At 63.8% G+C, this 57671-nt stretch carries 53 protein-coding genes (2 of these 53 cut by a window edge); 22 read left to right on the top strand and 31 right to left on the bottom strand.

Features of this window, described 5'->3' with window-relative positions; all coding sequences use genetic code 11:
* On the top strand, positions 1–554 hold the 3' portion of the coding sequence (gene ctrA / locus QNA11_RS18120) for a response regulator transcription factor CtrA (RefSeq protein ID WP_165052893.1). The gene continues 148 nt to the left of window position 1, outside the view; only the last 554 of its 702 coding nucleotides appear in the window; its start codon lies off the left edge, out of view; the stop codon is at positions 552–554.
* 156 nt (positions 555–710) lie between these two features.
* Here the strand turns inward: ctrA and QNA11_RS18115 are convergent, their stop codons facing one another.
* The 5 genes from QNA11_RS18115 to chpT all read right to left on the bottom strand — a co-directional run bounded on the left by QNA11_RS18115 (position 711) and on the right by chpT (position 6028).
* Entirely contained in the window at positions 711–1541 is an 831-nt protein-coding gene (locus tag QNA11_RS18115) for a CheR family methyltransferase (protein WP_283484087.1), read from the bottom strand.
* A gap of 246 nt (positions 1542–1787) precedes the next feature.
* Positions 1788–2153: a response regulator gene (locus QNA11_RS18110; protein ID WP_283484086.1), complete on the bottom strand. Its 366-nt coding sequence runs from the start codon at positions 2151–2153 to the stop codon at positions 1788–1790.
* A 1-nt stretch (position 2154) separates the two neighbouring features.
* The gene (locus tag QNA11_RS18105) at positions 2155–2709 is read right to left on the bottom strand and encodes a chemotaxis protein CheW (protein WP_283484085.1); all 555 of its coding nucleotides are present in this window, start codon (positions 2707–2709) and stop codon (positions 2155–2157) included.
* Positions 2706–5243, bottom strand: a complete 2538-nt coding sequence (locus QNA11_RS18100; RefSeq protein ID WP_283484084.1) for a hybrid sensor histidine kinase/response regulator — start codon at positions 5241–5243, stop codon at positions 2706–2708. Before QNA11_RS18100 ends, QNA11_RS18105 begins: the two co-directional genes overlap by 4 nt.
* Positions 5244–5341: 98 nt before the next feature.
* A complete protein-coding gene (gene chpT / locus QNA11_RS18095; protein WP_202074194.1) occupies positions 5342–6028 on the bottom strand; it encodes a histidine phosphotransferase ChpT in 687 nt (228 codons plus the stop codon).
* A 412-nt stretch (positions 6029–6440) separates the two neighbouring features.
* Here chpT and cysQ point away from each other — a divergent pair, with 412 nt between their 5' ends.
* From cysQ to QNA11_RS18080, 3 genes are all read left to right on the top strand, one after another.
* Positions 6441–7283 (top strand): 3'(2'),5'-bisphosphate nucleotidase CysQ, encoded by an 843-nt coding sequence (gene cysQ / locus QNA11_RS18090; RefSeq protein WP_283484083.1) that lies wholly within the window; start codon positions 6441–6443, stop codon positions 7281–7283.
* A gap of 129 nt (positions 7284–7412) precedes the next feature.
* Positions 7413–7997 (top strand): DUF1134 domain-containing protein, encoded by a 585-nt coding sequence (locus tag QNA11_RS18085; RefSeq protein WP_283484082.1) that lies wholly within the window; start codon positions 7413–7415, stop codon positions 7995–7997.
* Positions 7998–8004: 7 nt separating this feature from the next.
* Positions 8005–8928 carry an ion channel gene (locus tag QNA11_RS18080; RefSeq protein WP_283484081.1) on the top strand — a complete coding sequence of 308 codons (924 nt, stop codon included), beginning with the start codon at positions 8005–8007 and terminating at the stop codon, positions 8926–8928.
* A gap of 109 nt (positions 8929–9037) precedes the next feature.
* On the opposite strand, the gene QNA11_RS18075 is transcribed toward QNA11_RS18080, so the two are convergent.
* Entirely contained in the window at positions 9038–9265 is a 228-nt protein-coding gene (locus tag QNA11_RS18075; protein ID WP_283484238.1) for a TIR domain-containing protein, read from the bottom strand.
* 50 nt (positions 9266–9315) lie between these two features.
* Entirely contained in the window at positions 9316–10671 is a 1356-nt protein-coding gene (locus QNA11_RS18070; RefSeq protein WP_283481505.1) for a transposase, read from the bottom strand.
* Between the two features lie 483 nt (positions 10672–11154).
* On the opposite strand from QNA11_RS18070, the gene QNA11_RS18065 reads away from it, so the two are divergent.
* The 3 genes from QNA11_RS18065 to QNA11_RS18055 all read left to right on the top strand — a co-directional run bounded on the left by QNA11_RS18065 (position 11155) and on the right by QNA11_RS18055 (position 13015).
* Positions 11155–12165: a coiled-coil domain-containing protein gene (locus QNA11_RS18065; protein WP_283484080.1), complete on the top strand. Its 1011-nt coding sequence runs from the start codon at positions 11155–11157 to the stop codon at positions 12163–12165.
* Between the two features lie 154 nt (positions 12166–12319).
* Positions 12320–12601, top strand: a complete 282-nt coding sequence (locus QNA11_RS18060; RefSeq protein WP_283484079.1) for a YciI family protein — start codon at positions 12320–12322, stop codon at positions 12599–12601.
* Entirely contained in the window at positions 12602–13015 is a 414-nt protein-coding gene (locus QNA11_RS18055; RefSeq protein WP_283484078.1) for an EVE domain-containing protein, read from the top strand. It abuts the gene before it with no gap.
* Positions 13016–13293: 278 nt separating this feature from the next.
* Here the strand turns inward: QNA11_RS18055 and QNA11_RS18050 are convergent, their stop codons facing one another.
* Both QNA11_RS18050 and sucC read right to left on the bottom strand, forming a co-directional pair.
* Complete coding sequence (locus tag QNA11_RS18050; RefSeq protein WP_502867545.1) at positions 13294–15120, bottom strand: tetratricopeptide repeat protein; 1827 nt, start codon at positions 15118–15120, stop codon at positions 13294–13296.
* A 360-nt stretch (positions 15121–15480) separates the two neighbouring features.
* Positions 15481–16671, bottom strand: coding sequence for an ADP-forming succinate--CoA ligase subunit beta (gene sucC, locus QNA11_RS18045; protein ID WP_281928840.1), 1191 nt, complete (start codon positions 16669–16671; stop codon positions 15481–15483).
* 158 nt (positions 16672–16829) lie between these two features.
* Here sucC and QNA11_RS18040 point away from each other — a divergent pair, with 158 nt between their 5' ends.
* From QNA11_RS18040 to QNA11_RS18025, 4 genes are all read left to right on the top strand, one after another.
* Positions 16830–17927 carry a DUF262 domain-containing protein gene (locus tag QNA11_RS18040; RefSeq protein ID WP_283484077.1) on the top strand — a complete coding sequence of 366 codons (1098 nt, stop codon included), beginning with the start codon at positions 16830–16832 and terminating at the stop codon, positions 17925–17927.
* 9 nt (positions 17928–17936) lie between these two features.
* Positions 17937–18584, top strand: coding sequence for an MAE_28990/MAE_18760 family HEPN-like nuclease (locus tag QNA11_RS18035; protein WP_283484076.1), 648 nt, complete (start codon positions 17937–17939; stop codon positions 18582–18584).
* Between the two features lie 906 nt (positions 18585–19490).
* On the top strand, positions 19491–20729 hold the full coding sequence (locus QNA11_RS18030) for an IS4 family transposase (RefSeq protein ID WP_283484075.1): 1239 nt from the start codon (positions 19491–19493) through the stop codon (positions 20727–20729).
* A gap of 95 nt (positions 20730–20824) precedes the next feature.
* On the top strand, positions 20825–21052 hold the full coding sequence (locus tag QNA11_RS18025) for a hypothetical protein (RefSeq protein WP_202072201.1): 228 nt from the start codon (positions 20825–20827) through the stop codon (positions 21050–21052).
* 140 nt (positions 21053–21192) lie between these two features.
* On the opposite strand, the gene phaC is transcribed toward QNA11_RS18025, so the two are convergent.
* From phaC to QNA11_RS18005, 4 genes are all read right to left on the bottom strand, one after another.
* Positions 21193–23223, bottom strand: coding sequence for a class I poly(R)-hydroxyalkanoic acid synthase (gene phaC / locus QNA11_RS18020; RefSeq protein WP_283484074.1), 2031 nt, complete (start codon positions 23221–23223; stop codon positions 21193–21195).
* A gap of 231 nt (positions 23224–23454) precedes the next feature.
* Entirely contained in the window at positions 23455–24570 is a 1116-nt protein-coding gene (gene ald / locus QNA11_RS18015; protein ID WP_283484073.1) for an alanine dehydrogenase, read from the bottom strand.
* A 122-nt stretch (positions 24571–24692) separates the two neighbouring features.
* Positions 24693–25322, bottom strand: a complete 630-nt coding sequence (locus QNA11_RS18010; RefSeq protein ID WP_283484072.1) for an iron-containing redox enzyme family protein — start codon at positions 25320–25322, stop codon at positions 24693–24695.
* A complete protein-coding gene (locus QNA11_RS18005) occupies positions 25315–26007 on the bottom strand; it encodes a hypothetical protein (protein WP_283484071.1) in 693 nt (230 codons plus the stop codon). Before QNA11_RS18005 ends, QNA11_RS18010 begins: the two co-directional genes overlap by 8 nt.
* A 401-nt stretch (positions 26008–26408) precedes the next feature.
* On the opposite strand from QNA11_RS18005, the gene QNA11_RS18000 reads away from it, so the two are divergent.
* The 3 genes from QNA11_RS18000 to QNA11_RS17990 all read left to right on the top strand — a co-directional run bounded on the left by QNA11_RS18000 (position 26409) and on the right by QNA11_RS17990 (position 28731).
* Positions 26409–26810 (top strand): DUF3775 domain-containing protein, encoded by a 402-nt coding sequence (locus QNA11_RS18000; RefSeq protein ID WP_202072196.1) that lies wholly within the window; start codon positions 26409–26411, stop codon positions 26808–26810.
* An 86-nt stretch (positions 26811–26896) separates the two neighbouring features.
* Positions 26897–27232: a small metal-binding protein SmbP gene (gene smbP, locus QNA11_RS17995; RefSeq protein WP_202072195.1), complete on the top strand. Its 336-nt coding sequence runs from the start codon at positions 26897–26899 to the stop codon at positions 27230–27232.
* A 95-nt stretch (positions 27233–27327) separates the two neighbouring features.
* Complete coding sequence (locus tag QNA11_RS17990; RefSeq protein ID WP_283484070.1) at positions 27328–28731, top strand: amino acid permease; 1404 nt, start codon at positions 27328–27330, stop codon at positions 28729–28731.
* 98 nt (positions 28732–28829) lie between these two features.
* Here QNA11_RS17990 and QNA11_RS17985 read toward each other — a convergent pair whose 3' ends face one another.
* The 5 genes from QNA11_RS17985 to dnaK form a co-directional block, all read right to left on the bottom strand.
* Entirely contained in the window at positions 28830–29096 is a 267-nt protein-coding gene (locus QNA11_RS17985) for a hypothetical protein (RefSeq protein WP_283484069.1), read from the bottom strand.
* 253 nt (positions 29097–29349) lie between these two features.
* The gene (gene dnaJ / locus QNA11_RS17980) at positions 29350–30468 is read right to left on the bottom strand and encodes a molecular chaperone DnaJ (RefSeq protein WP_283484068.1); all 1119 of its coding nucleotides are present in this window, start codon (positions 30466–30468) and stop codon (positions 29350–29352) included.
* 1 nt (position 30469) lies between these two features.
* On the bottom strand, positions 30470–30826 hold the full coding sequence (locus QNA11_RS17975) for a HepT-like ribonuclease domain-containing protein (RefSeq protein WP_283484067.1): 357 nt from the start codon (positions 30824–30826) through the stop codon (positions 30470–30472).
* 32 nt (positions 30827–30858) lie between these two features.
* On the bottom strand, positions 30859–31149 hold the full coding sequence (locus tag QNA11_RS17970; protein ID WP_283484066.1) for a nucleotidyltransferase family protein: 291 nt from the start codon (positions 31147–31149) through the stop codon (positions 30859–30861).
* Between the two features lie 103 nt (positions 31150–31252).
* On the bottom strand, positions 31253–33151 hold the full coding sequence (gene dnaK / locus QNA11_RS17965; RefSeq protein ID WP_281930916.1) for a molecular chaperone DnaK: 1899 nt from the start codon (positions 33149–33151) through the stop codon (positions 31253–31255).
* Positions 33152–33471: 320 nt separating this feature from the next.
* Here dnaK and QNA11_RS17960 point away from each other — a divergent pair, with 320 nt between their 5' ends.
* From QNA11_RS17960 to QNA11_RS17930, 7 genes are all read left to right on the top strand, one after another.
* The gene (locus QNA11_RS17960; protein WP_202072188.1) at positions 33472–34566 is read left to right on the top strand and encodes an efflux RND transporter periplasmic adaptor subunit; all 1095 of its coding nucleotides are present in this window, start codon (positions 33472–33474) and stop codon (positions 34564–34566) included.
* Between the two features lie 12 nt (positions 34567–34578).
* Positions 34579–37701, top strand: coding sequence for an efflux RND transporter permease subunit (locus QNA11_RS17955; protein WP_283484065.1), 3123 nt, complete (start codon positions 34579–34581; stop codon positions 37699–37701).
* Positions 37698–38312, top strand: coding sequence for a TetR/AcrR family transcriptional regulator (locus tag QNA11_RS17950; protein ID WP_283484064.1), 615 nt, complete (start codon positions 37698–37700; stop codon positions 38310–38312). Before QNA11_RS17955 ends, QNA11_RS17950 begins: the two co-directional genes overlap by 4 nt.
* A gap of 103 nt (positions 38313–38415) precedes the next feature.
* Positions 38416–39240, top strand: coding sequence for a carbon-nitrogen hydrolase family protein (locus QNA11_RS17945; RefSeq protein WP_283484063.1), 825 nt, complete (start codon positions 38416–38418; stop codon positions 39238–39240).
* Positions 39241–39459: 219 nt separating this feature from the next.
* Positions 39460–39795 carry an integration host factor subunit alpha gene (locus QNA11_RS17940; protein WP_202072184.1) on the top strand — a complete coding sequence of 112 codons (336 nt, stop codon included), beginning with the start codon at positions 39460–39462 and terminating at the stop codon, positions 39793–39795.
* Positions 39796–39885: 90 nt separating this feature from the next.
* Positions 39886–41979 carry an ABC transporter ATP-binding protein/permease gene (locus QNA11_RS17935; RefSeq protein ID WP_283484062.1) on the top strand — a complete coding sequence of 698 codons (2094 nt, stop codon included), beginning with the start codon at positions 39886–39888 and terminating at the stop codon, positions 41977–41979.
* A gap of 209 nt (positions 41980–42188) precedes the next feature.
* Positions 42189–42911, top strand: a complete 723-nt coding sequence (locus QNA11_RS17930; protein WP_283484061.1) for an RlmE family RNA methyltransferase — start codon at positions 42189–42191, stop codon at positions 42909–42911.
* A gap of 235 nt (positions 42912–43146) precedes the next feature.
* Here the strand turns inward: QNA11_RS17930 and QNA11_RS17925 are convergent, their stop codons facing one another.
* The 8 genes from QNA11_RS17925 to QNA11_RS17890 all read right to left on the bottom strand — a co-directional run bounded on the left by QNA11_RS17925 (position 43147) and on the right by QNA11_RS17890 (position 51316).
* The gene (locus QNA11_RS17925) at positions 43147–44541 is read right to left on the bottom strand and encodes a DHA2 family efflux MFS transporter permease subunit (RefSeq protein ID WP_283484060.1); all 1395 of its coding nucleotides are present in this window, start codon (positions 44539–44541) and stop codon (positions 43147–43149) included.
* Positions 44542–44797: 256 nt separating this feature from the next.
* Positions 44798–45529 carry a RadC family protein gene (gene radC, locus QNA11_RS17920; protein WP_283484059.1) on the bottom strand — a complete coding sequence of 244 codons (732 nt, stop codon included), beginning with the start codon at positions 45527–45529 and terminating at the stop codon, positions 44798–44800.
* Positions 45526–46365 carry a type I methionyl aminopeptidase gene (gene map, locus QNA11_RS17915; protein WP_283484058.1) on the bottom strand — a complete coding sequence of 280 codons (840 nt, stop codon included), beginning with the start codon at positions 46363–46365 and terminating at the stop codon, positions 45526–45528. The genes radC and map overlap by 4 nt, the downstream gene beginning before the upstream one ends.
* 336 nt (positions 46366–46701) lie before the next feature.
* Positions 46702–47943 (bottom strand): hydroxysqualene dehydroxylase HpnE, encoded by a 1242-nt coding sequence (gene hpnE, locus QNA11_RS17910; RefSeq protein WP_283484057.1) that lies wholly within the window; start codon positions 47941–47943, stop codon positions 46702–46704.
* Positions 47940–48806 carry a presqualene diphosphate synthase HpnD gene (gene hpnD, locus QNA11_RS17905; protein ID WP_281930896.1) on the bottom strand — a complete coding sequence of 289 codons (867 nt, stop codon included), beginning with the start codon at positions 48804–48806 and terminating at the stop codon, positions 47940–47942. The genes hpnE and hpnD overlap by 4 nt, the downstream gene beginning before the upstream one ends.
* Entirely contained in the window at positions 48803–49681 is an 879-nt protein-coding gene (hpnC, locus tag QNA11_RS17900) for a squalene synthase HpnC (protein WP_283484056.1), read from the bottom strand. The genes hpnD and hpnC overlap by 4 nt, the downstream gene beginning before the upstream one ends.
* Before the next feature lie 12 nt (positions 49682–49693).
* Positions 49694–50851 (bottom strand): glycosyltransferase, encoded by a 1158-nt coding sequence (locus QNA11_RS17895; RefSeq protein WP_283484055.1) that lies wholly within the window; start codon positions 50849–50851, stop codon positions 49694–49696.
* Positions 50852–51103: 252 nt separating this feature from the next.
* Complete coding sequence (locus QNA11_RS17890; protein WP_283484054.1) at positions 51104–51316, bottom strand: ChaB family protein; 213 nt, start codon at positions 51314–51316, stop codon at positions 51104–51106.
* Positions 51317–51413: 97 nt separating this feature from the next.
* On the opposite strand from QNA11_RS17890, the gene QNA11_RS17885 reads away from it, so the two are divergent.
* Positions 51414–51905, top strand: a complete 492-nt coding sequence (locus QNA11_RS17885) for a hypothetical protein (RefSeq protein WP_281930891.1) — start codon at positions 51414–51416, stop codon at positions 51903–51905.
* Between the two features lie 221 nt (positions 51906–52126).
* Here the strand turns inward: QNA11_RS17885 and pyrF are convergent, their stop codons facing one another.
* The 5 genes from pyrF to QNA11_RS17860 form a co-directional block, all read right to left on the bottom strand.
* On the bottom strand, positions 52127–52819 hold the full coding sequence (gene pyrF, locus QNA11_RS17880; RefSeq protein ID WP_283484053.1) for an orotidine-5'-phosphate decarboxylase: 693 nt from the start codon (positions 52817–52819) through the stop codon (positions 52127–52129).
* Positions 52820–52986: 167 nt separating this feature from the next.
* A complete protein-coding gene (locus tag QNA11_RS17875; protein ID WP_283484052.1) occupies positions 52987–53601 on the bottom strand; it encodes a class I SAM-dependent methyltransferase in 615 nt (204 codons plus the stop codon).
* Between the two features lie 209 nt (positions 53602–53810).
* Positions 53811–55376, bottom strand: a complete 1566-nt coding sequence (locus QNA11_RS17870) for a hypothetical protein (protein WP_283484051.1) — start codon at positions 55374–55376, stop codon at positions 53811–53813.
* A gap of 99 nt (positions 55377–55475) precedes the next feature.
* Positions 55476–56174, bottom strand: coding sequence for a MipA/OmpV family protein (locus QNA11_RS17865; protein WP_283484049.1), 699 nt, complete (start codon positions 56172–56174; stop codon positions 55476–55478).
* 437 nt (positions 56175–56611) lie between these two features.
* Positions 56612–57671 carry the 3' portion of a TadE/TadG family type IV pilus assembly protein gene (locus QNA11_RS17860; protein ID WP_283484048.1) on the bottom strand. It continues 191 nt past the right edge of the window, so only the last 1060 of its 1251 coding nucleotides appear in the window; the start codon falls outside the window, past its right edge; its stop codon occupies positions 56612–56614.

The following is a 57671-nucleotide window of genomic DNA, read 5'->3' as shown; positions in this document are numbered from 1 at the left end:
TCGATTTGAACCTCCCCGACATGTCGGGTTACGAGGTTCTGCGCCATCTGCGCGTCGCGAAGGTGAAGACCCCGATCCTCATTCTCTCGGGCCTCGCCGGCATCGAAGACAAGGTGAAGGGCCTCGGCTTCGGCGCCGACGACTATCTGACCAAGCCCTTCCACAAGGACGAGCTCGTCGCCCGCATCCACGCCATTGTCCGCCGCTCCAAGGGCCATGCCCAGTCGGTCATCACGACGGGCGATCTCATCGTCAATCTCGACCAGAAGACGGTCGAAGTGGGCGGCGCCCGCGTGCATCTGACCGGCAAGGAATATCAGATGCTGGAGCTGCTTTCGCTGCGCAAAGGCACGACGCTCACGAAAGAGATGTTCCTCAATCATCTCTATGGCGGGATGGACGAGCCGGAACTCAAGATCATCGACGTCTTCATCTGCAAGCTGCGTAAGAAGCTCGCCAACGCCAGCGACGGCCGCAATTACATCGAGACCGTCTGGGGCCGCGGCTATGTGCTGCGCGAGCCAAGCGAAGCCGACGAGCGCATCACTGCCTGACGATTATCGAAGCGGCTATTGAAAAAGGCCATGTCCAGGCGGACGTGGCCTTTTCGTTTACCGCCCGTCATTGCGAGCGAAGCGAAGCAATCCAGAGCCCCGCCTCGGCTCTGGATTGCTTCGTCGCTACGCTCGCGGTTGCTATCGCGCCCGTCTTCAAGCCAGGCGCAACTGCGGCTGCGCCCGGCGCGTCTGCCAAACGCCATTCACCGTCGTCTGCGAGAAACAGGCGCCGGCCTCCGCCGCCGTCTCCGTGGCGCCGAGGATGAGATAACCGCCGTCGCTCAACGCGCCGGCAAGACGCCCGAGCACGGCGCGCTTCGTTTCCGGCTCGAAATACATCAGCACATTGCGGCAGAAGACGACGTCGAAGGCGCCGAGCGCCGCATAATCCGACAGCAGATTGAACGCGCGGAAGTCGATGCGCGCGCGCAGATGTTCGTTCACGCGCCAGCTTGCGCCGTCGCGATGGAAATGGCGCAACAGAAGGCCTGTTGAAAGCCCGCGCTGCACTTCGAATTGGCTATAGCGTCCGTTGCGCGCCGTCTCGACGGCGCGCGTCGAGAGGTCCGTTGCGAGGATGTCGAGGCTCCAGCCGCGCAGCGCGATGGCCTCATTTTCCAAGACCATCGCAAGCGAATAGGCTTCCTGACCGGTCGAGCAGGCCGCGCACCAAAATCGCAGCCGGCGCTCCTGCGCCCGCGAGGCCATCAGGCTCGGAAGAATCATCGTCCTGAACGTCTCGAAAGGAGTCCGATCCCGAAAAAAGAACGTCTCATTTGTCGTCAGCGCATCGATGATGTCCTGCGCCAGCGAGCCATTGTCGCGGCGCTCGAAAGCCTCCGTGAGATCCGCGAAGCCGGAGATGTTATGCGCTCGCATAACGGGCGCAAGGCGGCTTTCGATGAGATATTGCTTGTCCGCGCCGAAAGCGATGCCGGTGACAAGGGCGATTTGGCGGCGAAACCGCGCAAAGGCGAGAGTCATGCGCGCGCCCTCGCAGAAGAAGGCTGGGCGCCAAGGCCGTCATTGCGAGGAGCGAAGCGACGAAGCAATCCAGAGCCACACGACGGCTCTGGATTGCTTCGCTGCGCTCGCAATGACGGCGCTACTTTTGCTCTGAACGCCCGAGCGTTCGATACAATTTCTGAAGACATAAAAAAACGACGCATATACCAACGCCTTTGCACGAGAAACGCGACACGAGCGCCTTGCGGCGCTAGAAAACCGGCCTCAAACGAGGCCGATTTCCTCGAATTTCGACCGCACGATGTTCTGGTCGAAGGGCTTCATGATATATTCGTCGGCGCCCGCATGCATGGCGCGCGCAATATGGCCCACTTCGTTTTCCGTCGTGCAGAAGACAACCTTCGGCGTCGCGCCGCCGGGCATTTTGCGCAGCGCGCACAGGAATTCGAAGCCGTCCATCTCCGGCATGTTCCAGTCGAGCAGAATGGCGTCCGGCATGGACTTCTCGCATTCGGCGAGCGCGGCCTTGCCGTCCGCCGCCTCGCTGGTGCGGAAATGCAATCCTTCGAGAATCCGGCGCGCGACCTTGCGGATCACGGGGGAATCGTCCACCACGAGAACCTGTTTCATCTCAGCTTGCTCCTGTATCCGAATAATTTGAATTGCCTTGTCGCCCGCCGCGCTGACGCGGCGCCTCGCTCAATTTTGCGACGCGCCGCAGCAATGCCTCGACGTCGAGGACAGACAAAAAGCCGTCGTCCAAGCGATAGCAGCCTGCCACCATCTCCGCGAGACGCGGATCGATATGCGCCGGGCAGGCGATAAGATCGGTTTCACTCGTCGCCACGACGTCTTCCGTCGCTTCGACGAGCAGCGCATATTCCTCGCCGTCATGCTCGATCCCGACCGCAAGGCCGTTGGAGCCGTCGATTGCTTCATCGAGCCACAGACAGCGGTCGAGATAGAGCGCCGTCACGATGCGGCCGCGCAAATTGGTCAGCCCGGCGACCTCGCGCGGCGCAAGCGGCACCGGCGTGAGATTGTCGAGATAGAAAACCGTCTTCACATGCTCGACCGGCAGGCCCACGATCTGGCCGCGCACCCTGATCACGAAATGGCGGCTTTGCGTGACGGCGGGCGCCGCGCGGCTGCGGCTGTAGCTGAAGTCGGCGACGTCGAAACTCATGCGGCGGCCTCCGCCATGATGCGACGCTCGATCTGCTCGCCCGACGCCGCAACGCCATCGAGCAACGCGCCGAGCGTTTCGACCAATGCCCGCCTGTCGAATTTGCCGACGAGCGCGCGCACGCCGCAGAGCGTCGCCGCCTCGAGAGCTTTCGCGGTCTTTTGCGGCGCGAGCGCGACAATCGGCAAATCCGCGCGCCCCGGCGTCTGCAGCAAGGCGCGCGCCAGCGCATAGCCATCCATGTCCGGCATGTCGATGTCGGTCACGGCCGCGTCGATGCGCAGCCCGCGTGCGGCGAGTTCGAGCGCCTCGCGGCCTGAGGCCGCCGTCGTGACTTCATAGCCGGCCGCGAGCAGAACGGGCGCCAGCATGTCGCGGAAGAATTGCTTGTCGTCCACGAGCAACACGCGCGGCCGTTGATTGACGCCGCGCGTCAGCACGCCCGGATCGGCCATTTCGATGAAATAGGCGACGTCGAGCACGTCGACGATGCAGCCGTTCATGCTGACCGTGCCGATGATCCTGGGATCGGCGCCTTTCTTCTGGAAGGACAATTCTTCCTCGACCACGTCGATGACTTCGTCGACGACGATCGCGGTCGCCTGTCCGGCGCCGGCGAGCACGAGAATAGGATAATCACGCGACGCGTCGAGGCGCATATCCGTCGTCGCCGGAAAGACCGGCAACAGCCGCTTTTCGTAAAGCATCGCATAGCCGTCGCCGGAGGGAACGAAGCGGTCGGCCGCCACTTCCTCGATGCGCATGACAAGCGACAGCGGCAATGCTTTCAACGAGCCGCCGCCCGCGCGCAGCAGGATGATCCGCGTCTTCTCACGCTCGGGCGCAAGAAGCGCGGCGGGCGCCGGGCGCGCCGGCGCGGCGAGATTATCGAGGCCCATGCTTTCGATAATCGCCGCCGGATCGAGGATCAGCGCGACGCCGCCGTCGCCGAGGATGGTCTGGCCGGAGAACACGCCGATGCGCGCGAGCGGTCCGGAAAGCGGCTCGATGACGATCTCCTGAACATCCGCGATGGTTTCGACGAGAAGGCCAAAGCGCACGCCGCCCACGCGCAGGATGACGGCGAATCCGTCGCGCCGCGGCGCATCATCCGGCGCATCGAGATCGAGGACATCCGCGAGATCGACCAGCGGCAGCGCGTCGCCGCGCAGGCGCAAGACCGGCGCATCGTGGATGAGTTGGATTTCGTGGTCGAAGCCTTCGCCGACCCCAACCACCTCGATCACCGCCATTTGCAGGACGGCGAAGCGGGAGCGGCCGCAAGAGAGAATGAGCGCCGGCGCGATGGCGAGCGTCAGCGGGATGCGCAAGATAACGGTCGAGCCCTTGCCCGCCGCCGAATTGATGGAAACCGCGCCGCCGATCGACTGGATATTGGCGCGCACGACATCCATGCCGACGCCGCGGCCCGAGATTTTCGTAATGCTCTGCGCCGTCGAAAAGCCGGGCAGCATGACGAATTCGAAAATGTCGGCGTCGCTCATGCGGGCGAGCGACTCTTTCGTCGCGAGCCCCAGCGCGATCGCCTTCGTCTTGATCGCCTCGCGATCGAGACCGCGGCCGTCATCCTTGATCTCGATGGTGATCTGGCCAGCGTCGTAATTGGCGCTGACGCGGATGCGGCCGGCCTCCGGCTTGCCGAGCGCCAGACGCTCCGCGCCGGTCTCGATCCCATGATCCGCCGCATTGCGAATAATATGCGTCAGCGGCGCGCGGATGAGTTCGATGACCTGGCGATCAAGCTCCGTGTCGCCGCCGAGCGTGACAAGTTCGATCTTCTTGCCGAGTTCGAGGGAGAGGTCGCGCACGAGGCGCGGCAGCGTCGCGAAAAGCCGCTCGACCGGCTGCATGCGCACCTGCATCACCGCGTCCTGCAGATCGCCGGTGACGCTCGACAGATTCTGCACGGCGGCCTTGATGACTTCGTCGTCGCCGGCGCTCGAGAGTTCGAGAAGCTGGTTGCGGGTCAACACCAGCTCCGAGACGATCCCCACCAAACGGTCGAGCACGCCCACCGACACCCGCACCGTATCGCTCAGCCGGGCGCCGAGGCTTGAGAGAGTCTCCGACGAGCTTGCCGCTTGCGGCGCCATGGCGGGCGGATTGGCGTCCTGCGGCGCAAGCGCCGCATTCGGTCGAAGGCTCGCCGCGCCCTGCTCCAACTGCGTCAGCAACGCTTTGTCGTCCCCTTCGGGCTCGACTTCGTTGCGGGCAATTTCGAGAAGCAACATCGACAGGCGGTCGACCGCCGCGAGAATCAACGACACATGAGCGGAGGTCGCCGTCGCGCCGTCGCGCAGCCGCCCGATCAGCGTCTCTGTGGCGTGGGTCAGCCGCGCGACGCGCGGCAGGCTCAGAAAGCCGCTCGACCCCTTGATGGTGTGGATATGCCGGAACAGGCTGGCGACGAGGGCCGGGTCTGTCTGATCCTTCTCGAAACGCAGCAGCTCCACCGACGTCGCGTCGATGTGCTCTGTCGCCTCCTGAAGAAAATCCTTGAGCAGATCGTCCATGCCGCGCCCCTCGCCGGCCGTTGCGGCGAATCGGCGCAGTATCGGCAAGAGGGGTTAAAAGAAGCGAAATCCCATCTCGAAGCTTGCGGCGCGCCGCGTTACGCGACCGCGCTCTGCGGCTCCTGCGAGGCGGCGCCCGCCGCCGCAGGCTTGGCTTCGATCGTCACCAGCTCGGGCTCGCAGGCCACGCTCACATCGAGCCCGCAAGCCTTGGCGACGAGGCCGGCGTAATAGGGCTGGATTGCGCGGGCGTCGAGCGCGCCTTCTTCCGTCTCGCCCGCGAGCAAGGCCGGGATCGTGGCGGCCAGACGCGCATTCGTCCCCTTGGCCTCGATCTTGAAGGAAACATTCTCTTCGTCGCCCGTCGACGAAACCGAGATCACGCCGCCGCGCGGGATGGTCGTGTCCGCCAGCAAGCAGAGATTGAGCAGCAGCTTGACCTTGTTCTTCGACATCAGCGCGCGCGGGACGCTCCAGTTGAGCTTGGTGCGCTCGTCGGCGAGAAGCTGGCGGGTGACAAGCTCGGCGTCGCCGGTGTCGATCGACGCGCCCTTGGAGCCGGCGGCGCCGAAGGCCAGGCGGCAGAACTGCAGCCGCGCGGAGGCCTCGCCGGCGCTGGATTTGATGAGCGCCAGCGCATGGCTGCGCATTTCGGCGTCCATATCCTTGTCTTCCATCACCTCGAGCCCATTGACGATCGCGCCGACGGGAGAGATCACGTCATGACAGACCCGCGAGGACAGCAAGGCCGCGAGATCGAGGGCGTCGAGCGAGAACTGGGTCATTGGGCTATCCCGTTTGGCGCGCGGGCGCGCGATGGTTGCGTGATACGAGCCCGAAATCCTTTGCCGCGAATCAGCAAAGAAAAAGCAAACGAATCACGCCATACAGTTTCCGGGAAAGGTAACTGCGGCGACGCAGATTGCAAATCGCAAGCGTCGGGGTCGTAAACAAAAACTAAAGGATAGTCTTATGACGGGGCTCCGAATCCAGAACAACCCCTACGCAACCCGTCATGCCCGCGCTTGCCGCGGGCATCCACGCCAGGACATTACGACATGCGGGGAGAAGAAGCGGCGTTGCTCCCGCTCATGTTCTTAAGCTTTCCGCATCGGCGCGGCGGGATGGCCGCGACAAGCGCGGCCATGACGCTGGAACACATCCGCTCGTTAACCCGAATTCGGAGCCCTGACTCTTATGACCGATCATTGGACGCCGCCGACTGTCTCGCCGACTGACCGCAAGGCGCTTGCGCGGCTGTTCGGCGCTCTCGTCGTCAGCGCCGGCGCGCTGGCGATGGAGGTGCTGGCGCGTCCCAATCTCGACTCCCGCCTCAAGGACGACAAATCTCCCGTCACCGAGGCGGACGAGCGCGTCGAAGATTATCTGCTGGCTGCGCTCGCGCGCGATCTCCCCGGCGTGCCGATCATCGCCGAGGAAGCGGCGGCGCGCGGCGAGACCGTGACGCATGGCGAGGCCTTCCTGCTCATCGATCCGATCGACGGCACGCGCGAATTCCTCGCGCGCAGCCCGGAATTCACCGTCAATCTCGCGCTTATCGTCGACGGCGCCCCCGTGGCCGGCGCCATTTCCGCGCCGGCGGGATCGAAAGTATGGTTCGGCGGCGTCGAAAGCTATTTGGCCGACGCCGCGCCCGGCGGCGCCTTGCCGGCGCCACAAGAGTGGCGGCGCCTGCGCACGCGCAAGCCGCCAGTAGAGGGAATGACCGCGCTCGTCTCCAAATCGCATCTCGATGCGGAAACGCAAGCCTTTATCGCGCGCCTGCCCATCGCCGAGCGCCTGTCTGTCGGCTCATCCTTGAAGTTCTGCGCAGTGGCGGAGGGAAGAGCGGACGTCTATCCCCGCTTCGGACCGACCATGGAATGGGACACCGCCGCGGGCGACGCTATTTTACGCGCCGCCGGCGGCGTCGTGCTCGACCCCTCGGGCGCCCCGCTGCGCTACAACAAGTCGCGCGAGAAATATCTCAACGGCGCCTTCATCGCCTGGGGCGATCCCGCATCGGCAACGCTTTCTTAACGACGACGCGCGACTTTTACGCAAGTTGGCGACGCCGCCGCTGGGCTGACGTATTGGCGCCGCGCGACTGCCGCACTCGACGCCGAGGCGTCGAGCATCGGTTATTTGCGTTTTGGAGCCCTTGTGATCATGAGCGTCTCGTCTTCGTCCCGCCGCGACCTTCTCCGTCTCGCCGCCGCCGCTGCGGCCAGCGCCGCGCTTCCCTCTTTTGCGCGCGCCGCCCAGCGCCCGGAAACCTACACGAGCGGCGAGATCGTCGAGAACGGCCATCACTTTTTCGGCTCCATCTCGCGCGGCCTCGCCGAAGGGCTGGAGCGCGCCAATAAGCAATGGGGCAAGCCCAACGCCTATATCCTCGGCCAGGAAGCCGGCGGCGCCTTCATCGGCGGGGTGCGTTACGGCGAAGGCACGATGTTCACGCGCAATGCGGGGCAGAAACGCGTCTATTGGCAGGGCCCGTCGATCGGCTTCGACGCCGGCGCCGACGGCGACCGCACGATGATGCTGGTCTATAACCTGCCCGACGTCGAGGCGATCTATCGCCGTTATGCGGGCGTCAATGGCTCGGCCTATCTCGTCGGCGGGCTGGGATTCACCGCGCTAAATAATGAGGACGTCATTGTGATGCCGGTGCGCTCGGGCGTCGGCGCGCGTCTCGGCGTCGCGCTCGGCTATCTGAAGTTCACGCCGGACTCGACCTGGAATCCCTTCTGAGGGCCCCTTGCCCTTCGACGAGTCCGACAGACTTCACGCGAAAACCCGCGCCCGCGCGCGTCGGGCGAGCCTCGCCGCCGACCGCATCGTCGCGCTTGGCGTCAGGCATAGTTTCTGGTTCGACTTGCATCATCGCGCCGTCACGGCGCGCTGGTCGACCTTTTTCGCCGCCGCGGCGGCTGTCTTCGTTCTCTTCAACCTGGCCTTCGCCGGGCTTTACCTGCTGGGCGACGACCCCATCGCCAACGCGCGGCCCGGCAGTTTCATCGACTACTTCTTCTTCAGCGTGGAAACCTTCGCCACAGTCGGCTATGGCGACATGCATCCGCGCAGCTATTATGGCCACGCCCTCGCGGCGGCCGGCGCCTTCATCGGCGTCTGCTCGCTGGCGGTGACGACGGGACTGGTCTTCACCCGCTTCGCCCGGCCCCGCGCGCGCATCCTTTTCGCCCGCACGCCCGTGCTCGCACATTTCAATGGCGCGCCCACCCTGATGATCCGCTTCGCCAATCAGCGCCACAACATGATCCTCGACGCGAACGCCGAGCTTTGGCTCTTGCAGCTCGAGCGCTCGGCGGAGGGCGCGCTCTATCGACGCTTCCATCGCCTTGCGCTGACCCGTAATGAGAGCCCGATCTTCTCGCTGAGCTGGACGATCATGCATATCGTCGACGCGACCAGCCCACTGCATGGACTGTCGGCGGACGACCTCGCTGAGAGCGACGCCAGCCTCATCCTGATCTTCGAGGGCCAGGACGAAACCTCCAGCCAGACGTTGCGCGCGCGCAGGATTTATCCGCTCTGCGAGGTGGGGGTCGGGAAGGAATATGTCGACATCCTCAGCGCCGACGAAAGCGGCGCGGCGGTCATCGACTATGCGCTGTTCCACGAGACGCGCGCGAGCCGCCCAGCGAAGACGCGACCGGGGTAGTGGGTTGGCGTCTCTGACGCCTTTGGGAAGTCTCTGACATTGTGGCGCTTGCTGGGGCGGAAGAAGATAAGGTTGCCAAGAAGCGCGGTCCTTACAAAAAGAGAGATTTCTAAACCTTGGTAAGGTCTATTGTTATTCCTTGGCTGTGCATTTCTTTTGCTAGCGTTAGGCGCGTCTCGTTTATATTTTCTTTAAATGGGATATATATTAGCCCTTGAATATCTGATGGCTTTTCCATATCAATGTCGCTTTTGAGCAGAATAGCAACTTTCTGCCTTCCTAAAACAGCCAACATCATTCCCAGTTCTAAAACGACATTCTGGCGCGCTCGAAGCAGTTTCTTATCTGGCTGTCCCTTAACAGCGCGGTGACGAAGTCGCAGCTTGATTAATCGGGTTCCGGAGCGGCGATGACGGCGAGCAAGGCCGGCGCGCCGCCGATGTCGGCGATGATGACGATGCCCGTGGCGCTATCTGTCCGAATAACGAACAAAAAGGCGTTTCTGGCCGCCTCGGCGCGTTCTCTTGGCGTCCCGCAGCCGACGAGGGCGCGCATCAGGACGCCAAGATTGAAGCCTGCGACGTGGATCAGATAGCGCTTGGCGATGTTCTCGCGACCGCGAAGCCAAGCCCGGCGCATGCCGCCGCCATCCAGCACATGGGCGAAGCTGCGTTCGACCAGCTCACCGCGCTTGCGCATGGCGGCGCGTCCAACGCCCGATTTCAGCCGTGCGCGGTTGGCGTAAACGGCGTCGCGCGCTTCTTCGTCTCCATGCCAGCGCAAATAGCCCTTCGCCGGCAAAGGCTCGCTGATCCGGCTCTTCCACTCGCCGTCGTCAAGGCCTTTCAAAACCTCGCGCGAATGATAGCCTTTGTCCGCGATGATTTCGCAAGGATCGTCCGGCGTCGGCGCGAGGCCGACAGCCGAGAGATTGGCCTTCGCCGTCTCCAGCGTGTCGCCAAGCGTCGTCGTATCGCCCTTGTCCGCCTCGTGGATCGGCGCGGCGACGATCACGCCTGTGTCGAGGTCGACCGCATGTTCCGGCTTGTAGGCGAGATGCGTCGTTCCGTCCTTCATCCGCGCGATCTTCGCCTCGGCGTCCGTGGCGCTCGTCCAATCGTCGTTCGAGAGCTTCTTGCCTTTGCGCTTACGGTCGAAACGCGCCAAATCCTCGGCGTTCGGCGTCGCGATCCCGCTTTCCTTCGCCATGCCCTCGAGCATTGCGCGATAGGTCTCGCCATTGTCGCGCCGCACGATGCTGCGCAGCGCCGCGTTCGCCTCCATGGTCGAGCCGTCGACGCCGATGCGCTCGCCCTTCACGAGGCCGCGCTCGGCGACGAGCTTCAAGATGAAACCGAATACCTTCTCGTGAACCTCATGCGGCAGACGCGAGCGCGTCTTCGACAGCCATGAATGATCCGGGACTTTCTCGCGCGTCGATAGCCGCAAGAAATCCCGCAACGAAAAGGAATCCGCGCAGCGCCATACGATGCCGCGTTCGCTGTCGAGCCCTTCGAAGTAGCCCACCATGTGCATGCGGAAATAGCGCCCTGGTGGCAACGAGGGCGCGCCCATCTTCGCCGCGTAGTAGGGCTTGCAGGCGTTCTCGACGAAAACGTCGAAGCCCGCGTCCAGTAGAACCTTCTGAAGCTCGTCGTAAAATGCGTGCCCCGGAGAGCGCGGCAGATCCGCCCAGCCGACAACCAGATCTTCCTGCGTCCCCGTCTCACGCCGCATCGCCATCGAACCAACCTCGGCCGAATCTCACTTGGAAACGGAATCAGTCAGACGCGACTTCGTCAACGGGCTGATAAGCTAGAGCGCGAAGACCTTGAGCTGGATGGAATCCGGCTCAAGAACCTTTTGGCGAAGTCGCAGATCAAGAATGTTAAAGCGGACCGTCGTATGAGAAAAACATACGCCGCTCGCATACTCAAATATTTAGAACTATATTCCTTAGGCGTTGGCTTTCTCGTTTTCCTACATGGGACGCATCTGAAAGGCTTCTCTTTAGAAGAGAACATTCTCGCCGCTCTTGTCGGGAGCACGGCCGTCGCAGCTATTGGGCTTGTCGGGTTCATCGCTAAGGGGCTGTTTCGATCGCCACCGGATCAAAATACAAACTGACCCACTACCAAGCCGCCGATGCTTTGATTTCACGCGCCAGACATGGCACTCTCGGGCCCGTCCCGCCCAAAAGTCCCGAGGGGGCGCGAGGTTGACGTCTTGATCGAACAGGCGATGTATTTCGCGCTCGGCTTTCTCGTCGCCGGGCTCATTACCCTGCTCTTCCTGCCGGCCTTCTGGCGGCGCGCCATGCGCCTTTCCATGCGCCGGCTGCAAATGCTCGCCCCCATGTCCATGGAGGAGGTCATCGCCGAGCGCGATCTGCTGCGCGCCGATTTCGCCCTGCGTGAGCGCCGGCTGGAGCTGGAGATGGAAGCGGTGAAGGCCTCGAAGGCCGACGACCTCGCCGCCGTCGGCCGCCACGCCGCGCGCGTCCTCGAGGCGGAAACGGCGCGCAAGAAAGCCGAGGCGGATAACCGCGACATGGAATTGCGGCTGCGCGACTCGCAGAAAATACTGGCCGAGCGCACCGACCTTTTGCGCTCCACCGAGCTTGCGCTGCATGAGATGACCGAACGCGCCGATCGTTGGGTCGAGCGCCTGCGGCTGCTCGAATCCGACAAGGAAGAGCTCGGCCGCGAGAAGGAAGCGCAATATAGCCGCGTCGTCGCGCATGAAGCCAAGATCGGCGCGCTGCACGAGCAGAACACGCAGCTCCAGCGCGAATTCGACGCGATGAAAGAGGAATTCGCCCGCGTGTCGGAAGAGGCCGGCCACGTCCCGGGCCTCGTCAAAGACCTGTCGGCGGCAAAGGAAGAACTCGAAAGGACGCGCGCCGAACGGCAGACTCTGCTCCAGGAGCGCGACAAGGCGCGCGTCGATAGCGCCGCCGAGAAGGAGCGCCGCGAGAACGACGTCGAGCGCCTTGAAAACGCCCTGCGCGCCGCGCGGGCGGAAGCGCGCGAGGGCGCCGACAAGCTGGAGATCGCGCGCGCCGACAACGCCATGCTGCAGGGCGCCAATGAGGCGCTACGCGCCGAGCGCGCGCAGCAACGCCTCGCCGGCGCCCAGCCCTCCCAGGCCGACCTCGCCGCGCTGCGCGAGGCGCTTACGAGCTTTGGCAATCGTGTCGTGGACCTCGTCGAGCCCGTCCACGAGCGCGCCGGCTGACCGTCATTGCGAGGAGCGCAGCGACGAAGCAAACCAGAGCAGCTATCCTGGCCCTGGATTGCTTCGCTTCGCTCGCAATGACGGCCGCGGCTTGACCACTGTCGCGCCCTTTGGTTTGAAGGGGCCCGTTCAACAGTCCAACAGAGGCCCGCCCTTGCTCTTCGTCGCCCTTTGCTTCGACAAGCCCGGTCACGTCGACCTGCGCATGTCCACCCGCGCCGCCCATCTCGCCTTTCTCGACGCGCATGCGGCGCAAGTGAAGCTCGGCGGCCCCTTTGTCGAGAACGACAAGCCGGTGGGCTCCATGCTCATCCTCGACTGCCCGGATGAAGCCTCGGCCCGCGCCTTGCTTGCCAAGGATCCATACGCGGAGGCCGGCCTTTTCGAGCGCGTCGAACTGAAGGCCTGGAAGCGCGTCGTGGGCGCGGAGCTATAGATGGCGCATTGGCTTTTGAAGAGCGAACCCTCGAAATGGTCCTGGGACCAGCAGGTCGAGGCGGGCGCGAAAGGCACGTTCTGGAACGGCGTGCGCAACCATCTCGCCAAGAAACATCTGATGGCGATGAAGAAGGGCGAACGCGGCTTCTTCTACCACTCGAACGAAGAGCGGGCGATCGTCGGGATCATCGAGATCATCAAGGAATATTACCCCGACCACACCGACGAAAGCGGCAAATTCGGCATGGTCGACGTGAAGGCGGTGAAGCCTTTGAAGAAGCCCGTCACGCTGGCGCAAATCAAGGCCGAGCCGCGGCTCGCAGACATGGTGCTCGTCAATAACTCACGCCTGTCCGTGCAGCCGGTGACTGATGCGGAATGGGCCATCGTGCTGGAGTTGGCGGGGGACTGACGCCATTTCCCTTTGATCGGCTTCCATCGGGCCCTTGTCATTCCCGACGGGCCGAAGGCCCGAGCGGGAATCCAGGGCCACAAGAGCGCTGGTTTTGCCCAGAGCCCGTCATTGCGAGCGAAGCGAAGCAATCCAGAGCGGTAATGGGGCGCTGGATTGCTTCGTCGCTTTGCTCCTCGCAATGACGGCGGTGATTTCCTGCGTGTCCGAACGGCGCGAGCGTCGGGGATGGCCCCGAACCAATCGAGCGGATCTCTTACGAGGCAGGCGCGCGGCGCCTACCCCCCGGTCTTGCGCGCGTCGCCCGCCACCGCCGGCTGATCCTTCAGCCCATTCTTGATCTTGTCCAGGATCTTCGGCAGGTCGTCCGGGTCGGGGTTCAAATCGCGCGCATGGTTCCACTGGAACTGCGCCTCGAGCTTGCGGCCCACGCGCCAATAGGCGTCGCCCAGATGGTCGTTGATCACCGGATCGGAGGGCTTCAGGTCGATCGCCTTCTCCAGCTCGCGCACCGCGTCGTCCCAGCGGCCGAGGCGGTAATAGGCCCACCCCAGGCTGTCGACGATATAGCCGTCGCGCTGGCGCAGATCGACGGCGCGGCGCAGCATCCGGAACGCCTCGTCGAGATTGATGCCCTGATCCACCCAGCTATAGCCGAGATAGTTTAGCACCAGCGGCTGATCGGGGTTCAGCTCCAAAGCCTTCTTGAGGTCGGACTCGGCGCCCTTCCAGTCCTTGCGGCGCTCATTGGCGATGCCGCGATAATAGTAGAGCAGCCACTGGCCCTTGTCGGGCTTGGGCTGCAAAGCGATCACGCGCGAATAGGTCGCCGCCGCGTCATTGAAGAGCTTGCGCGAGCGCTGGAGATTGCCGAGCGCCGTCAAAGCTTCCTGATTTTTCGGATTGGCGCCGACCACCTGTCCGAGATGCTCGCTCGCCTCCTTCGACTTGCCGAGCGTCTCCAGCAGCAGCGCCGCCTGCACGTCGGCGTTGACCCGCAGCGGGCTGTCCTTGGGCACGCTGTCATAGAGGTCGATCGCCGTCTCCTCCTGCTTCATGCGCTCATAGACGTCGCCGAGCGTGATGATGGCGAGGGCGTTCTCCGGCGCGAGATGGAGCGCCAGGCGCAGATAGATGAGCGAAGCCAGCTCGTCGCCCGAGCGGCCGCCGACCGCGCCGAGCCCATAGAGCGCTTCGCCCGCGCCCTCCTCCGGCGTGCGCACGAAAGGCGGCAGCGGCTTGCCCTCATCGAGCGCCGTCAGGCCGGCGGTGATGATCGGATGGCCCGGCGCCACCTCGTCGAAACCTTGATAGAGCTTCTTGGCTTCGTCGCGCTGGCCGCGGCTCGCGAGGAAGCGGGCGTAGGCGTCGACGAGGCGCAGCGTGTTGCGCTCGGCGGCGTAAGCGGATTTGAAGCGCTTCTCCGCCTCCGCCTTGTTGCCGCCGATGTCGGCGATCAGCGCCGCGTGATAGTCGCGGAAAACGATGAAAGCTTCGTCGTTCAGAGAATCGAGCGTCGCGAGCGCCTTGCGCGTGTCCTTGGCGCCCGCATAGGTCCAGGCGGTCAGCAGCGTCGAGGTGATGTCGTGGCGCCGGTCGCCGCCGCTCTTGGCCAGCTCGGCCCGCGCCGCAACGTAGCGGCGGTTCTTGATGAGATCGACGCCCTTGGTCAGATGCGCGAGGCCATTGGCCTTGTCATGCGCCACGACGCGCGGCGCGAGCGCCACCGCATCGGCCATATTGCCATTGGCGAGCGCTGCGACGAAAGAACGGTCGACCAGGTCCTGATTATTAGGATCGTCGCGCAGCGCCTCGCGGAAGAAGGTCGAGGCGGCAAGCGTGTCGCGCTCGGCGCCGGCGACGATGGCCGCGAGATAATTGCCGGAGATGCTCGACCCGACCTCGAAAGGCCGCGCGACCGAAAGATTTCCCTCGCGGGCCAGCGCGAAGCTCGCCGTCGGGAAAGCGCACCAGGCGGAAAGAACGACGAGCGCCACGCCGCCGCGCAGCAACAGGCTCCTGGCGCCGCGGGACGCGGCAGCGAGCGGATCAGCGAAACGAGGCACGGGCGCTTTCCTAGGAAAAGGGCGGCGCGTTTCAGACATGGCGCATCCGCCCGGACGAGTGGCCGGAGTAGTCAGGTTCGGCCCCAAAGATGGCGGTTTTGCGCCCGCGAAGCAAGGCGGAAGGATGCGCTCGGCGAGCAATCGGATGAATAGCGATCTGGCGCCGTGATCCCCATACCCCCCTTTACGGGGAGGTCGGCGGCCGCAGGCCGACGGGTGGGGTCCGCGCCTCAACGGCAGTGGTGGGGCCTGACCCCACCCGACCCCGCTTGCGCGGGGCCACCCTCCCCGTAAAGGGGAGGGATGGGTTCACGCCCGCGCCCGCCAATGGGTTACAAAAACAAAAAACCCCTCGTCCGAGGACGAGGGGCAAATAAACCGATGAGACGGACGTCAGCTTTAGCTAATCGCCTTCACGATCTTCTGCGCGGCGTCGTCGAGATCATCGGCCGGGATCACATTCAGCCCCGACTCGCTGATGATCTTCTTGCCGAGATCGACATTGGTCCCTTCGAGGCGCACGACCAGCGGCACCTTGAGCCCCACTTCCTTCACCGCCGCGATCACGCCTTCCGCGATGGTGTCGCAGCGCATGATGCCGCCGAAGATATTGACCAGAATGCCCTTCACATTCGGGTCGGCGGTGATGATCTTGAAGGCCGCCGTCACCTTCTCGGTCGTGGCGCCGCCGCCGACGTCGAGGAAGTTCGCCGGGAAGGCGCCATAGAGCTTGATGATGTCCATGGTCGCCATTGCGAGGCCGGCGCCATTGACCATGCAGCCGATATTGCCGTCGAGCGAGATATAGGCGAGGTCGTGCTTCGACGCCTCGATTTCCTTCTCGTCTTCTTCGGAGAGGTCGCGCAGCTCGGCCAGCTCCGGATGCCGATAGAGCGCATTGTTCTCGAAGCTCACCTTGGCGTCGAGGCAGCGCAGCTTGCCGTCCTTGGTGGTGATCAGCGGATTGATCTCGAGAAGCTCCATGTCCTTGGCGACAAAGGCCGCATAGAGCTTGCCGACGAGATCGCCCGCTTGCTTCGCAAGATCGCCCTTGAGGCCGAGCGCGTCGGCGACGCGGCGCCCGTGATGCGGCATCAGGCCGGTGGCCGGATCGACCGAGAAGGTGACGATCTTCTCGGGCGTGTCGTGCGCGACCTTCTCGATGTCCATGCCGCCTTCCGTCGAGACGACGAAGGCGATGCGCGAGGTCGCGCGGTCGATCAGCATGGAGAGGTAGAATTCCTTGTCGATAGCGGCGCCATCCTCGATATAGAGGCGGTTGACCTGCTTGCCGGGCTCGCCGGTCTGGATCGTGACAAGCGTATTGCCGAGCATCTGCCGGGCAAAGCCTTCCGCTTCCTCGATCGACTTGGCGATGCGCACGCCGCCCTGCGGGCCGGCCGCCTCTTCCTTGAACTTGCCCTTGCCGCGGCCGCCGGCGTGGATCTGCGCCTTCACCACATAGACCGGGCCGGGAAGCTTCTTGGCGGCCTCGGCGGCCTCATCGGCCTTCAGGACCGGAAAGCCAGCGGCGACGGGCGCGCCGAACTCGCGCAAAATGGCTTTGGCCTGGTATTCGTGGATATTCATGCCGGAGTCTCTCCTCGCAAAAACGGCGCGCTTTCTGGCCTGGCGCTTAATGGCCATGGCGGGGCGGCGGCGTCAAGCGGGCTGGAGGTCACGGGGATGGCGCCGATAGCCGTGTGAGAGTAGGATTTTGATCCGATCGAAAGATTCGAAGGCACGATATGTCAACGGAAACGAAACAAGACAGGCTGGTGAAAGAGATTGATACTAAGATTGGGGAAGTTCGTACTGAAGCAGTGGATTTATCTTTCGGTGAGATTATCAACCTGCAGGACAATAAAGAAATCAAGATTGACCCCGAGTATCAGAGGCTATTTCGCTGGTCTGATGAACAAAAGTCTCGGCTTGTTGAGTCTATATTGCTGCGGCTGCCCATCCCGCAAATATTTTTTATCGAGAACGAAGACGGAACCTTAGAGCTAATCGATGGGCTCCAGCGCATCAGCAGCATGATCCAATTTATCCAATCAGAACTCATTGGTAAGAAACCCTTAAAACTGTCTGGCTGCAACATCATAGGGAATCTGAACGATTGCCTATTCGACGACCTTCCCCTTGCACTCAAGCTTCAGCTCAAACGGTCAAGCGTGCGCGCCATTATTGTAAAACGCCAGAGCAAGTATTTTCTACGGTATGAGATGTTCAAGCGCCTGAATGCAGGTGGGTCAGAACTGAGCGAGCAAGAATTAAGAAATTGTTCTGCTAGACTTTTCGGCGGATGGGGTATCGAGTTTTATAACAAGATTATTGAGATGTCCTATCACCCCTCATTCGTGAAAACAACAGAAACGCTCGCTGACAGCGACCTCGAAAAACGGGGCAGAGAGGAATTATCCCTCAGGTTTTTCGCAGCTAAAGATGGCTCGGATTATTACGCGGGACATGTTGCTAATTGGTTGGATGATTTTATGGAGGCCGTATTACTAACAAGGGTTCCTTTTCCAATCAAAGAGAAACAAGCAATTTTTTGCCGAACCTTCGATTGTATTGAGCGAGTTCTAGGCGAGAGCGCCTTTTGCAAGTTTAAAGACAATCGACCCATTGGCGGCTTAGCTCCAGCACACTACGAAGCGATTTCTGTAGCTTTCTCTCGGAACATTGAAAAATGCGAGTCAACAGACAAAGCCAAACTGTATGACACCGTGACACAGGCTCGCCAGTCTGCGCAATTCAGAGAGAACGTTGGTCCAGGAGCAAATAAAAAATCTAAACTTGCTGGCAGAGTTGCGGTGATTGAAGAAGCTATAAAGCTAGCCTAAAAAGATATCATGCCGAACTCACTTCTTAATTCTTTCATAGACACCGACCTTAGGTGGCGTGAGGGCGAACTCGCAATGTGCAAGCTGCAGCTTCTACGTGACATCAGCGACAAACACAAATTTGGCTTCTCTTACAGGTGTTTTGTGGCAATTACATATGCGCACTATGAAGGCTATGTAAAAAACGTCGCAGCTCAATCGCTACTTCATATAAGAAACTCTACAACAGCGCAAAGCTGCATCCATTGCGTTAGAGAGACGCTTGTTGCCCCCTTGCTAAGAAAGAAAATAAACCAGATGACAAATGATTCCCTGATTTTATCTATAAGCAATGGACAAATATACGACGGAATCTCATTGCCAGACGAGGAAATTTACCTCAAGATAGGAAACATGAATTTTTCGAATCTTAGCTGGGTACTTTCGTCTATCGGAATAAACTCGGATCTTGTTACCGAGTACAAGCCATCAGTCGGCAGATTGGTTGACCTTCGCCACCGATGTGCGCATGGAGAAGTTATTCAGTTTGACTCCGCCGACCTACGAGCAATATCCAATGACATGTTCAAATTGCAGGAAAGAATCATTCATCTGCTGCATGCCATCGCGATTGAGGTAGTAGACTTATTTGAACAACAAAAGTTTATCGCTACCTGAAATTGGCGAGGACTTATCCCACGCTTCAAACTTGAGTTATGTTCCCGCCCCGCCAACTTGCAGGGGCGTAGTCAGGGTCGGCGGCGCCGGCGGGGTCGACTAAGCGCGGGGCGACGCCCCTCGTTCCGTGCGGGAATCCGGCGTCGCCCGCCGTGTCTCTCCCTCATGGGGAGGCGACCTCTGCCCCTCTCCCCGCTTGCGGGGAGAGGCTGGGTGAGGGGCCGGGGCCGGAACCCGCGCGTGCGTTACAAAAGCGAGCGCCCTTGCGGCGTTTTTCGTTTCCACTTATCCCCCAAGCCCCTCACCCAACCTCTCCCCGCGCAAGCGCGGGGAGAGGGGTGGAGCGCGGCCCTCATCAAAAATTTCGCCTCCAATCTATCCCCACCCCCCAAAACCTCCCTTATCCTTCGCTCGCCTCGCCAACTTGCAGGGGCGCCGTCAGGGTCGACGGCGCCGGCGGGGTCGGTTAAGCGCGGGACGCGACCCTCGTTCCGTGCGGGAATCCGGCGCCGCCCGCCGGGCCTTCTCCTTCGTGGGGAGATTGCGCGGGAGAAATCCCACGCAAAGGCTGGGCATAGTTTTCGCGCCCGCGACACGCGGCCCGAGTACCGAAAGGGAAAGCGCCGGCGGGCCGGAGGCGGCGCATGTCGAGACCCTTGCGACGCGCTCGGGAGCGTCAAACCTCCCGGGAAAGAAGCAGGCGCCGTCTGGCGGCTGCACCCGAAGGGCCAAGGTCACTTGATGACCCCACCCCGGACGGAAAGGTGCGCGCGAATAAAGACCGCAGCCGGGACGCCTTGGCCCCGATGCGTTTATTTCCTTCACGCTACCGGCCGAACGGGGCCGGGGCGTCCCGGCTTCCTGGATCGCTCGCGTCGGATCGCCGGCGGGCGGCGGGCGCAGGAGGTGCGGCTCACGCGCTTCCTGCGCAATCCTGCGGTGACAGCCGAGGAGATGGCGCGGCACGCCGCCGGGCTCACAGCGGCGCGGGCGGCGGGTCGCGACATAGTGGTGGCGCAGGACACCAGCGAGCTGGCGCTCGGCGGCAAGCGCGCGCAGGCGAACGGCTATGGGCCGGTCGGCAAGGGCGGCGGGACGCGCGGTCTTTTGCTGCACGCGGCCCTGGCGCTCGACGCCGGCACGGGCGCGCTGCTCGGCCTCGCTCATGCCGAGGTCTGGAACCGCGACACGGGGGCCAAGGTCGCGGCGCGGCGCTCGCGCGCGCTCGCGGACAAGGAATCGCAGCGCTGGCTCGATGTGGCGACGCATGCGCGCGAGGATTTCGCGGCGGCGAGGCGGATCACTGTCGTCTCGGATCGGGAGAGCGACATCTACGCGCATCTCGCGCAGCGTCCGGGCGGCGTGGAGCTGATTGTGCGCGCCTGCCAGAACCGGACGATCGCCGCAGACGGCGAGGATGCGATCGAGCTTTTGTTCCCCTTCGCCGACGGATTGGCCGAGGCGGGCCGCTTCGTCGCCGAGATCCCGGCGGCTCCGGGACGCAAGGCGCGCAAGGCGGCGCTCGCGGTCCGCGTCTCGCCGGTCACTTTGCGCAAGCCGCGCCACGGCGCGCGCGACTTGCCGGACACGGTCGGCGTGACTTTGGTCGACGTGCGCGAGGTCGGGGCCGCGGAGGGCGTCGCGCCCATTCATTGGCGGCTTCTCACGACCCATGCGGCGACGAGCCTGGCCGAGGCGCGCCGGGTGATCGACCTCTATCGAATGCGCTGGACCATCGAGGAATTCTTCCGCACGCTGAAGACGGCGGGCTTCGAGATCGAGCAGGCCGACATCTGCGATCCGAAAGTGATGATCAAGCTGGTGGCGGCGACGGCGGTCGCCGCGGTGACGGTCATGCAACTGGTCAAGGCGCGCGACGGCGCGACCGACCAGTTGCTGACGGACGCTTTCGAACCCGAGGACGAAGCGCTGCTCGAGGCCGTCTCGGCGAAGCTCGAGGGCGCGACGGCCCGCCAGAAGAACCCCCACCGCAAAGGCAGCCTCGCCTTCGCCGCCTGGGTCGTCGCCAGGCTCGGCGGCTGGACCGCCTATTACGGAAAGCCCGGCCCCAAAGTAATGCGCCAGGGCCTCGACGACTTTCGACGAATAAAGTTCGGAGCCGCGCTGACCTTCTACGATGTGTGAATCCGATAGCCCGTGAAACAGGGGAGGGTTGGGGAGGGGGCTCTTGCCCGCCGCTCCCCCTGCCCTATCTGCCGCCGCCAACCGGAGCGGCTGCAATGAACGCGCTGAAAACCGACGACTTCCGTGTCGAAAAACAAAACGCCGAATGGATCGTAACCTTCACCCCCACCGGCGCCCGTTTCTTCTTCGGCGACGACGGCATGGAGACGCGCACGAGTGAATCCGACGTGCCGCCCGAAGATTTACCGACCGACTATGATCCGCTGGAGATCGAACGCATGGCCGCGCGGCTGGCTTATCTCGCCCGTGGTCACGCGATTTGAATTCGGACAGTGACGCCGACATGGCGACCACCGCCGTCATTGCGAGGAGCGCAGCGACGAAGCAATCCAGAGCCACATCACGGCCCTGGATTGCTTCGCTTTGCTCGCAATGACGGCGGGGTTCCCCGGCGCTCGCAGTATTACGCCTTCACGCGCACATAGTCGCCCGGCGCGTCGCATAGGATTTCGAGCTTGCCGCCGCCAGGCTCGCGCGCCGGAACCTTGCGCGGCGCCTGGGCGGTGATCCACTCGAGCCAATGCGGCCACCAGGAGCCGGGATGCTCCTCGGCCGCTGCCACCCACTCGTCGAATCCGCCCTTTACCGGCCCGCCGGTCATATAGCCATATTTGCCCTTCGCCGGCGGATTGATGATGCCGGCGATATGGCCCGAGCCCCCGAGCACATAGGTGACGTCGCCGCCGAAGAATTTATCGCCGCGGAAAACCGAGCGCGCCGGCGCGATGTGGTCTTCCTTCGTCGCGACGGAATAGACGGGAATCTTCACGAGGCGCAGATTGATCGGCACGCCGCTCATCACCATCTCGCCGCGCGTGATGCGGTTTTCGAGATAGCAGCTCCGCATATAGAAGGAGTGATTGGCGCGCGGAATGCGCGTTGAATCCGAGTTCCAGTAAAGCAGATCGAAGGCCACGGGCTCGACGCCCTTCATGTAATTATTGACCACATAGGTCCAAATCAGCTCGTTCGGCCGCAGCATGTTGAAGGCGTTGGCCATCTTCACGCCTTCGAGATAGCCGGTCTTCGCCATGGCCTCGTCGAGCGCCGCCATGCGCGCCTCGTCGATGAGGATCTGAAGATCGCCCGCCTCGCTGAAATCCACCTGCGTCGCAAAGAAGGTGACGCTCTCGATGCGGTCGTCGCCTGTCGCCGCCATATAGGCGAGCGTCAGCGCCAGCAGCGTGCCGCCGACGCAATAGCCCGCTGCCGTCACCTTGCGCTCGCCCGTCGCCTTCTCGATGACGTCCAGCGCCGTGAGAATGCCCTCGTGCATATAGGCCTCGAAACCCTTCTCGGCCTTGCTCTCGTCGGGATTGACCCAGGAGATGATGAAGACGGTGAAGCCCTGCTCGACCGCCCAGCGCACGAAGCTCTTGTCCTTGTTGAGATCGAGCACGTAGAACTTATTGATCCAGGGCGGCATAAGGAGCAGCGGGCGCGCATAGACCTCCTCGGTCGTCGGCGAATATTGGATGAGCTCCATCACGTCGTTGCGCCAGATGACCTTGCCCGGCGTGTTGGCGAGATCGATCCCAAGACGGAATTTGCTGTCGTCGCTCTGGCGAATCTTCAGCACGCCGCCGCCGGCGTTGATGTCCTCGGCGAACATCTTCAGGCCGCGGATCAGGTTTTCGCCCTTGTTCTCGATCGTCGCGCGCAGCAGCTCGGGATTGGTGGCGACGAAATTCGACGGCGACACTGCGCTCGCCAGCAGCCGCGTGTAAAACGCCGCCTTGGCGCGCGTTTGCGGATCGAGCCCCTCGGCCTTGTCGACCATCTCGCCGGCCCAGCGGGACGTATAGAGATAGGATTGGCGCAGCCAATCGAAGAAGGGATTCTGCTCCCATTCGGGCGAGGCGAAGCGCTTGTCGGCGGGATCGGGCGGCACGATCGGCGGAACATTCTCGCCCGTATAGCGGCGCATGGTCTGGCGCCAGATTTCGCTCAAGCCCCCGTAAAGCTCGGCCTGCGCCACGGCCGCGCGGTCGGGTTTTGCCAGCCAATATTCCGCGACGACGCCCAGCGTCTTGGTGGCGTCGGCGACGCTCGCCGCAAGCTCGCTGCGCGGTCCCCCGGCGTCGACATTGCCGATGGCGGCGGCGATGGCCTTGCGGCCCTGGTCGACGAGCTTGGCCATGTTCTCGGCCATGAGTTCGAGCTCGGCGCTCGTCAGCGGCGATGGAATCGGCGGCATCAGCATCGATTGCGCGCCCGCCTCCGCGGCCCTCGATTCGGCCTTCCGTTCCTTGCGCGGCGCGTTGGCGGCAGGCTCCGCCGCCGTCTCACGCATCTTGGCGGCCGCCGCCTTGGCTTTCTTCTCGCCCTTCTTCTTGGATTTCTTCTTGCGTCCCGTCGCCTCCGACGCCGCCTCGATCCCTGGCGGAGCCTTCCGCCCCTCGACCGCAGGCTCTTCGTCGCGCGTGACCGTCATGCTTTCTCCTCGACATTTTCCCGCGGGCGGCGGCTTTTAGCGGCCTGGGCGCTATGCCCATAACGACCCGGCGCGCCTCGGTCTATCGGCGTTTTGGCGGTCAAGAAAGCGGCTGGCCGGCCGCGCCGCGCCTCCGCGCGAGCCGAAGGAAGGTATCGTCTATTTCTTACAATCACATAGAACTCCGGACGCCGCCACTCCGCCATGATGTCGCGGGATCGGGCCTATCGCTCAATAGAAAACACCGGGCAATGGCGTGAGCGGCAGCTCATGCGCCGCCGCGACAGGGGCCGAGACGACGCGCCCGTCGAAAATTTCGAGCCCCGCGCGCAAATGTGAATCGTCCGTAAGCGCCGCCCGCCAGCCCTTGTTCGCGATCGCGAGGACGAAAGGCAAAGTGGCGTTGTTGAGCGCGAAGGTCGAGGTGCGCGGCACGACGCCCGGCATATTGGTCACGCAATAATGCACCACGCCGTCGACGACATAGACCGGGTCGGAATGGCTCGTCGGGCGCGAGGTCTCGCAGCAGCCGCCCTGGTCGATAGCGACGTCGACGATGACGGCGCCGCGCTTCATCGTGGGTAACATGTCGCGCGTGACGAGAATGGGCGCGCGGGCGCCCGGCGTCAGCGCGGCGCAGATGACGAGATCGGCGCGCTTGATTGTTTCGGCGACGGATGTGCGGGTGGAATAGATGCTCCGTACAGTCGACCCGAATCTCGCTTCGAGACGGCGCAGGGCCTCGACGTTGCGATCCGCGACGAGCACGCTCGCGCCCATGCCCAGCGCTATCGCCGCCGCCTGCAAGCCGACATTGCCGGCGCCGAGAACGAGAACCTCCGCCGATGGAACGCCCGGCGCGCCAGCGAGCAGCACGCCTCTCCCGCCCTCGCCTTTTTCGAGAAAGCGCGCGCCCACCTGCGGCGCAAGACGGCCGGCGATTTCCGACATCGGCGCCAGCAGCGGCAGACCGCCGCCGGCGGACGTCACCGTTTCATAGGCGATGCAATTAGCGCCGCTCTGCATCAAGCCCCGGGTGAGCGCGGCGTCGGCGGCAAGATGCAGATAGGTGAAAAGGACCATCCCCGGCCGCAGCAGCGCGATTTCGATCGGCTGCGGCTCCTTGACCTTCACGATCAATTCTGCGCTCGCAAATATCTCCGCTGGGCCTTCGACGAGTCGGGCGCCGGCCAGCGCATAATCGTCATCCGTCAGGCCAGCGCCCGCGCCGGCGCCTTTCTCGATCAGCACGTCGTGGCCGGAATGAACCAGCTCCGCGACGGACGACGGCGTCAGGCCGACGCGATATTCATTGTCCTTGATTTCCCTGGGCGCGCCGACACGCATCCGCCGCTCCGCAAAATTTCTCCGTCACTATATGCGAAGCGCGCCGGTCGGGGACAAGGGCTCCGGTGAAGCCGCGTTCACGACGCGCGCGTCGGGCGCGCGCGTCGCATTTGTCGATATTGCTAAGCCGCCCTCGCGCGCTCGACGCTCCGGCCTCGAGCCGCCTGCGAGATGATCTGGCAGTAAAGATCGGCGGTCTGGGCCATGTTTACCAGAATGTCGCTCTTCTGGCTCGCCGACAGGCCCTCGATCTGGGCGAAGGCTTTCGGCAGATGATCGACGTCCTCCTCGACATGAACCCTCAAGAAATTGGCGCAGCGCTTGCCGTGCGCGCGCTCGACGCGCTGATAGATGTCAGGGCAAGCGGATACCGCGACTCCTTCCAGGAGAAGGATGTAACCAAAGAGCGCGGTCGGATCGAGGCGCTCGATCTTGTAGTATTGCGACTCGTAAAACGCCTTTGTTATCGAATGTTCGGGAAAGTCCTCGAGCTTCGACCCCAGGCCGCGCAGATCGTTCAACGCCAGGCGCTCATGCAGTTTTTCCTCGCCGATATGCTGAACGAAGCGGCGGTGAAGCAGGTCTCTATCGACCCGGCAAAGGCCCGCCGCAAGACCCAAAAGCCGCGTCGAGTGGCAGACGTAGTAATAAGTCTGCGCGAGAAAATCGGCGTAGGCGTAGGGATTTTCCCAAGGGCACGCCGACATTTCCTTTTTCACGTTGCTGAGAAGAACATCGAGCGCTTCACGCATTTTTCGCCCCCTTGTAACGAGCTCTTTGGATGGGATGTTGCCGCTTGACGCCCCAGAGGTACCGTACTGCGCGGGCAACCTCCGCTTCCCCGCCGGTCATGTTTTGCGGAAAGAAGGCGACGAGATCGACCGGCGAATTGTGGTGGACCAAACCGGTCGCCAGAGGCGTCGCGCCGAGCCGATAGGTCGTCTTGTGCATGCCGCGATCAGCGCGCATGGCGCCCGTCATGGCGTCGGCGCCCGACTCCAAAAAGCGCTGGATGAGAAGGCCCATCATGACGTCTTTCATCGGCAGCCCGAGGGCGTTGCTCCGCGCCATCGGATGGATTGTCAAATTGCAGCAGATGATGATGTCTTTGCCATTGGCGCGCAGCCCATCGATGGCTTCCGCGGGCCACATCTGAAAATAGGAATCCTCGCGCACGCTCGGGAGCTCGATATCCCGCCAGCGCATCAGGCCCAGCGCCAAACATACGGGGCCGCGAAAGACGCAGAGGATTTCGTCTTGCCGGGCGAAATCGTCCGAGAACATTTTGTCGAGCCCATCCAGCTCCCTGAATGTCTCCGACCAGACCATCTTCCACATGGCGTAAGCGCTTTTGTAGTCGCTCAATTGAGCAGACGACGGGTTGGCGCCGGGAAGCGAAACAACGCGTAATGTTGGTAGAATGTCGCTGGCTATCATGTCATTTTTACTCCTAATAATTACAACAATTAAGTATTACATGGATCTCATGGCACAATGTTGGCAAAAAGTTGACTATTTTGCGAGTTTATTATAGAGTTAATACATAGTACAAGAATCAAACTTCTTTCTCATAAATATATACTTTAACAGCTTGACTATATACTTCAGCAATAAGTGATTGAATGGATATGACTTGATTTCTACGCAGCCATGCCGTGCAATAAGCTCGGCAGAGGCCGCCCGCGGCCTCTCCCAGGCGCAAGGCGCTCGAGCGCCTCGCAAAATTGTTGCCTCGAGACCGGTCTAAATTGGGCAGGATGAATATATGCAAAGGGCGCCGCTCGCGAGAGCGGCCACGGTAAAGCCGCCAGCTCGCATCGAAACGGAGAGGAACGGCCATGCCCACAATCAATACCGACAAGGTTTGCTTCATCGTCGTCAAAGCGCGCGAACTCGAAAGCGAGGACGAAGGCATGGACGCCGACGCCTCCAACGCCACCGACGACAATTTCGTGAGCGTCATGACCGAAGAGGCCTTTGCTACGGTGCGTGACGAAATTGCTTCCTTCATCGACGCCATGGACGAAGACGAGCAGGCTGAGCTCGTGGCCCTCACCTGGATCGGACGCGGCGATTATGCAGCGGCGGATTGGAACGAGGCGGTGCGTGAGGCGCGCGCCCGGCGTCAGGGCTCGACCTCGGCCTATCTCATCGGCATCCCCCTCCTTTCCTCTCTGCTCGAAAATGGCCTCGGCGAATTCGGCGAAAGCTGCGCGCTCTACGCGGCCGACAGACAATAGAGCGCGCGGGCGCCAAGGGCGACGCTGGAAGGATGACGCGAGCGCGCCATATCGCTTCTGCGGCACGTATTTGAGGAGTCGGTCAAATGAACCGCAGAGTTTTCGCTCTCGCGCTTTCCCTTTCGCTCGGACTGGCCTTCGCGCCACGACTGGCCTTTGCGGAAAACCATCTTTCCGAAGCGATCGCGCATACCAAGCAGGCGATCGATCACGGCAAGCAGGGTCATGGCGACGTGCTCGCCACCCACGCCGAACAAGCGCTGAAACACGCCGAAGCGGCCGAGAAGGAAAAGGCGAACCCGCATATCAAGCAGGGCATCACCCATCTCGAAAAGGCCATCGAGACGGGCAAGGAGAAAAAAGCTGAAGCCGCGACCAAACACGCGGAAGAAGCGCTGATGCATCTCGAGCAAGCAAAATAAGCCGCGCAAAAGGGCGGCTTTGCCCGCTCTTTTGTCGAACATGACAGCGCTGGCGCGATCGCTTATGTGAAGCCTCGGGTATGAAGGGGGCGAGCATGAGCCTGCGCGAACTGGCGCGCGCCAAATCCATCGAGCGTCTTCGATCGGAAGCCGACGGCGCAGGCGGCTTCCCCCGCGTGCTGGGCGTGTGGCAGCTCACCAGCATCGGGCTCGGCGGATTGATTGGCGTCGGCATTTTCGTGCTGACCGGCGTCGTCGCCGCGACGCAGGCCGGCCCGGCCGTCGCCTTGTCCTTTCTGATCGCCGGCGTCGCCAGCGGCGCCGCGGCGCTGTCCTATGCGGAATTCGCCGGTCTGATTCCGGTCGCGGGCAGCGCCTACACTTATTCTTATGCGGTGCTCGGCGAGCTGGTCGCCTGGATCATCGGCTGGGACCTGCTGCTCGAATATGCGCTGGTGGTCGCCGTCGTCTCCATCGGCTGGTCGGGCTATTTGCAGGCGCTGCTCGCCCAGCTTGGCATTCCCCTTCCCGATTGGGCGGCCGGCGCGGCGGGGACGGGCCCCGGTCATATGGTCGATCTTCTCGCGGCGCTCGGCGCCTTGGGCGTCGCAGGGCTGCTGACGCTGCGCATCGAATGGGGCGCGCGTTTCAACACGGCGATGGTGGTTGTTAAGGTGGCGGCCGTGCTCTTCGTCATCGCCGCAGGCCTGCCCTATGTGCGCCTAGAGAACTGGCGGCCTTTCATGCCCTTCGGCTTCTCGGGTGTCGCCGAGGGCGCGGCGGTCGTGTTCTTCGCAGTCTTTGGCTACGACACGCTGACGACGGCGGCGGAAGAAGCGCGTCATCCGCAACGCGACCTGCCCCGCGCCGTGCTGCTGTCGCTCGCCATATCGCTCACGCTCTATGTCGCCATGTCGCTGGTGCTGACAGGCATTGCGCGCTTCGACACGCTGGACACGCCGGCGCCCGTCGTCGCCGCTTTCGCCTCGATCGGCCTGCCCTGGGTGGCCTTCATCGTGTCGATCGCCGCCGTCGCCGGCATCACCAGCGTGATGCTGGCGTTTCTCCTGGGCTGCGCGCGCATCTGGTTCGCGATGAGCCGCGACGGCCTGCTGCCGCAGTGGTTCGCGGTGGTGCATCCGCGCTTTCGCACGCCCTATCGGCCGACGCTGATCGCCGGCGCGCTGACGGCGGTTGTGGCGGCGCTTTACCCGATCAAGGAAGTGGCCGAGCTCGTGAATATCGGCACGCTTTCCGCTTTCGTGGTCATTTGCGTCGCCGTGATCGTGCTGCGCAAAACCCGGCCGGACGCGCCGAGAAGCTTCCGCACGCCTTTCGTGCCCTTCACGCCGCTCGCCGGCGTCGCCTTCTCGCTGTGGCTTTTATCCCGGCTCCCGGCCATCGCCTGGGAGCGCTTTCTCATTTGGATGGCGATCGGGCTGGCGATTTATTTCTTATACAGCCGACGCCATAGCCGGCTGGCGCGCGGGCTGCGTTGATAGGTAACCCACTTGGTTGGTTCCGTGTCATTCCCGACGCTCGCAAAGCGAGCGATCGGGAAATCCAGAGCAAAACCAGCGTTCTTGTTAGCGGCAGCTCACGGCCACCTGGTCACCTGCAACTCGTGCGTATAGCCCACCGCCTTTGCATTGCGGACGCACGCTTGATGGGTGGCTTCGAAAGCCCTTCTGGAAATCGCGGGTGCTGAAGCGTTAATACGCCCTCCACACACAACAACTTGCCCAGTGTTAGGATTTTTCAAAACATCCTGGCTGAACTTGACAGTTGGATTTCCCGACGTTGCACATCCGCCGACAAATAAAGCAACAATCACCCGAGAGAACTTTAACGCCGCATTTTTCATTTTCTTAGTCCTTGAAATACCGACACAAATAAGTCGCTCGCAGACTGGTGGCCGCTTGTCTGCTTAGATATTCTGGCGCGCTTGAGAACTGGAAAGCCTATAACAAACGGCTAAGCTACTGGCAAGGACTGGAGCGGTCGCGTGCTTCCCAGTGCAGCTATGATCAACTGTCGTTTCTGCCGAAGAAGCGGACGCGCAAGCGCGCCAAAGTCGCGCACAACGGGCAGCCAGATATGGCGCGTCTCGCCCTGCTCTACCCCCCGAACAAATCCTTCATCCGCGCGAAGAAACCATGCTCCTCGGGATGCGTCTCGTGCGAGGATTCCTTCTCGAACTCCGCCAAGAGCTCTTTCTGCCGCTTTGTGAGCTTCTGCGGGGTCTCGACGCTGAGCTGCACATGCAAATCGCCGTGGTCGCGCCCACGCAGGACGGGCATGCCCTTGCTCTTGGCCTTGATCTGCCGGCCGGACTGGGCGCCCTCCGGCACCTTGATCTTGACCTCCGAGCCGTCGAGCGCATGGACCTTGATCTCGCCGCCCAGCGCGGCGCGGACCATCGAGATCGGCACGCGGCAATAAAGGTCGGCGCCGTCGCGCTGGAAGAAGGGGTGCGGCTTCACGGAAAGGAAAATGTAGAGGTCGCCGGGCGGCCCGCCGCGCATGCCGGCCTCGCCCTCGCCCGCAAGGCGAATGCGGGTCCCGTCCTCGACGCCCGGCGGCACATTGACGGAGAGCGAGCGCTCCACAGTCTTGCGGCCCGAGCCCGAGCAGGAGGGGCAGGGATTCTCGATGATCTCGCCGCGCCCCTGACAGGTCGGGCAGGTGCGTTCGATGGCGAAGAAGCCCTGCTGCGCGCGCACGCGGCCATGGCCGGCGCAAGTGGTGCAGGTCTTGGGCTTGGAGCCCTTCTTGGCGCCCGTGCCGGCGCAGGCTTCGCAGGTCGCCGAGGTCGGAATCTGGAGCGAGGCGGTCTTGCCGTGATAGGCCTCCTCCAGCGTGATCTCCATATTGTAGCGCAGGTCGGAGCCGCGCTCGCGCCCGCCAGAGCGGCCGCGCCGCCCCATGACGTCGCCGAAGAGATCCTCGAAAATATCGGCCATGGAGGCGCCGAAGCCTTCCGACGCGCCAAAGCCCCCCATGCCGCCCCGCTCGAAGGCGGCGTGGCCGAAGCGGTCATAGGCCGAGCGCTTCTGCGGATCGGTGAGGGTCTGATAGGCCTCGTTCAATTCCTTGAAGCGCGCCTCCGCCTCCGCATCGCCGGGATGGCGGTCCGGATGGCATTGCATCGCCATCTTGCGAAAGGCGATTTTCATCTCGACTTCCGTCGCGGTCTTCGAGATGCCGAGGACTTCGTAATAATCGCGTTTGGACATTTTAGTCTTCGGTTGGTCCGTTCGGCGCGCCGCCTAATTGCTCTCCAGCAGCCTCATAAATCGTATCGAGGCGACAAAGCAATTCCGGCACGTCTGACAGCACTGTTTGCCAAATGACGCGAAAGTTCAGCTCGGTATAGCCGTGGGCGATCCGATTGCGCAATCCAACCATGTGTTGCAACGGCAGGTTAGGATGAGCCGCGATAAACTCCCGGTGATCTCGCCCGAGCCGCGTCGCCGCCTCGCCGATGATGAGAAGGCTCATGGCGACCGCTTGCTGCGTTCGGACATCGGCGAGAAAATCCTGTTCTTGCATTCCCTCTAAAAAGGACGTGGCGCGCCGTCCCGCCTCCAACATTTGGTCAAGGACGAGGAAGACGTTCCGGTCCCTCATATCGGCTCCGCCTCGGAGATCACCTGGGCGCGAATGCGCTTGGGCAGTTCCTGCGGCGTCAGCAGATCAACTCGCACGCCCAGAATACCCTGCAGGTCCATTTGCAGGCCGCCAAGATCGAACAGGGTCGCTCCCGGGAGCGCATCGACCAGAATGTCGATGTCGCTGCCCTCGTGATCCTCCCCATACAGAACGGAGCCGAACACGCGCGGATTGGCCGTGCGGTAGCGAGTCACCGCCGCCCGGACAGCTTCGCGATGTAATTCAAGCGCCGCGGAGGGTCTCATTCGGGGCCTTCCCTGGCCTCACTTGGATGCAACGAAACCCGGCGCTCTCGCGCCGGGCTTCCCCGTTGGCTAGCGCATCCGGCCGCTCGAGGCCAGAGCGCGCTTACTTCTTGTGGTCGTCGCCGACGTCCTTGAACTCGGCGTCGATCACGTCGTCCTTGGGGGCCTCGGCTGCGCCGGCGCCGGTCGCGTCGGCCTGCTGGGCCTTGTACATCGCCTCGCCGAGCTTCATCGAGGCCTGCGCCAGCTCATTGGTCTTGGCCTTGATGGCCTCGACATCATCGCCTTCGAGCGCGCTCTTCAGCGACGCGATTGCCGCCTCGATCGCGCTCTTGTCGGCGCCGGAGACCTTGTCGCCGTAATCGGCCACGGCCTTCTCTGCCGTATGGATTCCGGCTTCGGCATGGTTCTTGGCGTCGACCAGCTCGCGGCGCTTCTTGTCCTCGGTCGCGTGCAGCTCGGCGTCCTTGACCATCTTGTCGATGTCGGCGTCCGACAGACCGCCAGAGGCCTGGATGCGGATCTGCTGCTCCTTGTTGGTGGCCTTGTCCTTCGCCGTGACGTTCACGATGCCGTTGGCGTCGATGTCGAAGGTCACCTCGATCTGCGGCATGCCGCGCGGGGACGGCGGAATGCCCATCAGGTCGAACTGGCCGAGCAGCTTATTGTCCGCCGCCATTTCGCGCTCGCCCTGGAAGACGCGGATGGTCACGGCCTGCTGATTGTCTTCAGCGGTCGAGAACACCTGGCTCTTCTTGGTCGGGATGGTCGTGTTCCGGTCGATGAGGCGCGTGAACACGCCGCCGAGCGTCTCGATGCCGAGCGACAGCGGGGTCACGTCGAGCAGCAGCACGTCCTTCACGTCGCCCTGCAGAACGCCCGCCTGGACCGCCGCGCCGATGGCGACGACTTCGTCCGGGTTGACGCCCTTATGGGGCTCCTTGCCGAAGAACTGCTTCACGACTTCCTGCACCTTCGGCATGCGGGTCATGCCGCCGACGAGCACCACTTCGTCGATCTCGGCCGCCGTGAGGCCGGCGTCCTTGAGCGCCTTCTTGCAGGGCTCGACGGTGCGCTGGATCAGATCGTCGACCAGCGCCTCGAACTTCGCGCGCGTCAGCTTCAGGGTTAGATGCTTCGGACCCGTGGCGTCGGCGGTGATGTAAGGCAGGTTGATCTCGGTCTGCGTGGCGGAGGAGAGCTCGATCTTCGCCTTTTCGGCCGCTTCCTTCAGACGCTGCAGGGCGAGCTTGTCCTTGGTAAGGTCGATGCCCTGCTCTTTCTTGAACTCACTGGCCAGATATTCAACGAGCCGATTGTCGAAGTCCTCGCCGCCGAGGAAGGTGTCGCCATTCGTCGACTTCACCTCGAAGACGCCGTCGCCGATCTCGAGAACCGAGACGTCGAAGGTGCCGCCGCCGAGGTCGTAAACCGCGATCGTGCCCGACTGCTTCTTGTCGAGGCCATAGGCGAGCGCCGCCGCCGTCGGCTCGTTGATGATTCGCAGAACCTCGAGGCCCGCGATCTTGCCGGCGTCCTTGGTGGCCTGACGCTGGGCGTCGTTGAAGTAGGCGGGAACCGTGATGACGGCCTGCGTGACGGTCGAGCCGAGATAGGCCTCCGCCGTCTCCTTCATTTTCTGCAGGATGAAGGCCGAAATCTGCGAGGGCGAATATTGCTTGCCCGCGGCTTCCACCCAGGCGTCGCCGTTATTGGCCTTCACGATCTTATAGGGGACGAGGCCGATGTCCTTCTTGGTCATCGGGTCTTCGAAGGTGCGGCCGATGAGGCGCTTGATGGCGAAGAAGGTCTTGTCGGGGTTCGTCACCGCCTGACGCTTCGCCGGCTGGCCGACCAGGCGCTCGCCGTCGTCGGTGAAGGCGACGATCGAGGGGGTCGTGCGCGCGCCTTCGGCGTTCTCAATGACTTTGGGGCTCGACCCTTCCATGACGGCCACGCAGGAGTTGGTCGTGCCGAGGTCGATGCCGATAATTTTGGCCATATGTCGTTCCTTTCGCTTTCGAATTTGGACCCCGAAGCGGTCCCTTCGACGCTCTTGGACAGCGGCTCGCCATGAGCCCGCCGCGCGATCCAGAAGCGCTATCGTTCCCCAAGATTGTGTTCGCCCGAGCCTGCCGCAAGGGTTGGCCGCATATAGAAGAAGGAATCCTCCTCGACAAGCGGCATGGAGCCGGCGCTCAGGGCGCTAGCAAGATTCTGACCGTTCGCCGCCCGTCAGGGCTTGACCGCGCGTGACGAGTGATGAATATTGAAATTCATCAGACGTTACTCCTCCAGGCGAGCGGAGGCTCCCTTCATACAATGGCCAAGCTTCATTCATCAATTCCTTCGGCGGTTGCTGGACTTATCGTCGCGCTCGGGCTCGCGGCCTGCGAGCGTCACGACCAGGCGGGCGACGCGTCCAATGATAGGCCCGTGCTTGTCGCTCAGCCGCGGCTCGCGGCGCAGTCGCAGCCGCGGGATTTTGTCGCGACCATCCGCCCGCGCGTCGAATCGGACCTCGGTTTCCGCGTCACCGGCAAGGTTGTGAAGCGTTTCGTTCAGGCCGGCCAAAAGGTGAAGGCCGGCGCCCCCCTGGCGGCGCTGGACGAAAACGACCTCAAGCTCCAGGCGGAGCAGGCCGAAGCCGAATTTGCCGCCGCCAAAATGGTCCTGGCGCAGGCGCAAGGCGACGAGAAGCGCGCGCTTGCCTTGCGCAAGAACGGCTGGACGACCGACGCGGCGCTCGATCGCATTCGCGCCGCCGCGCAGGAGGCGCGCGGACGCCAGCAACGGGCCGAGCGCGCGCTGGAGCTGGCGCGCAACTCGCTCGAATACGCGACCCTTCGCGCCGACGGCGACGGCGTGGTGACTCAAACACTGGTCGAGCCGGGTCAGGTCATGATTGCCGGGCAGACGGCGATCAAGCTCGCTCATTCCGGAGAGCTCGAGGCGGCGGTCGCGCTGCCCGAAGATTTCGTCCCGCTGGCCGACAAAGGGACAGCGACGCTGACGCTATGGTCCAACAAGGGGAAGACCTATCAGGCGAAGCTTCGCGAGCTGAGCCCCGCCGCCGACGCCGCGACGCGCACCTTCGCCGCGCGATATTCGATCCTCGACCCCGACCAGGCGGTGCAACTCGGCATGAGCGCGACGCTCGCCATCGCGGCCCCTGGCTCCCAGACCGTTATGAGCGTGCCGCTCTCGGCCCTCTATAATCAGGGCGACGGCCCCTCGGTTTGGAAGGTCGAGGCCGACGGCCGCCTGAAGCTCGCCCCGGTCAAGCTCATCCGCTACGCCTCGGATGCGGCGTTGGTCGCGGGGGAAATCTCCGAAAAAGACCAGATCGTCATGCTCGGCGTCCACAAGCTGGAAGCCGGCCGGAAAGTGCGCGTCATGACGCGCCAGTCGCTTTAGGAGACCGGCGCCATGGGCTTCAACCTGTCGAAATGGGCGGTCTCGCGGCCGGCCCTCATGCTCTTCCTGATGCTGGCGATCGCCGTCGCAGGCGGCTACTCCTATTTGCGTCTCGGTCGCGCGGAGGATCCGTCCTTCACGATCAAGGTGGCGAATGTCACTGCGCTGTGGCCGGGAGCGACGGCGAACGAGATGCGCGACCAGGTTGCGGATCTCTACGAAAAGAAGCTTCAGACGCTGCCCTATCTCGAGAAGATCGACACCTACACGAAGCCGGGCTTCCTGGCGATGCAGGTGACCTTCAAGGATAATACGCCGCCGAAGGAGATTCCCCAGCTCTTCTATCAGCTCCGCAAGAAGCTCAACGACATCAAGGGCGATCTGCCGGCAGGGGTGCAAGGGCCGCTGGTCAACGACGAATATGGCGACGTCGACGCCGTGCTCTACGCCGTCACTGGCGACGGCGCCGATTATAATATGCTGGACAAGGTCGTCGAAGCGCTGCGCCAGCGGCTCATCGAGACGCCGGACGTCGTGAAGGTCGATGTCTATGGCGAGCAGCTACGGCGCATTTTCGTTGAGTTCAACGAAGCCAAAATCGCCAATCTCGGCGTCGAGCCGCAGGCGATTTTCGACTCGCTCGCCAAGCAGAACGCCGTGAACGACGCCGGCGTCTTCGAGACCTCCTCCAATCGCGTCCGCATCCAGGTCACGGAAGAGTTGAAAGGCTCCGACGCAATCGCCGCCATTCCCGTTCCGGCGAATGGAAAAGTGATCCGGCTGGGCGACATCGCCAATGTCTATGCGGGCTTCGAGGACCCGCCGTCATTTCTTGCGCGCTACAAGGGCCAGCCCGCGCTCGTCGTCGGCGCCGTCATGGCGAAGGGCGGCAATGTCTTCAAATTCGGCAAGGCTGTGACGGCCGCCGTCGACGAGATTCGCGCGAAGCTTCCGATCGGGATCGACATAGACCAGATCGCGGATCAGCCGAAGGTCGTCGAGGACGCGGTTGGCGAGTTCACCAGATCCTTCCTCGAAGCGCTCGTCATCGTTCTCGGCGTCAGCTTCGTTTCACTGGGCTTTCGCACGGGCATCGTTGTCGCGCTCTCGGTGCCGCTGGTGCTCGCCTTCGTGTTCATCTTCATGAATCTGATCGGCGTCGATCTTCAGCGCATCTCTCTCGGCGCGCTGATCATCGCGCTCGGCCTTCTCGTCGACGACGCCATCATCGCGGTCGAGATGATGATGGTGAAAATGGAGCAAGGCTACAGCCGCATCAAGGCCGCGACCTTTGCCTGGGAGTCGACCGCCTTTCCCATGCTGAGCGGCACGCTCATCACCGCAGCGGGATTTCTGCCTGTAGGCTTCGCCAATTCCGCGGTCGGCGAATATACGGGCTCCATGTTCTGGGTGCTGCTCATCGCCCTTCTCGCGTCCTGGGTCGTCGCGGTCATGTTCACGCCCTTTCTCGGCGTGAAGCTCCTGCCCGATTTCGGCAAGGGGCATGCCGCGCATGATCCGGACGAGATCTATCGCACGCCGTTCTACAAACGTCTGCGGGCGCTCGTCACTTGGGCGGTGGACCACCGGCTTCTCGTGATCGCCTCGACGGCGGGCGTCTTCGCTCTGGCGATTCTCGGCATGATCGTCGTGCAGAAGCAGTTCTTTCCCTATGCCGAGCGGCTGGAGCTCTTCTTCCAACTGCGGCTGCCGGAGGGCTCCTCGATCAGCGCCTCTTCGGAAGCGGCGCGGCAAGCCGAGGCGCTCATCAAGGACGATCCCGACGCGGCCTTCTACACGAGCTATATCGGCCAAGGACCGCCGCGCTTCTGGCTCGGCCTCAATCCGCAACTGCCGAACGAAGCCTATTCCGAGATTGTCATCGTCGCGAAGGACATTGCGGCGCGCGAACGGTTGAAGAAAAAGATCGAGGCGGCGATCGCCAATGGCGCCGTGCCGCAAGCGCGCGCCCGCGTCGAACGCTTCAGCTACGGCCCGCCGACAGGCTTCCCCGTGCAGTTCCGCATCATTGGCGACGATCCCGAAAAGGTGCGCGCCATCGCCTATCAGGTGCGCGACGTGATGGCGACGGACGAGGGCGTCGACGATCCGCATCTCTCGTGGAACGAGCAGACGCCAAGCGTGCGGCTCGTCATCGATCAGGATCGCGCCCGTCTTCTCGGCGTGACGCCGCAGGACGTCTCCAATCGCCTGCGCATGGTGATCTCGGGCGTCACCGTCACGACGCTGCGTGACGGCATCGACCAGATCGACGTCGTAGCGCGCGCCGAGGCCGGCGAGCGCGGCGACCTTGGGCGGCTGGGCGATATGGTCGTCTATTCGCGCGACGGCAAGCCGGTGACGGTCTCGCAGGTCGCCAAGATTGTCTATGAGCACGAGGAGCCGATTTTCTGGCGGCGCAATCGCAACATGAACATCACGGTCCGCTCGGGCGTCAAGGACGGCGTGCAGGCGCCCGACGTCTCGACGCGCCTTTGGCCGAAGCTCGCCGAAATCCGCGATCAGTTGCCGCAAGGCTATCGGATGGAGATGGGCGGAGCCATCGAGGAATCGGCCAAAGGCAACACCTCGATCTTCGCGGTCTTCCCCATCGTCGGCCTCGCCATGCTGACCATCGTGATGTTCCAGCTCCAGGACTTCACGCGCGTCGCGCTTGTCATGATGAGCGCGCCGCTCGGCCTTATCGGCGCCTCGCTCGCGTTGAATCTGGCGCATGCGCCCTTCGGCTTCGTGGCGCTTCTCGGCCTTATCGCGCTTTCAGGGATGGACATGCGCAATTCGATCATCCTCGTCGACCAGGTGCGGCAGGACCTCGAAAGCGGCGCCAATTATCGCGAGGCGATCATCGGCGCGACGGTGCGTCGCGTGCGTCCGGTGGCGCTGACGGCGCTCGCCGCGATTCTCGCCATGATCCCGCTGTCGCATTCGGCCTTTTGGGGGCCGATGGCGCTGACCATCATGGGCGGCCTGTTCGTCGCGACCTTCCTCACCGTGCTGTTCCTGCCGGCGCTCTATGCGATCTGGTTCCGCAAGCATCTCGACGAGGGCGCCAAGCTCGCGGCGCCGGATGAAGCGGCCCTCCCCGCCGGATTCATCGGCGAGGCGGCGGAATGAGCGCAGTCGAAGACGCCCCCAACGCACGCGAGAACGAGCAGCGCGCGCGGATCGTCGCGACAGCCGAGCGTCTCTTTCGCGAGATCGGCTTTCAGAAGACGACAGTGGCCGATATTGCGCGCGAGCTGCGCATGTCGCCGGCGAATGTCTATCGCTTCTTCGGCTCCAAGTCGGAGATCCATATGGCCGTCGCCCGCCAGTTGATGGGGGAAGTGGAGGCGGCCGCCGAGCGCCTCGCCTCTGGGCCGGGCCCCGCCGCCGAGCGGCTGCGGACGCTGGTGCTGGCGAGCGAAGCCATGAACGCCGAACGCTATTTGGCCGATCGCAAGCTGCACGAGATGGTCGAGGCGGCGCTGAACGAACATTGGCCTTTGATCGACGACCATATCGACCGGCTGGACGCGATCTATGAGCGGATCATCGCGTCGGGCATGGAAAGTGGCGAATTCGCCAAGGGCGACGCCAAGCTCGCCAGCAAGCTCGTTCGCACCGCCTGCGTGCGTTTTTGCCATCCCCACCTGATGGTCGAATTCGCACACCGCCCGCATCCAACGAGCGCGGAAATGGTCGATTTCTGCCTCACGGCCTTACGCGCGGGCGTGGGCTTGTGACGGCGAGGATTTAGCCTATACGCCGCCCGCGGCGCCTGTATAGAATGTCATATTCGGGTAGAGACGCGCCGCCGCGCGGCTTCAGGAAAACAGCAGAGCGGTAATGAAAGTCACACTGGTTCAGATGAATTCGATTGGCGACAAGGCAGCCAATCTCGCCGCCGCCCGCGCCCTCATCGAGCGGGCCGTCTCCCAGGAAAAGCCGGACTGGATCTGCCTGCCCGAAGTTTTCGACTTCATCGGCGGCTCGCGCGCGGAGAAAATGGCGGCGGCCGAGGAGTTGCCCGGCGGCCCCGCCTATGAGATGTGCCGCGCTCTGGCGCGCGAGCATAAGGTTTTCATCCACGCTGGCTCGATCCTCGAGCGGATTGCGGGCGAAGAGCGGCTCCACAACACCAGCGTCGCCTTCGACCGCGACGGCAAGGAAGTCGCGCGCTACCGCAAAATCCATATGTTCGACATCACCGCGCCGGACGGCGCGAAATATCACGAGAGCGCCGCCTTCAAGCCCGGCGACGAGGTTGTGACCTATGACTGCGAAGGCGTCACGGTCGGCTGCGCGATCTGCTACGATCTGCGCTTCCCCTATCTGTTCCAGGCGCTCTCCGAAAAGGGCGCCGATCTCATCGCGCTGCCGTCGGCGTTCACCCTCGTCACCGGCAAGGACCATTGGGAAGTGCTCTGCCGCGCCCGCGCCATCGAAACGCAAACCTATTTCTGCGCGCCGGGGCAGACCGGCGCCCATAAGGCCGGCCATGAAACGCGCTTCACCTATGGCAATTCGCTGATCGCCGACCCGTGGGGCCATGTCGTGGCCAAGGCGTCGGACGGTCCGGGCCTCGTCTCCACCCACGTCGACGTGGATCGCATCCGCAAGGTCCGGGCGATGATTCCCGTCGCGCAGCATAGGGTGAAGCTGGCGGTTTAGCCGAATCGGCTGAGGTTGTGCGGCGCCGTGGCCCCATAAATGTGGCGAAGCGGCGCCACGGCCTTGCATCCCTCTGATTTTTGATTACTATATGGCCTCGTAAGCTGTTCTGCTTGCGAAAATAATCAGTTTCGTCGCGTTGGCCTGAAATTAGAGGAATAGCGTGTCTACGCCGATCCGAAATGATGTGACCGACGCTCGCTTTCGTGTTCGTCCCGCATGGTAAGAAAAATCGACCCAGGCAACACGTTGACGCGCGCCTCTTTGCGGGAGGCCGTCTATAGCTGCTGCCCCACACTATCCCGTGCGGAAGCGCGCAAAATTCTCGACGCCACATTCGAGGAGATCGGCGAGGCTTTGCTGCGCGGCGAGCCGGTCAAACTGCGTTCATTCGGCACCTTCAACGTGCGCTCCAAGCGGGAGCGCGTGGGCCGTAATCCAAAAACCGGCGTCGAGGCCACAATTACGCCGCGCCGCGTGCTCACTTTCAAAGCGTCTCCCGTGCTTGTCGCGCATGTGAACGGCGACGCCATCATTCCCATAGAGGAAGATTGAGAAGTCGCGCCGGCCGTGCATAGGTGAGGGGAGCGTTATTGCGTCCGCGCCTGCGCGCGCTGACGCCGCCATTCCTTCAAAGGGCCAAAGATGCGAAAACTGAGCGCGGCCGTCGCCGCCTTCGCCGTTCTTGCCGCGCTGGTCGGCGCGCATAGGGCGGACGCCGATCTCTTCATCCTCGCCGTCGCCGCCGGACTCTGCGCCGTCACTACCTGGCGCGGGGCCGAGATGTCGACCTTCATGAAGATTTTCGCCGCGATCTTCTCGACCGAAACAATCGTCTTCGGCCTCACGAAGCTTCTCCAGTCAGAGGAGCTGTGGCCTCAGGCGCTCGCGGATTTCGCGCCGCCCGAGAGCATGGCGGTCACCGTCGCGGTATTCTCGATCCTCGTCTACGCCGTCTCCCGCATCGCTGTCGTCCAGGAGATGACGCGCATCGCGGACCTTTATTTCGACGCGCCCGATCGCGGAGAAGCCCGCGTCTGGCCCTTCCCGCGCTTTACGGCCGGAGAGGCGGCGATTGCGACGGCGATGATCGTCGTTCTCGTGCTGATCAATCAGGGGCAGGTCGGCATCTCCGTACGCCTCTCCTTCTTCAACCGCGACTGGTTCAACGCCATCCAGGAGAAGAACTCGGCGGAGTTCTGGCGCCAGCTCCTCTTCGTCTTCACGCCATGGGCGTTCTTTTACGTCGCCATCGCCGTGATCGAATATGTGCTGAAGTCCATGCTGGTCATTCGCTGGCGCCGCTGGCTCACCGAGCATTACATCGAGCGCTGGCTCAGCTCGCATACGCATTACGGCATGACTCTGGCGGGCGGCGACGCCGACAACCCGGATCAGCGCATCGCCGAAGACGTGAACCGCTTCATCGACGGCGGCGAGGAAGGCTACGGCATCTATTCCTATTCGATCCTGCTCATCTCGACGATGAGCTCGCTCGTCTCCTTCGCCTTCGTCCTATGGGGGCTTTCGGGCGCCTATCCGCTGCCCGGCACGGATATTCACATTCCCGGCTTCTTGTTCTGGGTTGCGCTCGCCTACGCCTCTCTGGGCACAGTGGTGACGCATCTCATCGGCCGGTCGCTGACGGGGCTCTTCTTCGAGCAGCAACGCCGCGAGGCCGACTTCCGCTTCTCGCTCGCGCGCCTGCGCGAATATAGCGAGCAGGTCGCGCTTCTCTCGGGCGAGCACGCCGAGCAGGGCTCGCTGGTGCAGCGTTTCCGCGGAATCGTGTTCAACTATCTGGGGATCGTGCGCAAGCGCAAGCAATTGGTGAGCTTCACCGCTTCCTATGGCCAGCTCTCGCCGATCATTCCCTATGTGATCACCGCGCCCTTTTATTTCGCGGGGAAGATCCAGCTCGGCGTGATGACGCAAACAGCGAGCGCCTTCGGGCGGGTGGAAGGCGCGCTGACCTTCTTCATCACTTATTACACCTCGCTCGCGCAGTACAAATCCGTGCTGGATCGTCTCGCCTCTTTCGACGCCGCGATCGATTCCGCCGAGGCGACCCGCGCCCATGTCGTTTCCCGCGCGCCCTCCGATCGGCTGGCGCTCGACGACCTCACTTTGTCGCTGCCGGACGGTCGCCGCATCGTCCATATCGACGCGCTCGCCTTCGAGCCGCGTCAGGCGGCCCTGCTCACCGGTCCGTCAGGCTCGGGCAAATCGACGCTGTTCCGCGCCATCGCCGGCATCTGGCCGCATGCCGCGGGCTCGGTCGTCGTGCCGCAGGGCGCGCGGGTGATGCTCGCGCCGCAGCGCCCCTATATCCCGATGGGCACGCTGGCCCAGGCGGTCGTCTATCCGGCGGACCTCGAGGATTATGCGCGCGGCGACATCGAAGAGGCGCTCCGCGCCGCGCGGCTGGCGCCCTTCGTCGAGCGGCTGGACGAAAGCAATAATTGGGGCCAGCGCCTTTCCGGCGGCGAGCAGCAGCGCGTCGCCATCGCCCGCGCCCTTCTCGCCAAGCCCGATTGGCTGTTCCTCGACGAGGCGACCTCGGCGCTCGACGAGAAGCTGGAGGGCGAGATCTATCGCATGCTGCGCGAGCGACTGCCGCAGACGACGATCGTCTCGATCGGCCACCGCTCGACGCTGCTCGATTACCACGACCGGCAGATCGAGATGGAAGCGGGCGCCGACGGCCTCTTCGCGCCACGCGACAAAGTGCTGGCGTAGTATCCGTCATTGCGAGGAGCGTAGCGACGAAGCAATCCAGAGCAGCTATAGCGGCCCTGGATTGCTTCGCTTCGCTCGCAATGACGATATTCCCCACAGGCTGAAGGTCTGATCTGGAATCCAGCGCAAAACCCGCCAGACTGTGCTACTTGCCTCTGGGTTCCCGGTCGCGCTTCGCGCGCCGGGAATGACATGCGGAGCGAATGGACATGGCCGAAGGCAAGGGATCGGGGCGCGAGGGCGGACGCTCGCTGAAGACGCGGGTGAAGACCGCGCGCAAGCGCTCGCTCTCCTCCACCCTCTGGCTGGAGCGCCAGCTCAACGACCCCTATGTCGCGCGCGCCAAGCGCGAGGGCTATCGCTCCCGCGCCGCCTATAAGCTCATCGAGATGGACGACCGCTACCATCTCCTCAAACCGGGCGCCCGCATCGTCGATCTCGGCGCCGCGCCGGGCGGCTGGTCGCAGATCGCCGCCGACCGCGTAAAGGTCAAGGACGGCAGAGGCAAAGTCGTCGGCGTCGATCTCCTCGACATGGAGCCGATCCCCGGCGTGCAATTCGCCGTCAAGGACTTCAACGACGAAGACGCGCCGGATTTCATCAAGGAAATGCTCGGCGGCGAGGCGGACGGCGTGATGTCCGACATGGCGGCCAACGCCACGGGGCATAAGCAGACGGACCATCTGCGCATTGTCGCGCTGGCCGAGCTCGCCGCCGATTTCGCCATGGATGTGCTGGCGCCGGGCGGATTCTTTGTCGCCAAGGTGCTGCAGGGCGGCACCGAGGGGCAATTGCTCACGCGCCTGAAGCGCGATTTTGCCGCCGTGCGCCATGTGAAGCCCGCCGCGAGCCGGGCGGATTCAGCGGAGCTTTACGTGCTGGCGACGGGGTTTCGGGGGAAGCGAGAAGAGCTGGAGGATAAGCGCGCCTGAAGGCGCGCGCAGACTGCTGACAAAGTGACGGTGACGCCCCTCGTGCTTCGAGACGCCTGCTGCGCAGGCTCTTCAGCATGAGGGGCTTCTGCATCTGCTTTAAAACACTTAGGCCTCATCCTGAGGAGCGAGCGAAGCTCGCGTCTCGAAGGACGAGGCCGCCTCGGAGGTCAACAAACTGAGCGCGCCTGAAGGCGCGCGGTCCGTGGACCGCGCCGCTTTGGACCGCGCGCCTTCAGGCGCGCAAAGCCTTCCGCCCCGTCAGCTCGTCGCCCGCATTCGGCGCAAGGCGCACAAAATTGACGATCGATACCGCCGAGATCGACGCCACCACAAAAAACGCCGGCGGGAAATCCAGCGCCATCAACGTCCCGCCGCCATGCAGCGCCCGCGCGGTCTCCAGCGCGGCCGCACCGATGGCGACGCCGGTCGAGAGCGACAATTGCTGCCCGACCGCCGCAAAGCTCGTCGCATTGCTCATCGATTCCTGCGGAATGTCGGCATAGCAAATCGCGTTCAGCGCCGTGAACTCCAGCGAGCGGAAGAAACCGCCGACCAATAGCATCGCCATGATCAGCCAATGCGGCGTTGTCTGCGTGAAAGAGCCGTTGGCGGCGAGGAATCCCGCGCAGATCAGCGCATTCACGATCAGCACGCGGCGGAAGCCGAAGCGCTTCAAGATCGGTTGCGCGGTTGTCTTCATGACCATCGCGCCAGCGGCGGCGACGAAGGTCAGCATGCCCGATTCATAGGCGCTGAGTTCAAAGCCAACTTGCAGCAGCAGCGGCAGCAGAAAGGGAACCGCGCCGAGCCCAACGCGAAAGAGAAATCCACCATAGATCGCCGCCCGAAAGGTCGGGATGCGTAGCAGCGCAAGATCGATGATCGGATGTTCCGCGCGTTGCGCATGAACGAAATAGGCGTAGAGCGCCGCGGCGCCGATGCCCACGACCGCCGCGACCACCACCGGCGGCGCGAAGCCGCGCCCGAGAATCGTGAAGCCGAAGACGATGAAGGAGAGCCCCACGCCCGACAGTGCGGCGCCCGTCACATCGAGCGGGCGCACATTCTCTTCGTAGAGATCGGGAATGAAGCGCGTCGTCAGCGCGGCGCCGATGAGGCCGATCGGCACATTGATCCAGAAGATGTAGCGCCAGTGAAAATAGGTGGAGAGAAAGCCGCCGAGCGGCGGGCCGATCAGCGGGCCGACAAGGGCCGGAATGGTCAGATAGGCCATGGCGCGCACGATCTCCTGACGCGGCGCCGTGCGCAGCAAAACAAGCCGCCCCACCGGCACCATCATGGCGCCGCCCAACCCCTGCACCACACGCGACGCGACGATCGCCGCGAGCGAGTCGGAGAAGCCGCAGAGAATGGAGCCAAGCGTGAACACGCCGATCGCCGCGCGAAACACGCGCCGCGCGCCGAATTTATCCGCCGCCCAGCCGGACAGCGGGATGAAGACCGCAAGCGACAGGAGATAGGCGGTGAGCGCGAGTTTCAGCGCCACCGGGTCTTCGTGCAAATCCGCCGCCATCGCCGGCAAAGCGGTGGCGAGCACCGTGCCGTCGAGCTGCTCCATGAAGAGCGCGGTGGCGATGATCAGCGGGGTGATGACGAAGGCGGGCAAATCTTTCCTATTCCGGCGAGGGAAACACGAATTCTGGGGCGTGTGCTCCTCCCTCCCCTTTACGGGGAGGGTGGCCCCGCGAAAGCGGGGTCGGGTGGGGCACGCCACAACGACGTCATCGCGGCGCGAACCCCACCCGGTGGCCTTCGGCCACCGACCTCCCCATAAAGGGGAGGTATCAGGCGCCAACCATGCCAGACTGCCGCTCAACCGAGCGCCTGCCTTTCCCGCGCTTTGGAGGTCGGGCCGGGAATTGTCAAATCAGCTTCAGCCCCCTGAAGCTGGTCTGCCCATTGCGTCCAACGATCAAATGATCATGCACGGCGATGCCGAACGGCTGTGCGATGACCACAATGTCCTTGGTCATGCGAATATCCGCCGTCGACGGCGTGGGATCGCCGGAGGGATGGTTGTGCGCAAGGATCAATGCGCTTGCGCCAAGCTCCAGCGCGCGGCGCACCACTTCGCGCGGATAGACGGGCGTGTGGTCCACCGTGCCGACGCCCTGCACTTCATCGGCGATAAGCGCGTTGCGCTTGTCGAGGAAGAGAATGCGGAACTCCTCGCGCTCGGCATAGGCCATGGCGGTGCGGCAGTAATCGGTCACGGCGGAGAAGGAGGAGAGCACGGTGCGCTTCTCCAGCGCGCCGCGCGCGAGGCGTCGCGCCGCAGCCTCGGTGATCTTCAATTCGGCGATTGCGCCCTCGGAGAGGCCATCGATCTCGCGCAGACGCTCGGGCCGCGCCGCGACCGCCTCCGCAAAAGAGCCGAAGCGCTCGATGATCGCCTTGGCGAGCGGCTTCACGTCGCGCCGTGGAATGGCGCGAAAAAGCAGCAGCTCCATTAGCTCGTAATCGGCGAGGGCGGCGTCGCCGCCCTCCATGAAGCGATCGCGTAAGCGCTGGCGATGGCCGTGGAAATGGGGGGCTTGCGCCTCCTCCAGGCCTGCCGTCGCGTTCTTTGCCGGCTTGCCCTTCGGCTGCTTCATGAGGCCGCGCGAGGCGCGGCCGAGGGATTGTCGAGACCTTTGGGGGAGAGCGTGAAAATTTCCGCTCCCGTTTCGGTGACGCCAATCGAATGTTCAAATTGCGCCGAGAGCGAGCGGTCGCGCGTCACCGCCGTCCAGCCGTCTGAAAGAATTTTCACCTGCGGGCGGCCGAGATTGATCATCGGCTCGATGGTGAAGAACATGCCTGGACGTAGCTCAACCCCCTGCCCCAGCTCGCCGTAATGCAGAATATTCGGCTCGTCGTGGAAGACGCGGCCGAGCCCATGGCCGCAGAAGTCGCGCACGACGGAGCAGCGCTCGCTTTCGGCATACTTCTGGATAGCGGCGCCGATGTCGCCGGTCGTGGCGCCGGGCTTCACGACCGCAATGCCGCGCAGCAGCGATTCATAGGTGACGTCGATCAGCCGCTGCGCCTTGCGGGGAATTTCGCCCACGGCGAACATCCGGCTCGCGTCGCCATGCCAGCCGTCGACGATGAAGGTCAGGTCGATATTGACGATGTCGCCCTCGCGCAGCGGCTTAGTGTCCGGCACGCCGTGGCAGACGACATGGTTGATCGAGGTGCAGATCGACTTGCGATAGCCGCGATAGTCGAGCGGCGCCGGATAGGCGCCGTTGGCGACGGCGAAATCGAAGACGAGGTCGTCGAGATATTGGGTAGTTACGCCCGGCTTCACGTAAGGAACGAGCATATCGAGGCCCTCGGCGGTCAGCCGACCGGCCTTGCGCATGCCCTCGAAATCTTCCGGCCCATGCAGCTTGATCTGACCGCTCTTGCGGCCGGCGGGGGCGAGATGGGACTCGATGAAGGTCATACGCGCTCGTTTTCGTGTTTTCGGGGGTCGATGGTTATCGACAAGGTAGTGATTTGGGCGCGCAAAGCAAGGACGGCGCGGAAGGGCCGAAGGAGTCACACGATCTCCGGGCCGTCATGGCCGGGCTTGTCCCGGCCACCCACGCCGAGGGGCACATCCGAACAAGACGCGTTATCACTATGGGTAAAGTTCTTGCAGGGCTTTGGAGGTTCTGGAGTCCCATTCCCAGCATTCGCTGCGGCTGCGCGGCGTGGATGGCCGGGACAAGCCCGGCCATGACGTGGGAAGCGACAGGAAGACGTGTGCATGCGTAGCCCGCAAGGGGGAGCGATGGGCTCACGCCCCAGCGAGCGCCGCTGCCTTGTAGCCCGAGCGGATCGAGCCCTCGATCGTCGCCGGCAGCCCCGTCGCGGTCCAATCGCCCGCGAGGAACAGATTGCGCCATTGCGTCTGCGCTCCCGGACGGCGCGCCTCCTGCGCGGGCGTTGCGGCGAAGGTCGCGCGCTTTTCCTTCACGATCTGCCAGGGCGGCAGTTCGCGCGGCAGTCCGGTCGCGGTCGCGACCTCGGCCCAGATTTTCTCGGCCAAAGCCTCGCGCGGCGCGTCCATCAGCCGGTCGGCGCCGCTGATCGTGACGGAGAGCCGATCGTCGAAGGCGAAGAGCCACTCGGAGAGCGAGCCCACCATGCCGAGCAGCAAGGGCTGGCCGGACGGCGGCGCGACCTTGAAATGCACATTGAGGATCGCGCGATGATCGTCGGGCGCGACGAGCCCCGGGATCAGCTCCTCAGCGATCCAGGCCGGCACGGCCAGCACGACGCGATCCTCGTCGCCGAGCGCAATCTCCTCGTCCGCGAAGCGCAGCGCGCGGGCGCCCTCGCCGTCGAAAACGATCTCGCGCAGCCGCGCGCCAAAGCGCGGCTCAATGCCCTGCGCCTGCAGCTTGCGCAGCGCCGGCTCGATGAAGGCGTGGCCGAGCCCGCCCTTGGCGACAAGTGGCCGGCAGGCCGCGCCGCCCGCCGCAAGCGTCTCGCGCAGCACGGCGCCGGCGAGCGTGGCGGCGGCTTCGCTGGGCTCGATATTGAGCGCCGAGAGCATCACCGGACGCCAAAGCTTCTCCCAGAGCAGGCCCTCGCAACGCATGGTCGCGCCGATGGTCGCGCCTCGCTTGGCAAAGAGCAGCCTGCCGGCGTCGAGATAATCGAGCGGTCCCGTGCCCGGCACGCGGCGGTCGGCGAAGAACACCCACCAGGGGAGCTTCGATTCGTTGGGGCGCAGCTTCCAGCGCTGGCCCGTCTCGAAATCCAGGAAGTCGAATTCGCACTGTTCTGGGCCAACCAGCGCGTCGGCTGCGCCGATGCGCGCGCCATAATCGCGCGCGGCCGTATTGCCCGAGAGCAGCAGATGGTTGCCGTTGTCGATGGTCAGGCCGAGCGTCGCGTCGACATAGGAGCGGCAGCGCCCGCCCGCCATGCGCGCGGCTTCATACAGCCTGACGCTTTTGCCGTCGTCGGCAAGACGCACGGCGCAGGAAAGGCCGGCGAGCCCCGCTCCGATGATGTGAACCGCGCCGCTCACAGAAAGGCGTGCCGGACCAGAGCGCCGACGAGCTTCAGCTTGGACACCCGAACGGGCGCGCGCGGCGGCGCGAAGCCGCGCGTGGTGAGGCCGTCGAGGATGGAGCGGTAGCCGGCGGCCATCAGATAAGGCGCCTTCACCGCCGCCTTCGGCAGGCCCGCCATCACGAGGTCCGCCTGCTCGAAATGCTCGCGCGCCCGCTGCATCACCGGCGCGCAGACCTGATCGAGCGCCGGGCTCGCAAGGGCGGCGTGCGGCGCCTGCGTCGTGACGCCGGCCTCATCCAACGCCTCGCGCGGCAGATAGAGCCGTCCGCGGGCGGCGTCTTCGTCGAGGTCGCGCAGGATATTGGTGAGCTGCAGGGCGCGGCCGAGATGATAGGCGAGGAGCTTGGGGCCGGTGGGCAACTGGGCTTCGTCTTCTTCGACAAGGCCGAAAGCGCGCACCGACAGACGCCCCACGGCGCTCGCGACGCGGTCGCAATAAAGCTCGAGCGTTTCCCAATCGGGCGCGCAAATGTCTTCTTCGACATCCATCGCCATGCCGTCGATGATCGCCTCGAAATCGGCGCGATCGAGCCGGTAGCGGCGGACAGGATCGGCGAGGAAGGCGCTGCGCGGGCGGATGCGGCCGGCGTAGAGTTCGTCGAGATCGTAGCGCCAGTGATCGAGCGCCTCGCGGCGCGCCTCGCGATCGCCTTCGTCGTCGGCGATGTCATCCACGGCGCGGCAGAAGGCATAGATGGCGAACATGGCGTCGCGCCGCGCCGGCTCCAGAATGCGCATGGCGAGATAAAAGGAGCTTTTGACCGCGATGGGCTGCGTGTTCAAAGGCGCGATGTCGTTGAAGCTTTCGATGGTCATTGGGGAACATCCGCCGTTTTGCGGCGCGGGCGGGAGATGCGCCGGATCAAGGCGCCGGCTGCGCCCATCGCGCCTGCGAGCGCAAAGCCGAGCTTGCCTTCATGCACCTTCTCGCACAGCGGATCGGCGATCCGCAACCGCAAGACGAGCCGCTCGGCGAGCGTTTGAATCGCGCCGACTTCCATCGCCAGCCGCGTGTCGTCGATCAGATCGGCGAAAATGCGCGACTCGTCGAGCAGCGCGGCGGTTTTCTCGTTGAGGTCGCGGATAGCGGCCAGAAGCGGCGCGGGCGCGCGCGCCTCGTTCAGCATCTCGACCGCCCCGCCATGGGCGGAAAACGCCTCGGCGGTGATGTAGACGCGGTTCAAATTGCGATAGTCCTTCGCGCAATCCTGCAAATGGTTGATCACCTGCAAGGCGGCGCAAAGCGCGTCATTGGCGGCCCAGACGCGCGCCGGGTCTTCGCCATGCACGTCACAGACGAAGCGGCCGACCGGCATCGCCGAGTAGCGGCAGTAATAGATGAGGTCGTCCCAATCGCGATAGCGCAGATAAGTGACGTCGCGCTTGAAGGCGACAATGAGATCGCGGGCGTGCTGCGGATCTAGGCGGCGCTCGCGGCATTGCTCACGCAGCCTTGCGGCGACGGGCTCGTCGGGGCCGTTGCCGATGAGGGCGGCGTCGAGCCGGTCGAGGAGGTCGAGCTTCTGCTCGGGCGTCAGCGTGGCATGGTCGGAGATGTCGTCCGCCGCGCGCACGAAATCATAGAAGGCCAGGATCGGCGCGCGATGGCGCGGCGCGATGAGCACCGAGGCGACGGGAAAATTCTCGTCGCGGTGCGTCTTGCCGGAGCTTGTATCGGCAATCTCGATCATAATGCCTCTCGCTCAGGCGGGCGCCTGGAAACGACCCTTCCACTCGCCGCCGCGGCCGCGCATGTGACGCCAGGCCGAAACGGCGGTAAACCACGTATAACACGCCGCGATTAACGGCAAAGCGAAGGCCCGCGCCCGCGACAGGCCGTAGAAGCGCAGGCTCGGCATATAGGCCTGCGCCATGATCATCCAGGCCACGAGCCCGATCTCCCGCGCCGGCGGCGCTCCGAAGATGGCGAGCAATGGCGGCGCAAGATAGACGACGATCATGCCGAGCAGCGCGCCCGCGAGCTTCAGGGCCGAATAATCGAGCTGCGCGTAGGCCGAGCGCGTCACCATTTTTTCGATGTCCGCAAGACGCGGATAGGGGCGCAGGCTGTGGACATCGTCGGTGAGGCCGAGCCAGATCGGCCCCTGGCGCTTCATCAGCGCGCCGAGCGCGCAATCGTCGATCAGCGCCTCGCGGATCGCCGGCAGGCCGCCTGCCTCGGCCAAAGCCCCGGGACGGGCCAGCATCACCCCGCCCGCAGCGCCCGCGACCTTGCTCTTGGGGTCGTTCACGGCGCGGAAGGGGTAGAGCATCTGGAAAAAGAAGACGAAGGCCGGGACGAACCATTTCTCCGCCGCGCTCTCGCAGCGCAGCTTCACCATCAGCGAGGACAGCACCGTCGCGCGCGCCGTGGCGCCGGCGACGAGGCGGGAGAGAACCGGCGGCGCGAAGGCGATGTCGGCGTCGCAGAAGAGCACGAAGTCGGGCTGCTTCTCGAGGCTGCGCACATAAGTGAACCCCCGATGCATGGCGGCGATCTTGCCGGTCCAGCCGTCGGAGGGGCCGCCGGATTGGAGGATGGTCAGCCGCTCGGCGGCGCCAAGCTCGGCGGCCTTCGCCCGGGCGATGCCCGCCGTGCCGTCCGTGCTCTCGTCGTCGACGAGAACGACCTCGAAACGGCCGGAAAATTCCTGCTGCAGCAGAGAGGCGACGCTGGTCGCGATCACCTCCGCCTCATCGCGCGCCGGGACGACGGCGATGACATGGGCGCTTTGCGGAACGACCGCGCCCTCGGGCGCGAATCTGCGGTCGTGCTCGGTGAGCCGCCAGAAACCCGAATTAAAAATCAGGAGATAGAGCCAGGCGGCGAGCCCGGCGAGAGCGAGGAGGGTCAAAACCATGGCGCGGCGGTTTCTACCATCGCGGGCGCCGGCTGGCCAGAGCGGCGCTTCAATCCTCCCGGGCAATCCGGCGAAGGCTGGAAGCGAACCAATCCCTCCCCTTTACGGGGAGGGTGGCCCCGCGAAAGCGGGGTCGGGTGGGGTCAGGCCAAACGGAGTCGATGCGGCTTGGACCCCACCCGGCGGCCTTTGGCCGCCGACCTCCCCGTAAAGGGGAGGTATTCAGCGGCTAATGACGAAAGATGCCTGTGTTCAATCCTCCCGCCGCCGCCAGCCTTCTTCCGTCTTCACATAGCTGCGCTTCACCGCCGCCCAGGCGATCCGATGCGCCGCCTCCTCCTGGCGGGGATCGCCTTGGTGATCGGCGAAAGCGTGGTTGAAGGCCTCGCGGAAAATATCCTGCGCATGCAGCGGCAGAAGCCGCTGGAGATTTTCGGGCAGGTCGTCATTCGTCCGATAAGGCAAGCTTTTCTCCGACAGTTGAATTTGTTTTCGCGCGACGCAAAACTAAAAATATAGGGCTGGCTGAATTTGGCGCGCCAGCGCCAGAGGAGAGGCCGTCTTGTTCTATCTTGCTGTCTTCTTTCTTCTTGCCGCCGGCGCCGCGCATTGGGCGGCGAATCGCGAGGCGCAAAAACACGGCGAGACGGTCCTGGCGCGGCGCTGGGAGACCTCTGTTTTTTATCGCGACGAGGAATTCATCGGCTGGGTGACCAGCGGCTCCGCCTCCGTCGACGGGTATAGAAGCGTCCTTGCGCCTTATGATTTGGCGCTGCTCGCCTGTCTCGGCGCGGCGCTGGCGGCGGGATCGCTCGCGGCCGCCGAATCGCTGCAATGCGTCGACGGCGGCCGTTGGGTTCTTTGTGTGGCGCCCGTCGCCTTCAGCGCGGCTGATTTCGTGGAAGACCGCCTGCTGCTCGCCCGCATGGCGGCGCGATCAGCTACGCCCGCCGAGGTGCAGAAGCTTCGACGGGCGACGCTCGGGAAATTCCTCGCTTTGGCGGCGGCCGTAAATCAGACGGTCGCCCTCGCCCTCTGGGCGTTTTTCGCCTGAGAGACGGCTCGTTGTCATTCCCGACGCTTGCGAAGAAAGCGATCGGGAATCCAGAGCCACAAAAGCGCTGGTTTTTACTCAGAGCCCGTCATTGCGAGCGAAGCGAAGCAATCCAGGGCAGCGATGCAGCCCTGGATTGCTTCGTCGGCTCCGCCTCCTCGCAATGACGGCGGTGGTTTCCTGTGTGTCCAAACTGCGCGAGCGTCGGGAATGGCGCCGATTTAGGCGCCCTCGATCTCCGCCACGATGGCTTGGGCCGCCGCGCGCGGGTCGGCGGCGCGGATGATCGGCCGGCCGACGACGAGATGATTGGCGCTCGCGGCGATCGCCTGGGCGGGCGTGGTGATGCGCTTTTGATCGCCGACGTCCGCGCCGGCGGGACGCACGCCCGGGGTGACGAGCAGCATGTCCGGTCCGACGAGCGGCCGGATTGTCGCAAGCTCCAGCGGCGAAAGGATCAGCCCGTCGATCCCCGCCGCCCTGGCCTGCCCGGCGCGGCGGGCGACGAGATCGGCGACGCCGAAGGCATAGCCCGCCTCCTCGAGATCGGCGTCGTCATAAGAGGTCAGCGCCGTCACGGCCAGGAGCTTGAGATCGCCCGCCCCGGCGCGCGCCGCCGCCATGGTCTGCGGATAGGCGTGGATGGTGAGGAAATCCACGCCCATGCGCGCGATCTGCCGCGTGGCGCGCTCGACGGTGGCGCCGATGTCGTGGAGCTTCAGGTCGATGAAGACGCGCTTGCCGGCGTCCTTGAGCTCATGCGCCAGCGCCAAGCCGCCGCCATAGGCGAGCTCCATGCCGATCTTGTAGAAAGAGACGGCCTCGCCGAGCGTCGCGACCAAGGCGCGCGCGTCCGCGACCGTTTCGAAGTCGAGGGCGACGATCAGGCGGTCTCTGGCGCTTTCTTGCGACACGAAAGAGTCTCCGGCGTGAGTTGAAGGACGTCCTCTTCCTGAGGAGCTGCCGAAGGCGGCGTCTCGAAGGACGAGGACGTCCGCTCGCGACGCGCTTTTCCTCTACTTCGTCCGTCGAAACAGCCTCTTCGAGGCCTCCTCAGGATGAAGGAGAGGAAAAGAATCACTTACCCGACTGCGCTGCCATGGCCGGCCTTGCGATAGCGCCAGACGCGGGCCGGGGGGATGTTCAACAGAACGGGCGCCGAGCCCTTCCCGACATAGGAGCCCTTGAGCCCATGGGCATGGATCGGCATGGGCGAAACGGTCAGGCCATAGGTGAACTGGATGAACAGCCCGTCCTCGCCCATCAGCTCGAAGGCCTGATGCAGCAGCTCGACGCGATCACGCTCCGGGCGCACGAGAAGCGGCAGGCTGGAGACCACCGTCGCCACCTGCCCCTCGACCTTGTCCGCGAGCGTCTTCTTCAGCCCATAGGCGTCGCCCTGCACGATCTTCACGCCGGGATAGCGCTCGGCGAGCATGTGGCAGAAGCGCCCCTCATATTCGACCAGCACCAGCCGCTCGGCGGGAATGCCGCGCGCGAGCAGCGCCTTGGTGACGGGACCGGTGCCCGGTCCAAGCTCCACAATCGGACCCTCTCGGGAAAGATCGACGAAGCTCGCCATGGTTTTGGCGAGCGCGGGCCCCGAGGGCTGGACAGCGCCGATGAGCCGCGGATTTTCGATCCATTGCTTGATGAAACGGGCGCTGTCGGCGAGCGAGGCTTTGGCGTTCTGCAAGGGCGGTTTCCCCAAATGCGGCTGTTATTTTTTGGTTTTGCGGCGCGCAAACGGCCCCGCTGCGGGGGCCGTGGGCGTAAGAATAGAAGAGAGCCCCGATAAAGACAACGCGACGGGTCGCTGGGTTCGCGCCGCTTCGCGAGACAGAAACGAGAAAGCCCCAGCCAGTCCTGCGTTTCATGCGACCCGGGCCGCATGGCGCGGTTCGATCAGTTGGACGCCGCGAGCGTCAAGCCGCCAGTGGCGCCGATATGCCTGGCCAGCGCGCCCCATTTGCGGAACAAGAATTCCATGTCGCGGCGCAGCGGCAGGAAAGCGGCGTCGATGTCGAGGCCCTGCCCCACGCGCTCGGCGACGGCGTTCACCTGCGGCATGCCGAGACACAGGCGCAAGGCCGCCCGGCCGCCGATCAGCACGGGCTGACCGACATGGCAGGCGCGCGGATAGTCGTCGCCGACGAGCGCGCCGCGCGTCTGGCGCAGCGCCTCGTAGATCAGGCGCGTCTGGGCCGGATCGCCGTGATTGGCGAGGATCGGGAAGAGCGTCGCGGGCTTGCCCCCGAGACGCCAGTTCTCGGCGTCGAGGAAGTCCAGCTCGGCGTTGCTGGCGACGCCGCGACGGGCGGCCTCCACAAAACGCATCTTGATCTCGTCGCGCAGGCCCGCCTCTATTTTTGCGTAAGTCTCGATTTCCGCCAGCGCGGCGGTCCAGCGCAGCCCCAGTCCGAGATTGGCGGGCGCGAAATTCTCCGCCTCGAAGGCGCGGCCGAAGGATTGCGGCCAGTCGGATTGCGCGGCATAGGCGGCGAACCCCGGCGGCAAGGCCATGTCGCGCAGCGTTTCGGCCTTGTCGGCAGGAATGAGCAAAGCGCCGCAGAAGGGCGGCCCGCCGGCGAATTTCGATCCCGTGATCATCACCAGAAAGCCGGCCGCAAGATCGGCCTTGATGTCGTCGAAAGAGCAACGAAGCTGGCTGGCGTCGACGAGAACGAGCGCCCGGCCTCTGGCGCTCGCAAGAATTTCGCGCGCGGCGGCGCGGCGCGGCCCGGCGCGGCCGGTCTTCGAGGAATCGAGCAGATGCAGCAGCGTGGCGCGGCCCATGCGCAGGGCTTCGGCGACGGCGAGACCGGCGGCGCGGTCGACTTCCGCCGCCGCGCGCGGATAGCCCGAGGGGTCGCGGATCGCGACGCGGCGCATGACCACATCGTCATTTTCCCAGCCGGCGAGCGGGGCCCCTTTTTCGACATTCGGCTCGAAAGCCGCCGTCCCGGCAAAATGCGCGCCCGTCGCCGCCAAAGGCACGCCGCTGCCGGTTTCCTCCGGCGCGACGACAATCGTGGCGATCGGGCGGCGCAGCAGCGCCTTGGCCACTGCGAGCGCGGCGAGCCCCGCCTCCGTGCCCGAGGCGGTGAGAACGACCTCGACGCCCGGCCCGCCGAAGAGCGCAACGATCCGCGCGCGAATCTCGTCGAACCAGCCCGCAAGATCGGCGCCCGGTCGCGACAGGGCGTCGAGGGCGCCGCCGGCGGCGTCATAGCCGCGCGGGCTCACGGCGCTCGCCGTCGAGGAAGAAAACCAAAGCTCGTCCGGCGCAGGCGCCGCGGGAACGCCGTAGCGGTTGCGGCGCATGACGGGATCGAGCCAAATCCGCTCGTCGCCGCCGGAGACGAGCATCATATCGAGCCGTGGATTTTTGGCGGCGCGCGCGTCTTTGCCGACGCCGGGAGCGCTCGCAAAAGCCGGGTCCGCCAATAATCGCCTCGCTGCGTCGCTCATCAGTGCCCGTCGAATCATGGCCGCGCGACCATCGCGCGCGAGGCCAGTCTTGGCGGCGAGTGCTTAACAAAGGCTATGGATGTCGACGCAGGCGCGCCCTCAAAACATATCGACGTAGAAGCTGTAGGAAACGCTCAGGCCGAGCATCCATTGATTAGCCGAGCCGAGATTGGTGACCAATGGGCTGGCCGCCGCGCTGCCGACGAGGCGGTTGTAGCGAAGGAAGGCGGTCGTCGACCAATCCTGCGACCAGTCGTATTTCACGGCGGCCATGGCGCCGAAGGATTTCATGCCCCAGGCCGCGACATAGGGTGGAACGGAGCCATTGCCCAGCGCGTCCTTCCAGGTGACGCCGAAAAGCTTGTTCATGTAAGCCTGATCGCCGATCGTCAGGCGCGGACCGATGGAAAAGGTCCAGGCCCCGTGCTTTTCCACCCAGTCGAGATAAATCTCGGCGATCGCGCCGTGATGGCCGAGGAAGCCATGGCGTAGCTCGGCGCGCGCGCGCAGCTTCTGGAAGGTCCAGAATTCGGCAAATCCGCCCGCTTCGACCGTCCAATCGATGTCATGGACGCCATGGAGCTCTCCCCATGACGATTGTTGGCGCGGGCCGCGCAACCGGCCGGAAACGCCCGCTTTCAAAAAGCCGTTGTCATAGAGCGCAAAGCCGGGCGCTTCGTCCGGCGCGCTGAAGCCGACCGACGCGCCAGGCCGTCGCATCGACAAGCCCGGCAGAAGGAAAGGCGACAGATTTTTCGACCCCTCCCATGTCTGCGAGAAACCGCCGTGCGCGCTCACCGTGACGATCCATCCAGAGACCGGCTTTGGATCGGCAAGACTTTCCGCTTTTGCGGCAGACGCGGAAAGAAGGGCGGCCAGACAGCATGTTCCAAGTAATTTTGACATCGACCCGACGCGAGGCTCCCCGAAAGACCCCGCGAAGTTGCGCCGTTAAGCTTACCGCGATGGAAACGATCATCGTAAACAGAAGGTTATGCGATATAAGCTGAATGGCGCGCGCGATTATCTTTGCAAAATATTTTCGAGCGTCACGATCGAAGCCACATTCCATTTCCGTTTCGAGCAGCGCGCATTTGGGGCCTTGTCATCCCATGCCCGTCATTGCGAGCGAAGCGAAGCAATCCAGGGCAGCGATGCGGCCCTGGATTGCTTCGTCGGCTCCGCCTCCTCGCAATGACGGCGGTGATTTCCTCTGTGTGGCCCTCAAACCGGCGTCAATTCACGAGCCGCGGCACGGCGCCGCCGGTGGAGCCGCCTGCGCCGGCGATCGAATAGGCGGAGCTCTTGAAGCTCCAGTTCAGCGTGTTCAAAATGACCGAGTTGACCACGATCGTCAGGGCGTCCGAGGTGACGTTGGACATGCTGTTGAAGGTGATGTTTCGGCTCGGCAGGTAAATGAGTCCCTGGAAGCTGTGGCCCGCCTGTCCGTTGATGGTGAACCCTGACTGCGCCAGGCCGACGGGCTCGTACATCAGGATATTCGCGTAGGTTCCGGAGGTCGGGGCGGTCAGATTCGCCGTTACGCCGCTGTTGATCTGCATGTAGGACGAATCGGCGAAATAGAAGGTCACCCCATTGCCGTTCATCGTCCAGCCGCTGTTCATGTTCCAGCCGGCGCCCTTGAACACATAGAGACCGGGATTGAAGGTGACCGTCCCGCTGCCGTTGAAGTTGAATCCGCCGCAATAGACCCCGGGGTTGAGCGTCACATTGCCCGAGTAATTCTGATTGCTGACGGTGCAGGCGCCGACGGAGACGGACGGCAGCTTGCCCGCAAAGGGATCGGAGACGACCGGGCACCCCGTGCTGAGCGCCGGGATCGATCCGGCGTTGTTGAGGATTTGCGTTCCCGCGACGCAGAGCTTGGAAACGGAGAAGCTGTCGCCGCCGTTGAAGGTCGCGGCGGGCCAGCCCTTGGAGGCGACGTCGATCTCGCAGGTCGGCGCATCGATGACGACACTGGAATTGGCGAGCAATCCAGGGCTCGCGGTCGTGCTGAGCGCCAAGAGGCAAACGCTGTTCGAGCTCGCCGCCCCCGCTGTCCCGAGGCTCGCGGCGGCCTTCGCGCTAACCGTGGTCGAATTGATGTTCACAATTCTCATGACGGTCGTCGGGACGACGAGAGCGCCGTTCACCTGATAGAGGCCGGCGGATGGCTCTGTTTCAGAGACGGTCAAACTCAAGCCGCTCGCCGCCGAGCCCATATTCGTGATGACGGACGACTGAGCCAGTTGCTGGCGCGCCGCCTGGGTGAGGCTCGCGTTTCTGGCCGCG

It is taken from the genome of Methylocystis sp. JR02 (genome assembly GCF_030063565.1).
Classification (GTDB): Bacteria; Pseudomonadota; Alphaproteobacteria; order Rhizobiales; family Beijerinckiaceae; genus Methylocystis; species Methylocystis iwaonis.
This window is presented reverse-complemented; position numbering and strand designations above follow the sequence as displayed.

Coding starts and splice junctions, on each gene's coding strand:
- QNA11_RS18110 (WP_283484086.1), bottom strand. CDS start 2,153: ATGAAACAGGTTCTCGTGGTGGACGATTCCCCCGTGATCCGCAAGGTC.
- QNA11_RS17985 (WP_283484069.1), bottom strand. CDS start 29,096: ATGAAAAATGCGGCGTTAAAGTTCTCTCGGGTGATTGTTGCTTTATTT.
- QNA11_RS17975 (WP_283484067.1), bottom strand. CDS start 30,826: ATGTTGGAGGCGGGACGGCGCGCCACGTCCTTTTTAGAGGGAATGCAA.
- QNA11_RS18040 (WP_283484077.1), top strand. CDS start 16,830: ATGTCAACGGAAACGAAACAAGACAGGCTGGTGAAAGAGATTGATACT.
- QNA11_RS18105 (WP_283484085.1), bottom strand. CDS start 2,709: ATGAGTTTCGACGTCGCCGACTTCAGCTACAGCCGCAGCCGCGCGGCG.
- QNA11_RS18115 (WP_283484087.1), bottom strand. CDS start 1,541: ATGACTCTCGCCTTTGCGCGGTTTCGCCGCCAAATCGCCCTTGTCACC.
- smbP (WP_202072195.1), top strand. CDS start 26,897: ATGAACCGCAGAGTTTTCGCTCTCGCGCTTTCCCTTTCGCTCGGACTG.
- QNA11_RS18070 (WP_283481505.1), bottom strand. CDS start 10,671: ATGGCGATGCGGCGTGAGACGGGGACGCAGGAAGATCTGGTTGTCGGC.
- map (WP_283484058.1), bottom strand. CDS start 46,365: ATGACCTTCATCGAGTCCCATCTCGCCCCCGCCGGCCGCAAGAGCGGT.
- hpnC (WP_283484056.1), bottom strand. CDS start 49,681: ATGATCGAGATTGCCGATACAAGCTCCGGCAAGACGCACCGCGACGAG.
- QNA11_RS18055 (WP_283484078.1), top strand. CDS start 12,602: ATGGCGCATTGGCTTTTGAAGAGCGAACCCTCGAAATGGTCCTGGGAC.
- cysQ (WP_283484083.1), top strand. CDS start 6,441: ATGACCGATCATTGGACGCCGCCGACTGTCTCGCCGACTGACCGCAAG.
- phaC (WP_283484074.1), bottom strand. CDS start 23,223: ATGACGGTCACGCGCGACGAAGAGCCTGCGGTCGAGGGGCGGAAGGCT.
- QNA11_RS18025 (WP_202072201.1), top strand. CDS start 20,825: ATGAACGCGCTGAAAACCGACGACTTCCGTGTCGAAAAACAAAACGCC.
- QNA11_RS17940 (WP_202072184.1), top strand. CDS start 39,460: ATGGTAAGAAAAATCGACCCAGGCAACACGTTGACGCGCGCCTCTTTG.
- QNA11_RS17950 (WP_283484064.1), top strand. CDS start 37,698: ATGAGCGCAGTCGAAGACGCCCCCAACGCACGCGAGAACGAGCAGCGC.
- QNA11_RS18050 (WP_502867545.1), bottom strand. CDS start 15,120: ATGTCTGAAACGCGCCGCCCTTTTCCTAGGAAAGCGCCCGTGCCTCGT.
- QNA11_RS18005 (WP_283484071.1), bottom strand. CDS start 26,007: ATGATAGCCAGCGACATTCTACCAACATTACGCGTTGTTTCGCTTCCC.
- QNA11_RS17970 (WP_283484066.1), bottom strand. CDS start 31,149: ATGAGACCCTCCGCGGCGCTTGAATTACATCGCGAAGCTGTCCGGGCG.
- QNA11_RS17945 (WP_283484063.1), top strand. CDS start 38,416: ATGAAAGTCACACTGGTTCAGATGAATTCGATTGGCGACAAGGCAGCC.
- QNA11_RS17935 (WP_283484062.1), top strand. CDS start 39,886: ATGCGAAAACTGAGCGCGGCCGTCGCCGCCTTCGCCGTTCTTGCCGCG.
- QNA11_RS18100 (WP_283484084.1), bottom strand. CDS start 5,243: ATGGACGATCTGCTCAAGGATTTTCTTCAGGAGGCGACAGAGCACATC.
- QNA11_RS18085 (WP_283484082.1), top strand. CDS start 7,413: ATGAGCGTCTCGTCTTCGTCCCGCCGCGACCTTCTCCGTCTCGCCGCC.
- QNA11_RS17960 (WP_202072188.1), top strand. CDS start 33,472: ATGGCCAAGCTTCATTCATCAATTCCTTCGGCGGTTGCTGGACTTATC.
- hpnD (WP_281930896.1), bottom strand. CDS start 48,806: ATGACCATCGAAAGCTTCAACGACATCGCGCCTTTGAACACGCAGCCC.
- QNA11_RS17930 (WP_283484061.1), top strand. CDS start 42,189: ATGGCCGAAGGCAAGGGATCGGGGCGCGAGGGCGGACGCTCGCTGAAG.
- dnaJ (WP_283484068.1), bottom strand. CDS start 30,468: ATGTCCAAACGCGATTATTACGAAGTCCTCGGCATCTCGAAGACCGCG.
- chpT (WP_202074194.1), bottom strand. CDS start 6,028: ATGACCCAGTTCTCGCTCGACGCCCTCGATCTCGCGGCCTTGCTGTCC.
- QNA11_RS18000 (WP_202072196.1), top strand. CDS start 26,409: ATGCCCACAATCAATACCGACAAGGTTTGCTTCATCGTCGTCAAAGCG.
- QNA11_RS18010 (WP_283484072.1), bottom strand. CDS start 25,322: ATGCGTGAAGCGCTCGATGTTCTTCTCAGCAACGTGAAAAAGGAAATG.
- ald (WP_283484073.1), bottom strand. CDS start 24,570: ATGCGTGTCGGCGCGCCCAGGGAAATCAAGGACAATGAATATCGCGTC.
- dnaK (WP_281930916.1), bottom strand. CDS start 33,151: ATGGCCAAAATTATCGGCATCGACCTCGGCACGACCAACTCCTGCGTG.
- QNA11_RS17870 (WP_283484051.1), bottom strand. CDS start 55,376: ATGAGCGACGCAGCGAGGCGATTATTGGCGGACCCGGCTTTTGCGAGC.
- QNA11_RS17955 (WP_283484065.1), top strand. CDS start 34,579: ATGGGCTTCAACCTGTCGAAATGGGCGGTCTCGCGGCCGGCCCTCATG.
- QNA11_RS18035 (WP_283484076.1), top strand. CDS start 17,937: ATGCCGAACTCACTTCTTAATTCTTTCATAGACACCGACCTTAGGTGG.
- QNA11_RS17895 (WP_283484055.1), bottom strand. CDS start 50,851: ATGGTTTTGACCCTCCTCGCTCTCGCCGGGCTCGCCGCCTGGCTCTAT.
- sucC (WP_281928840.1), bottom strand. CDS start 16,671: ATGAATATCCACGAATACCAGGCCAAAGCCATTTTGCGCGAGTTCGGC.
- radC (WP_283484059.1), bottom strand. CDS start 45,529: ATGAAGCAGCCGAAGGGCAAGCCGGCAAAGAACGCGACGGCAGGCCTG.
- QNA11_RS17990 (WP_283484070.1), top strand. CDS start 27,328: ATGAGCCTGCGCGAACTGGCGCGCGCCAAATCCATCGAGCGTCTTCGA.